The 56,495-nt window shown below is 57.5% G+C and carries 55 protein-coding genes (2 of these 55 cut by a window edge); 25 read left to right on the forward strand and 30 right to left on the reverse strand.

The features are described from left to right. Positions 1-371 carry the 5' portion of a 2-hydroxychromene-2-carboxylate isomerase gene (locus PFY00_RS00590; RefSeq protein WP_271430574.1) on the reverse strand. Its footprint begins 229 nt before the window's first position, so only the first 371 of its 600 coding nucleotides appear in the window; its start codon is at positions 369-371; its stop codon lies beyond the left edge, outside the window. A 94-nt stretch (positions 372-465) separates the two neighbouring features. Between PFY00_RS00590 and PFY00_RS00595 the strand changes: the two genes are divergently transcribed. Further along, the gene (locus tag PFY00_RS00595) at positions 466-1,476 is read left to right on the forward strand and encodes a ribose-phosphate pyrophosphokinase (protein ID WP_271430575.1); all 1,011 of its coding nucleotides are present in this window, start codon (positions 466-468) and stop codon (positions 1,474-1,476) included. A gap of 386 nt (positions 1,477-1,862) precedes the next feature. On the opposite strand, the gene PFY00_RS00600 is transcribed toward PFY00_RS00595, so the two are convergent. From PFY00_RS00600 to PFY00_RS00630, 7 genes are all read right to left on the reverse strand, one after another. Beyond that, on the reverse strand, positions 1,863-2,213 hold the full coding sequence (locus tag PFY00_RS00600) for an H-type lectin domain-containing protein (protein WP_271430576.1): 351 nt from the start codon (positions 2,211-2,213) through the stop codon (positions 1,863-1,865). A gap of 138 nt (positions 2,214-2,351) precedes the next feature. Then, positions 2,352-2,786 (reverse strand): F0F1 ATP synthase subunit epsilon, encoded by a 435-nt coding sequence (locus tag PFY00_RS00605; RefSeq protein WP_271430577.1) that lies wholly within the window; start codon positions 2,784-2,786, stop codon positions 2,352-2,354. A 49-nt stretch (positions 2,787-2,835) separates the two neighbouring features. After that, positions 2,836-4,260, reverse strand: a complete 1,425-nt coding sequence (gene atpD, locus PFY00_RS00610) for a F0F1 ATP synthase subunit beta (RefSeq protein WP_271430578.1) — start codon at positions 4,258-4,260, stop codon at positions 2,836-2,838. 18 nt (positions 4,261-4,278) lie between these two features. Further along, positions 4,279-5,160 carry a F0F1 ATP synthase subunit gamma gene (locus tag PFY00_RS00615; RefSeq protein WP_271430579.1) on the reverse strand — a complete coding sequence of 294 codons (882 nt, stop codon included), beginning with the start codon at positions 5,158-5,160 and terminating at the stop codon, positions 4,279-4,281. A gap of 12 nt (positions 5,161-5,172) precedes the next feature. Continuing rightward, entirely contained in the window at positions 5,173-6,711 is a 1,539-nt protein-coding gene (atpA, locus tag PFY00_RS00620; protein WP_271430580.1) for a F0F1 ATP synthase subunit alpha, read from the reverse strand. Then, entirely contained in the window at positions 6,712-7,278 is a 567-nt protein-coding gene (locus PFY00_RS00625; protein ID WP_271431427.1) for a F0F1 ATP synthase subunit delta, read from the reverse strand. Between the two features lie 642 nt (positions 7,279-7,920). Continuing rightward, positions 7,921-8,670 carry a methyltransferase domain-containing protein gene (locus PFY00_RS00630; protein WP_271430581.1) on the reverse strand — a complete coding sequence of 250 codons (750 nt, stop codon included), beginning with the start codon at positions 8,668-8,670 and terminating at the stop codon, positions 7,921-7,923. 62 nt (positions 8,671-8,732) lie between these two features. On the opposite strand from PFY00_RS00630, the gene gloB reads away from it, so the two are divergent. The 3 genes from gloB (at position 8,733) to PFY00_RS00645 (ending at position 12,924) form a co-directional block, all read left to right on the forward strand. Beyond that, a complete protein-coding gene (gene gloB, locus PFY00_RS00635; RefSeq protein WP_271430582.1) occupies positions 8,733-9,494 on the forward strand; it encodes a hydroxyacylglutathione hydrolase in 762 nt (253 codons plus the stop codon). A 149-nt stretch (positions 9,495-9,643) separates the two neighbouring features. Next, on the forward strand, positions 9,644-11,974 hold the full coding sequence (gene clpA, locus PFY00_RS00640; protein WP_271430583.1) for an ATP-dependent Clp protease ATP-binding subunit ClpA: 2,331 nt from the start codon (positions 9,644-9,646) through the stop codon (positions 11,972-11,974). Next, on the forward strand, positions 11,971-12,924 hold the full coding sequence (locus PFY00_RS00645) for a M23 family metallopeptidase (RefSeq protein ID WP_271430584.1): 954 nt from the start codon (positions 11,971-11,973) through the stop codon (positions 12,922-12,924). The genes clpA and PFY00_RS00645 overlap by 4 nt, the downstream gene beginning before the upstream one ends. On the opposite strand, the gene PFY00_RS00650 is transcribed toward PFY00_RS00645, so the two are convergent. The 3 genes from PFY00_RS00650 to PFY00_RS00660 are packed head-to-tail and all read right to left on the reverse strand — an operon-like array spanning position 12,921 to position 14,431. Next, on the reverse strand, positions 12,921-13,271 hold the full coding sequence (locus tag PFY00_RS00650) for a hypothetical protein (RefSeq protein ID WP_271430585.1): 351 nt from the start codon (positions 13,269-13,271) through the stop codon (positions 12,921-12,923). The two genes, PFY00_RS00645 and PFY00_RS00650, sit on opposite strands and share 4 nt — an antisense overlap. Positions 13,272-13,306: 35 nt before the next feature. Continuing rightward, on the reverse strand, positions 13,307-14,017 hold the full coding sequence (locus PFY00_RS00655) for a DUF599 domain-containing protein (protein WP_271430586.1): 711 nt from the start codon (positions 14,015-14,017) through the stop codon (positions 13,307-13,309). Positions 14,018-14,020: 3 nt separating this feature from the next. Next, positions 14,021-14,431: a CopD family protein gene (locus PFY00_RS00660; RefSeq protein ID WP_271430587.1), complete on the reverse strand. Its 411-nt coding sequence runs from the start codon at positions 14,429-14,431 to the stop codon at positions 14,021-14,023. A gap of 119 nt (positions 14,432-14,550) precedes the next feature. On the opposite strand from PFY00_RS00660, the gene PFY00_RS00665 reads away from it, so the two are divergent. From PFY00_RS00665 to PFY00_RS00695, 7 genes are all read left to right on the forward strand, one after another. Further along, positions 14,551-15,999 (forward strand): FAD-linked oxidase C-terminal domain-containing protein, encoded by a 1,449-nt coding sequence (locus tag PFY00_RS00665; RefSeq protein WP_271430588.1) that lies wholly within the window; start codon positions 14,551-14,553, stop codon positions 15,997-15,999. Between the two features lie 50 nt (positions 16,000-16,049). Beyond that, positions 16,050-17,183, forward strand: a complete 1,134-nt coding sequence (locus tag PFY00_RS00670; protein ID WP_271430589.1) for an FAD-binding protein — start codon at positions 16,050-16,052, stop codon at positions 17,181-17,183. Positions 17,184-17,530: 347 nt separating this feature from the next. Continuing rightward, positions 17,531-18,823 (forward strand): glycolate oxidase subunit GlcF, encoded by a 1,293-nt coding sequence (gene glcF / locus PFY00_RS00675; protein ID WP_271430590.1) that lies wholly within the window; start codon positions 17,531-17,533, stop codon positions 18,821-18,823. Positions 18,824-18,902: 79 nt separating this feature from the next. Further along, positions 18,903-19,703 carry a trypsin-like serine peptidase gene (locus tag PFY00_RS00680; RefSeq protein WP_271430591.1) on the forward strand — a complete coding sequence of 267 codons (801 nt, stop codon included), beginning with the start codon at positions 18,903-18,905 and terminating at the stop codon, positions 19,701-19,703. 77 nt (positions 19,704-19,780) lie between these two features. Beyond that, entirely contained in the window at positions 19,781-20,515 is a 735-nt protein-coding gene (locus tag PFY00_RS00685) for a trypsin-like serine peptidase (protein ID WP_271430592.1), read from the forward strand. 195 nt (positions 20,516-20,710) lie between these two features. Continuing rightward, positions 20,711-21,184, forward strand: coding sequence for an Hsp20 family protein (locus PFY00_RS00690; RefSeq protein ID WP_271430593.1), 474 nt, complete (start codon positions 20,711-20,713; stop codon positions 21,182-21,184). Between the two features lie 115 nt (positions 21,185-21,299). Further along, positions 21,300-22,166: an aldose 1-epimerase family protein gene (locus tag PFY00_RS00695; RefSeq protein WP_271430594.1), complete on the forward strand. Its 867-nt coding sequence runs from the start codon at positions 21,300-21,302 to the stop codon at positions 22,164-22,166. Here PFY00_RS00695 and PFY00_RS00700 read toward each other — a convergent pair. The 3 genes from PFY00_RS00700 to PFY00_RS00710 all read right to left on the reverse strand — a co-directional run bounded on the left by PFY00_RS00700 (position 22,163) and on the right by PFY00_RS00710 (position 25,523). Continuing rightward, entirely contained in the window at positions 22,163-24,127 is a 1,965-nt protein-coding gene (locus PFY00_RS00700; RefSeq protein ID WP_271430595.1) for a vWA domain-containing protein, read from the reverse strand. The two genes, PFY00_RS00695 and PFY00_RS00700, sit on opposite strands and share 4 nt — an antisense overlap. Continuing rightward, positions 24,124-24,654, reverse strand: coding sequence for an RNA polymerase sigma factor (locus PFY00_RS00705; RefSeq protein WP_271430596.1), 531 nt, complete (start codon positions 24,652-24,654; stop codon positions 24,124-24,126). The genes PFY00_RS00700 and PFY00_RS00705 overlap by 4 nt, the downstream gene beginning before the upstream one ends. A gap of 71 nt (positions 24,655-24,725) precedes the next feature. Further along, on the reverse strand, positions 24,726-25,523 hold the full coding sequence (locus PFY00_RS00710; RefSeq protein WP_271430597.1) for an alpha/beta hydrolase: 798 nt from the start codon (positions 25,521-25,523) through the stop codon (positions 24,726-24,728). Between the two features lie 78 nt (positions 25,524-25,601). Here PFY00_RS00710 and PFY00_RS00715 point away from each other — a divergent pair, with 78 nt between their 5' ends. The 6 genes from PFY00_RS00715 to PFY00_RS00740 are packed head-to-tail and all read left to right on the forward strand — an operon-like array spanning position 25,602 to position 29,929. After that, complete coding sequence (locus PFY00_RS00715) at positions 25,602-27,074, forward strand: NAD-dependent succinate-semialdehyde dehydrogenase (protein WP_271431428.1); 1,473 nt, start codon at positions 25,602-25,604, stop codon at positions 27,072-27,074. After that, positions 27,074-27,457: a hypothetical protein gene (locus PFY00_RS00720; RefSeq protein WP_271430598.1), complete on the forward strand. Its 384-nt coding sequence runs from the start codon at positions 27,074-27,076 to the stop codon at positions 27,455-27,457. Before PFY00_RS00715 ends, PFY00_RS00720 begins: the two co-directional genes overlap by 1 nt. Positions 27,458-27,460: 3 nt before the next feature. Next, entirely contained in the window at positions 27,461-28,609 is a 1,149-nt protein-coding gene (locus PFY00_RS00725) for a serine hydrolase domain-containing protein (protein ID WP_271430599.1), read from the forward strand. Positions 28,610-28,656: 47 nt separating this feature from the next. Next, the gene (locus tag PFY00_RS00730; protein WP_271430600.1) at positions 28,657-28,983 is read left to right on the forward strand and encodes a hypothetical protein; all 327 of its coding nucleotides are present in this window, start codon (positions 28,657-28,659) and stop codon (positions 28,981-28,983) included. Positions 28,984-29,034: 51 nt separating this feature from the next. Beyond that, on the forward strand, positions 29,035-29,301 hold the full coding sequence (locus PFY00_RS00735) for a hypothetical protein (RefSeq protein ID WP_271430601.1): 267 nt from the start codon (positions 29,035-29,037) through the stop codon (positions 29,299-29,301). 13 nt (positions 29,302-29,314) lie between these two features. Beyond that, complete coding sequence (locus PFY00_RS00740; RefSeq protein WP_271430602.1) at positions 29,315-29,929, forward strand: DUF1523 family protein; 615 nt, start codon at positions 29,315-29,317, stop codon at positions 29,927-29,929. Between the two features lie 78 nt (positions 29,930-30,007). On the opposite strand, the gene PFY00_RS00745 is transcribed toward PFY00_RS00740, so the two are convergent. From PFY00_RS00745 to PFY00_RS00780, 8 genes are all read right to left on the reverse strand, one after another. After that, positions 30,008-30,880: a dimethyl sulfoxide reductase anchor subunit family protein gene (locus PFY00_RS00745; protein WP_271430603.1), complete on the reverse strand. Its 873-nt coding sequence runs from the start codon at positions 30,878-30,880 to the stop codon at positions 30,008-30,010. After that, complete coding sequence (locus tag PFY00_RS00750; RefSeq protein WP_271430604.1) at positions 30,880-31,647, reverse strand: 4Fe-4S dicluster domain-containing protein; 768 nt, start codon at positions 31,645-31,647, stop codon at positions 30,880-30,882. The genes PFY00_RS00745 and PFY00_RS00750 overlap by 1 nt, the downstream gene beginning before the upstream one ends. Beyond that, complete coding sequence (locus PFY00_RS00755) at positions 31,644-31,853, reverse strand: hypothetical protein (protein ID WP_271430605.1); 210 nt, start codon at positions 31,851-31,853, stop codon at positions 31,644-31,646. Before PFY00_RS00755 ends, PFY00_RS00750 begins: the two co-directional genes overlap by 4 nt. Beyond that, a complete protein-coding gene (locus tag PFY00_RS00760) occupies positions 31,850-34,678 on the reverse strand; it encodes a molybdopterin oxidoreductase family protein (protein ID WP_271430606.1) in 2,829 nt (942 codons plus the stop codon). Before PFY00_RS00760 ends, PFY00_RS00755 begins: the two co-directional genes overlap by 4 nt. Positions 34,679-34,814: 136 nt before the next feature. After that, positions 34,815-35,567: a sulfite exporter TauE/SafE family protein gene (locus tag PFY00_RS00765; protein ID WP_271430607.1), complete on the reverse strand. Its 753-nt coding sequence runs from the start codon at positions 35,565-35,567 to the stop codon at positions 34,815-34,817. Positions 35,568-35,600: 33 nt separating this feature from the next. Then, the gene (pta, locus tag PFY00_RS00770) at positions 35,601-36,671 is read right to left on the reverse strand and encodes a phosphate acetyltransferase (protein ID WP_271430608.1); all 1,071 of its coding nucleotides are present in this window, start codon (positions 36,669-36,671) and stop codon (positions 35,601-35,603) included. Next, positions 36,668-38,449, reverse strand: coding sequence for a sulfoacetaldehyde acetyltransferase (xsc, locus tag PFY00_RS00775; RefSeq protein ID WP_271430609.1), 1,782 nt, complete (start codon positions 38,447-38,449; stop codon positions 36,668-36,670). The genes pta and xsc overlap by 4 nt, the downstream gene beginning before the upstream one ends. 117 nt (positions 38,450-38,566) lie before the next feature. Continuing rightward, entirely contained in the window at positions 38,567-39,748 is a 1,182-nt protein-coding gene (locus PFY00_RS00780; protein WP_271430610.1) for a glycosyltransferase family 4 protein, read from the reverse strand. A 206-nt stretch (positions 39,749-39,954) separates the two neighbouring features. On the opposite strand from PFY00_RS00780, the gene PFY00_RS00785 reads away from it, so the two are divergent. Both PFY00_RS00785 and PFY00_RS00790 read left to right on the forward strand, forming a co-directional pair. Continuing rightward, entirely contained in the window at positions 39,955-41,352 is a 1,398-nt protein-coding gene (locus PFY00_RS00785) for a hypothetical protein (protein ID WP_271430611.1), read from the forward strand. After that, entirely contained in the window at positions 41,334-42,650 is a 1,317-nt protein-coding gene (locus tag PFY00_RS00790; protein ID WP_271430612.1) for a glycosyltransferase family 4 protein, read from the forward strand. Before PFY00_RS00785 ends, PFY00_RS00790 begins: the two co-directional genes overlap by 19 nt. 18 nt (positions 42,651-42,668) lie before the next feature. On the opposite strand, the gene PFY00_RS00795 is transcribed toward PFY00_RS00790, so the two are convergent. After that, entirely contained in the window at positions 42,669-43,169 is a 501-nt protein-coding gene (locus PFY00_RS00795; RefSeq protein ID WP_271430613.1) for a serine O-acetyltransferase, read from the reverse strand. Positions 43,170-43,389: 220 nt separating this feature from the next. Here PFY00_RS00795 and PFY00_RS00800 point away from each other — a divergent pair, with 220 nt between their 5' ends. Genes PFY00_RS00800 through PFY00_RS00810 form a run of 3 tightly spaced genes read left to right on the forward strand, consistent with a single transcriptional unit; the run spans position 43,390 to position 47,761 of the window. Further along, positions 43,390-45,444 carry an acyltransferase family protein gene (locus tag PFY00_RS00800; protein WP_271430614.1) on the forward strand — a complete coding sequence of 685 codons (2,055 nt, stop codon included), beginning with the start codon at positions 43,390-43,392 and terminating at the stop codon, positions 45,442-45,444. Further along, positions 45,441-46,997, forward strand: a complete 1,557-nt coding sequence (locus PFY00_RS00805; protein WP_271430615.1) for a GMC oxidoreductase — start codon at positions 45,441-45,443, stop codon at positions 46,995-46,997. The genes PFY00_RS00800 and PFY00_RS00805 overlap by 4 nt, the downstream gene beginning before the upstream one ends. Beyond that, complete coding sequence (locus tag PFY00_RS00810) at positions 46,994-47,761, forward strand: SDR family oxidoreductase (protein ID WP_271430616.1); 768 nt, start codon at positions 46,994-46,996, stop codon at positions 47,759-47,761. Before PFY00_RS00805 ends, PFY00_RS00810 begins: the two co-directional genes overlap by 4 nt. 3 nt (positions 47,762-47,764) lie before the next feature. Here PFY00_RS00810 and PFY00_RS00815 read toward each other — a convergent pair whose 3' ends face one another. After that, positions 47,765-48,172 carry a VOC family protein gene (locus PFY00_RS00815; protein WP_271430617.1) on the reverse strand — a complete coding sequence of 136 codons (408 nt, stop codon included), beginning with the start codon at positions 48,170-48,172 and terminating at the stop codon, positions 47,765-47,767. Positions 48,173-48,297: 125 nt separating this feature from the next. Here PFY00_RS00815 and PFY00_RS00820 point away from each other — a divergent pair, with 125 nt between their 5' ends. Next, positions 48,298-49,041 carry an OB-fold-containig protein gene (locus tag PFY00_RS00820; RefSeq protein WP_271430618.1) on the forward strand — a complete coding sequence of 248 codons (744 nt, stop codon included), beginning with the start codon at positions 48,298-48,300 and terminating at the stop codon, positions 49,039-49,041. Between the two features lie 23 nt (positions 49,042-49,064). Then, complete coding sequence (locus tag PFY00_RS00825; protein ID WP_271430619.1) at positions 49,065-50,774, forward strand: flotillin family protein; 1,710 nt, start codon at positions 49,065-49,067, stop codon at positions 50,772-50,774. Positions 50,775-50,863: 89 nt separating this feature from the next. Here PFY00_RS00825 and pncB read toward each other — a convergent pair whose 3' ends face one another. Together pncB and pncA are read right to left on the reverse strand one after the other, a co-directional pair. After that, positions 50,864-52,156, reverse strand: coding sequence for a nicotinate phosphoribosyltransferase (gene pncB, locus PFY00_RS00830; protein ID WP_271430620.1), 1,293 nt, complete (start codon positions 52,154-52,156; stop codon positions 50,864-50,866). Positions 52,157-52,216: 60 nt separating this feature from the next. Next, positions 52,217-52,810 (reverse strand): bifunctional nicotinamidase/pyrazinamidase, encoded by a 594-nt coding sequence (gene pncA, locus PFY00_RS00835; RefSeq protein ID WP_271430621.1) that lies wholly within the window; start codon positions 52,808-52,810, stop codon positions 52,217-52,219. Positions 52,811-52,920: 110 nt separating this feature from the next. On the opposite strand from pncA, the gene trhO reads away from it, so the two are divergent. Next, positions 52,921-53,844, forward strand: coding sequence for an oxygen-dependent tRNA uridine(34) hydroxylase TrhO (trhO, locus tag PFY00_RS00840; RefSeq protein WP_271430622.1), 924 nt, complete (start codon positions 52,921-52,923; stop codon positions 53,842-53,844). Between the two features lie 9 nt (positions 53,845-53,853). On the opposite strand, the gene PFY00_RS00845 is transcribed toward trhO, so the two are convergent. The 4 genes from PFY00_RS00845 to PFY00_RS00860 form a co-directional block, all read right to left on the reverse strand. Continuing rightward, positions 53,854-55,077, reverse strand: coding sequence for an MFS transporter (locus PFY00_RS00845; protein WP_271430623.1), 1,224 nt, complete (start codon positions 55,075-55,077; stop codon positions 53,854-53,856). Between the two features lie 99 nt (positions 55,078-55,176). Further along, positions 55,177-55,899 (reverse strand): flagellar type III secretion system pore protein FliP, encoded by a 723-nt coding sequence (gene fliP, locus PFY00_RS00850; RefSeq protein ID WP_271430624.1) that lies wholly within the window; start codon positions 55,897-55,899, stop codon positions 55,177-55,179. Positions 55,900-55,902: 3 nt separating this feature from the next. Then, complete coding sequence (locus PFY00_RS00855) at positions 55,903-56,187, reverse strand: FliM/FliN family flagellar motor switch protein (RefSeq protein ID WP_271430625.1); 285 nt, start codon at positions 56,185-56,187, stop codon at positions 55,903-55,905. Next, a protein-coding gene (locus PFY00_RS00860) for a FliH/SctL family protein (protein WP_271430626.1) crosses the window boundary here: on the reverse strand, positions 56,180-56,495 show its 3' portion. 293 nt of this gene lie beyond the right edge of the window; only the last 316 of its 609 coding nucleotides appear in the window; its start codon lies off the right edge, out of view; the stop codon is at positions 56,180-56,182. Before PFY00_RS00860 ends, PFY00_RS00855 begins: the two co-directional genes overlap by 8 nt.

The following is a 56,495-nucleotide window of genomic DNA, read 5'->3' on the forward strand; positions in this document are numbered from 1 at the left end:
TCTTTTTCTCCTGCCCAACATGCGCTTAGCAAGTTTTGGCACAGTGCGCCCAGATCACCGCCGCCAGCATTCTGGGCTGCAATCACGGCATAAGACGATGGCGCCATGTTTGTTGGCCAATGCGCGGGCTTCAGGTTGAACGGCATTTCAAGTCGTTTCGCCTGCCGAACCAGTTCTTGTGCCCGGTATTCCTGACGACTTGGATGACGGTCCTTGGGCGGCGTGCCACCAGTCCGGCCGAACAGAGCAATGATGTCCAACGGTTTGTAGGTAATCGTCGCACCATGTTTTTCCGCGATTTTCTCAAGTCGATCTCCTGCCAGATAGGCGTAAGGAGAAAGCGTTGCAAAGAAGTAGTCGATATGGGGCATTCCGGCGCGCTCCTGTTTGCTGTGTTGGCGGCAACGTAGGCCCATGTTAAGCGGTCCGCAATGTCACGAATCCGTCATATACCGGAGCTGCCCCATGCCTAATGTCGTTGAGCCTAAACTGATCGCCGGCAATTCCAATCAACCTTTGGCCAAGGCCATTGCCCGGCGCATGTCGCTCTACCGTGGCATGTCTGTCGGTCTTGTGGACGCTCGGGTCGAGCGGTTCAACGATCAGGAAATCTTTGTCGAAGTGTTCGAGAATGTCCGTGGCGAGGATATGTTCATCCTTCAAAGCACATCCAATCCGGCGAACGACAACCTGATGGAGCTGTTGATTATGGCCGACGCGCTCCGCCGGTCTTCGGCGTCGCGTATCACAGCAGTGATCCCGTATTTCGGATACGCCCGTCAGGATCGCCGGACCAAGGCCCGGACCCCGATCACCGCCAAGCTCGTGGCGAACATGATCGCCGAAGCCGGGATTGAGCGGGTGCTGACCATGGATCTTCACGCCGCACAGATCCAGGGCTTCTTTGATATGCCCGTCGACAACCTGTACGCCAGCCCGATCTTTGCACTGGATATCCTCAAGCAGTTCGAGGGTTCGCTCAGTGATGTGATGGTGGTTTCGCCTGACGTTGGCGGGGTCGCGCGCGCACGCGAATTGGCCAAACGGATCGGAGCGCCGCTGTCCATCGTCGACAAACGACGCGAAAAGCCCGGCGAGATTGCAGAAATGACCGTGATCGGTGACGTGACTGGCAAGAAATGTATCATCGTTGACGACATCTGCGACACGGCTGGTACGTTGTGCAAAGCGGCCGAAGTGCTGATGGAACATGGCGCTACCGAAGTGCACGCCTATATCTCGCATGGCGTCATGTCCGGCCCGGCAGTTGAACGGGTCACGAATTCCGTTATGAAATCGCTGGTCCTGACAGACTCCATCCAACCCACCGATCCCATCGTTGCTGCTCCCAACATCCGGACGCTGCCCACTGCGCCGATGTTTGCCCAGTCGATCCTGAACATCTGGAACGGCACCTCGGTTTCGTCGCTGTTCGAAACAGACACACTGGGCCCGATCTACGAAGGTATTCTGTAGCGCAAGTTTCCGCTTTGCGGGACAAAGCGAGCGTTCCAAGGTCTGCTTACGATTTAACCTACACCACCGTCCGCCATACCGTTCCCCTTGCTGCGCGCGATTTCTTTAGCATCGTACCCAGCACCTGGAGTGTGCGGCCCGTGGACTTTTAGTGGTTGATTTTTCTTGAGCTTTCTCGTGTGAATGATCGCCCAGACCACTAGAAAACAGACTACCACTGGCAAGAGTAGTAAGGTTATCTGGTTGGCTGCCAAATCACTCTCCTACGGAAAATATTGGTCCCTTTGTAGTTTGTAGCAGACATTAGTGGGAACTGCAGCGCCGGTTAAACTGGGCTCAAAGCGACCAATCGATGGCCAGAGGCTGGCCCGAGTTTCAGAGCGTGCTTAATAGAGCTCCCAGTCGTCGTCGCTTGCGACTTCGCCGATGGCCATCCATGCCATGCGCACACGGGCAACGCGAGTGTCAGACCATGTCCGGAATACGAGGTCAAAACCGGTCTCTGATACGTTGTCCGCTGAAATGTCGGCCCGCACGTTGGCACCGCTGTCCATGTCCCATAGAGACAAACCAACCTGCACGGTCGGAATCGACCGGAACTGCTCGGAAAACTTGACCTTCTTGCGACGCTCACGCGATCCCGCGCCGGTCCACATATCGCCGCCGCTGGCGAAGTCGGAGAAAACCTCTTCGTTGCCTTGATCGACGCCGATCAACGATCCAACATATTTGCGCATGCTCTGCCTCTGGTGCGTTTGTGTTTCCGATATAGAGACAATCGGGCAAAAGTTGGAGTGCAAAGCGGCAATTGGTCGGCAAATTCAACGAAAAAGCCCCGCCAAAACCAGCGGGGCTTTCCAATTCTCAGGGGTTGATCAAAGCGATGCTTGCTTCGGGCTCAAACCGATGTTCGCACCAACAGCGACCATGTCCTGCAACAGCTTGGCTGCTTCATCCACCAGTCCAGAGTTGCCATCTGCGGCCTCTTTGGTCTGGTTGTAAGCGGCCTGAGCTTCGTCGACCATTGCGTCGTAAGCAGCCTGATCCACGTCGGCCTTTGGCACGGCACGTTCCGCCAGCACCGACAGGCTTTCACCGATTTCGGCAAAACCACCGGTCACAACGAACTCTTCTGTACCGCCTGTGGTTTCAACGGTCAGAACGCCGGGGCGCAGCGTTGTGATGGTCGGGGCGTGATCGGGCATGGCGGTCATGTCACCATCCGCACCCGGAATCTGCACTGACTTCACCTCGGCCGAGAGCAGGCTGCGCTCGGGCGAGACGAGGTTGAATTGCATTGTATCTGCCATGTTTGTCTCCTTTCAGGAGCCTGCCCCCGGACAACCGGGGGCGGCAGGGTTACGCAGCTTCTGCAGCCAGCTTTTCGGCCTTGGCCAGAACTTCGTCGATGCCGCCAACCATGTAGAAGGCCGCCTCGGGCAGGTGATCGTATTCGCCGGCCACAACCGCCTTGAAGGACGAGATTGTGTCTTCCAGCGGAACCTGAACACCGTCGGAGCCAGTGAAGACCTTCGCAACGTCGAATGGCTGCGACAGGAAACGCTGGATCTTACGGGCACGTGCAACGGTCAGTTTGTCCTCTTCGGACAGTTCGTCCATGCCGAGGATCGCGATGATGTCCTGAAGCGACTTGTAGCGCTGCAGGATACCCTGAACGTCACGGGCCACCTGATAGTGCTCTTCACCAACGATCTGCGGATCCATCAGACGCGAGGAACTGTCGAGCGGGTCCACGGCTGGGTAAATACCCAGTTCGGAAATCGCGCGGTTCAGAACCGTTGTCGCGTCAAGGTGCGCAAAGGTTGTCGCAGGCGCAGGGTCGGTAAGGTCATCCGCAGGCACGTAAACGGCCTGAATGGATGTGATCGAACCGTTCTTGGTCGAGGTGATCCGTTCCTGCATCGCGCCCATGTCGGTTGCGAGTGTTGGCTGGTAGCCCACAGCAGAAGGAATACGACCCAGCAGAGCGGACACTTCGGAACCAGCCTGTGTGAAGCGGAAGATGTTGTCCACAAAGAACAGAACGTCGGTACCGGACTGGTCGCGGAACTGCTCGGCCAGTGTCAAACCGGTCAGAGCAACACGGGCACGCGCACCGGGAGGTTCGTTCATCTGACCGTAAACCAGGGCCACCTGAGACTCCGACAGGTTGTCGGGCTTGATAACGTTGGATTCGATCATCTCGTGATAGAGGTCGTTGCCTTCGCGGGTCCGTTCACCCACACCAGCAAACACCGAGAAGCCCGAGTGCACTTTGGCGATGTTGTTGATCAGTTCCATGATGAGAACTGTCTTGCCAACGCCGGCGCCGCCGAACAGGCCAATCTTACCACCCTTGGCGTAGGGGGCGAGAAGGTCGATCACCTTGATACCTGTTACCAGCACTTCGGATTCTGTGGACTGTTCCACGAACTCGGGTGCGGGCTGGTGGATTGCGCGGTATTCGTCAGCGTTCAGTGGTTCGCCTTCGTCTACTGGCTCACCCACAACGTTCAGAATGCGGCCCAGGGTTGCGTTGCCAACCGGAACCGAGATCGGACCCGCTGTGTCTGTCACTTCCTGACCACGGACCAGACCTTCGGTCGCGTCCATCGCGATTGTGCGGACAGTGTTTTCGCCCAGGTGCTGTGCCACTTCGAGAACAAGGGTCTTGCCCTGGTTCTCAGTGTTCAGCGCGTTAAGAATTTCGGGCAGATGGTCGTCGAACTGCACGTCCACGACGGCGCCAATCACCTGCGTGACCTTGCCTTTTGCGTTTGCCATGTTTCGTCTCCGGTTCGGTTAGAGCGCCTCGGCGCCCGAGATAATTTCGATCAGCTCGTTTGTAATCACGGCCTGACGCGAGCGGTTGTATTCGATGGTCAGCTTGTCGATCATCTCGCCCGCGTTGCGGGTCGCGTTGTCCATAGCCGACATCCGGGCACCCTGTTCGGATGCGCCATTTTCCAGCAGCGCTGCAAAGATCTGTGTTGCCACGCCACGCGGCAGCAGATCTGCAAGGATCGCCTCTTCATCGGGCTCGTAATCATAGAGCGTCGATGCGCCATCGCTGTCATCGCCTTCAGCCTCATAGGCCGCCGGGATGATCTGCTGAGCGGTCGGGGTCTGGCTGACCACGTTGACGAACTTCGCATAGAAGATCGTCGCAACGTCGAATTCGCCACCGTCAAAACGGGCCAGCACATCACGTGCAATGCCTTGCGCATCGCCATAGCCGATGCGTTTAACTTCGCTCAGATCAACGTGACCGACAAAGAGATCGCCGTATTCCCGTTTGATCGCGTCGCGACCCTTTTTACCGACGGTCAAAATCTTGACCGTCTTGCCTTCGCCCTTGAGCTTTTCGGCGTGCTGCTTGGCCAGCTTGGCGATGTTGGCGTTAAAGCCACCGCACAGACCTCGTTCAGCTGTCATCACCACCAAAAGATGGGTCTGATCGCTGCCGTTGCCTGCCAGAAGCTTTGGTGCGCTATCGCTGTCACCAACCGAAGCGGCCAGAGCTCCCATCACGGCATTGAACCGTTCTGTGTAGGGGCGCGACGCCTCGGCCGCATCCTGTGCCCGCCGCAGTTTTGCGGCGGCCACCATCTGCATGGCCTTGGTGATCTTGCGGGTCGATTTGACCGACGCGATCCTGTTTTTCAGATCCTTGAGGTTAGGCATTGTCCTGCCCCCTTACGAGAAATCTGCAGCGAATTCAGTCAGCGCGGCCTTGATCTTGTCGGCCAGGTCATCCTTCACCTTGCGGTCGTTGTCTGTGATGTCTGCCAGCAGATCTGCGTGCTTGCCGCGCAGGTGTGCCAGAAGGCCCGCTTCGAAACGGCCTACGTCACTGACTTCAACCTTGTCGAGGAAACCGTTGGTGCCCGCAAAAATCATGCAGACAATTTCCGCGTTGGTCAGCGGCGAGTACTGAGGCTGCTTCATCAGCTCGGTCAGACGCGCGCCACGTGCCAGCAGCTGCTGGGTTGCGGCGTCGAGGTCGGAACCAAACTGTGCGAAGGCTGCCATCTCACGATACTGAGCCAGCGACAGTTTCACCGGACCAGCAACCGAAGACATCGCCTTGGTCTGAGCGGAAGAGCCCACACGCGAAACCGACAGACCGGTGTTCACCGCAGGGCGGATACCCTGATAGAACAGTTCGGTTTCAAGGAAGATCTGACCGTCGGTGATCGAAATCACGTTGGTTGGAATAAACGCCGAAACGTCACCACCCTGAGTTTCGATGATCGGCAGAGCCGTCAGCGAGCCTGCGCCGTTGTCTTCGTTCAGCTTGGCCGAACGTTCCAGCAGACGCGAGTGGAGGTAGAAAACGTCGCCTGGGTAAGCTTCACGGCCGGGTGGGCGGCGGAGCAGCAGGGACATCTGACGGTAGGAAACGGCCTGCTTGGACAGGTCATCATAGATGATCAGCGCGTGCTTGCCATTGTCGCGGAAATACTCGGCCATCGAAGTCGCGGCGTAGGGTGCCAGGAACTGCATAGGCGCCGGGTCGGACGCGGTCGCGGCCACAACGATCGAGTATTCGATCGCACCGGTTTCTTCGAGCTTCTTCACCAGCTGTGCAACTGTCGAACGCTTCTGACCAACGGCCACGTAAACGCAGTACAGTTTCTTGCTGTCATCGTCGCCAGCGGCGTCGTTGTATGTTTTCTGGTTCAGGATCGCGTCCAGAGCAACGGCTGTTTTCCCGGTCTGGCGGTCACCAATGATCAGCTCTCGCTGGCCACGGCCAATCGGGATCATCGCATCAACGGCCTTGAGGCCAGTCGCCATCGGTTCGTGAACCGATTTACGCGGGATGATGCCCGGAGCTTTTACGTCCGCAATCGAACGGCCAGACGCTTTGATCGGGCCCTTGCCATCCAGCGGGTTACCCAGACCGTCCACAACGCGACCCAGAAGTTCGGGGCCAACAGGAACGTCCACAATTGCGTTTGTACGCTTGACTGTGTCGCCTTCTTTGATGTCCCGGTCAGAACCAAAGATAACGATACCGACGTTGTCTGTTTCCAGGTTCAGAGCCATGCCCTGAATGCCACCTGGGAATTCGACCATTTCACCGGCCTGAATATTGTCGAGACCGTGCACACGGGCGATCCCGTCACCAACGGAAAGCACACGGCCTACCTCGGCGACTTCGGCCTCCTGGCCAAAGTTCTTGATCTGCTCCTTAAGGATCGCAGAAATTTCGGCTGCTTGGATACCCATTTATCCGACCTCTTTCATTGCATTCTGGAGGGAGTCGAGCTTGGAGCGGATCGAGGTATCGATCATCTTCGAGCCCATCTTTACGACAAGACCGCCAATGAGGCTTTCATCGACGGTCGCATTGATCTTAACGTCTGAGCCAACCTTGGCCTTGAGCGTTTCGGCAAGTTTCTTGGACTGTGTTGCGGTCAGCGCTTTGGCCGATACGACATCTGCAGTCACTTCGCCTTTTTCTTCGGCAATCATCTCGCGCAGGCGTGTCACCATATGTGGCACCACGAACAGACGGCGCTTTTGAGCCATCAGGCCCAGCACGTTCTGCATTGACGGGATGAGTTTCATTTTCTTGGCGACGGCTGTGATTGCCGCCTCTTGTGCTTCGCGCGAATAGACCGGGGAGGTCAGCAGGTCACGCAGGTCTGCGCTGTCTGCGAGGGCCGCCGTCAGGTCATCGAGATTGGATTCGAGCTTGGCAAGGTTTTTGGCCTCTTTCACGATCCCAAAGACCGCGGTGGCATAGCGTTCGGCGATGCCGGAGGAAATCGAAGCTGATTCAGACACGTCCACCCTTCCGATATACTGCCCCCGTAGCGCATCCGGTTGCCCGGGCGCCCGAGGGCTGTCCCTGCCCCGGAACGTCCAAGGCATATAAATCGTGGCGGATGTAGCAGAGCCTACCCAACGTCGCAACATACTAACCAAAGTTTAGCTTTTGCATGAAATTCCATGTTTTCAAGCACTTGTGCAAAGTGCGACCATCTGCACACCGAAATAGGTGAATAATTCAGCCAATTTTTGGGGCTTTCGCACGAGTCGCGCGCCCCACATTTGGAAATACACGCCCGAAAATCGGCTGAAGTCGCAAAAAATCAGGGTATCAGCTCCGATGAGCCCATAGCAGTGCATCTGACGCTTCGCCCAGCCGCATTGGTGACCAAATTTCGGCAGCAACTATGCTTTACATTTCACTTTGTCCCCGATTTGCAAATGGCGCGTCAATCTCTGATCAATTTTCGCTAGAGTTGATCGTCACGTAACGTGTTGACGTTTACCTGGATGAAATAGGGGTTTTGCATTTTGGGGATGATGATGGCTGGTCTTCCCTGTGCCATCACAGGCAGCGAACACGATTCGACAATGACCGATAAGGTTCAGGCCAATTGCCCAACAGATACTGGCCCACTGATGCGCAGCCCATTCGCGACGGCGTCATACCGGCTTGGCTTTGCCGGCAGGCTGGGGCCTGAGAACTTCCAACGGGTTCAAGACGCGCGCCGTTTCTCCTATCCGCCGGCGGGATGGCGGGTGTTTTTTCGACGCCAGCACCATCATTACCCCGCCTGCCATGACCGCCGGAATCGACCGGCCCGTTTTTTCCCAGAAGGGCGCCGTCTTCATCCAGAACCGTCTGTTGGACGGCGGTTGATACAGCACGGACACGTGATCCTGTGGGACAAAGTCATGCCGCTTAAGCTGTGTTTCGAGCTGGCTGACCGAATAGGGACGCCCGTAACCAAAGGGCGTCGCGTCCGACCGGACCCATAGCCCAGAGCGATTTGGCAGGATGAACAGGGCCTGACCACCCGGACCCAGAACGCGATAGCATTCATCCAGCAACTCGGATGGGCTTTCGGATGTTTCGAGCCCATGCATCAGCACCAGACGGTCGATATGCCCGGTTTCGATGGGCCACCGGGTTTCTTCGCATAGCACCGACACGTTCGGCATACCTGCCGGCCACGGCATAACCCCCTGTGGCGCGGGCATCAGGCCGATTACCCGGCGTGCGCTTCCGATATATGGGCGCAAAAGCGGCACTGCAAAGCCGTAGCCTGCAACAGTTCTACCTGCTTCATCCGGCCAAAAAGCCTGCACCTGATCCCGGATCACCTTTTGGGCCGCGCGCCCCAAAGCGCTGCGGTAATAGAAATCTCTAAGGGTTTGCACGTCCAGATGCATTGCAGAGGCGGCCTCGATGCGGTTGACTGCAAACAGTCTGACAAAGCCCGCAAGGAAAAGCCATGCCTCTCGACATCGTCACCGTTCCCTGTCTTTCCGACAACTATGCTTACCTCGTCAACGGGCCAGACGGCGTTGCGGTAATCGACGCGCCCGAAGCCGCGCCCATCATCGCAGCGCTGGACGAAAGGGGTTGGACACCGGGGGTGATCATGCTGACCCATCACCATCACGATCACGTAGGCGGCGTGGCCGAGCTGCGTGAGAAATATAGCTGCATGGTAATGGGGCCCAAAGCCGAGGAAGCAAAACTGCCACCTTTGGACATGGCTCTTCCGGATGGCATGTCAGGCGGCACCGGAGATGGCGAAATGCAAGTGATCGCCGTACCGGGCCACACGTTGGGTCATGTGGCCTATTATTATCCCAAAGGCGGGGCGGTTTTCACGGCCGACAGCCTGATGGCATTGGGTTGCGGTCGTGTCTTCGAAGGAACCATGGACATGATGTGGGAAACGCTAAGCAAGCTTGCCGCGCTTCCGCCGGAAACAATGGTCTATTCGGGGCATGAATATACGACGAGCAATGCGAAATTCGCATTGACCATTGAACCGGGAAACGCGGCGCTTAAATCAAGGGTTGAAGCGGTCGAACAGGCCCGGGCTGATGGGCAGCCTACGGCGCAAGTATCCCTTTCCCTTGAGTTGGAAACCAATCCTTTTCTCCGGGCCTCACGACCCGAGGTCAAAGAGGCGTTGGGAATGGCAGGTGCCCCGGATGCCGAGGTCTTTGCTGAAATCCGCAAGCGCAAGGACAACTTCTGAGGAAATTCACGTCATGTTGCGGGTTTGGTCGCAATTGTGACGAGACATCAGGCAGAAAAAACTTGAAGCCGGGCCATATTCGACCAAACTTTAATAGTAAGAGGCAATGCTGGTCCTCATGAACCAGCGCAGACAAGAGGAGCACAACCGTGCCTTCATTCTCGAACACCCTTGAGCAGGCCATTCATTCCGCGCTCGCGCTTGCCAATTCGCGCAGCCACGAATTCGCAACGCTTGAGCATTTGTTGCTGGCCCTCATTGATGAGCCCGACGCGGCACGCGTGATGAAAGCCTGTTCGGTCGACACCGAAGAGCTTCGGACAACGCTGGTCGAGTTCATCGACGAGGATCTGGCGAACCTCGTCACCGACATCGAGGGCTCGGAAGCCGTGCCCACTGCCGCGTTCCAACGCGTCATCCAGAGGGCGGCGATCCATGTGCAGTCCTCTGGCCGCACAGAAGTGACCGGCGCAAATGTGTTGGTGGCCATCTTTGCCGAACGCGAAAGCAACGCCGCATATTTCCTGCAGGAACAGGACATGACGCGGTACGATGCTGTTAACTTTATCGCCCACGGTGTTGCCAAGGATCCTGCCTACGGCGAAGCGCGTCCCGTGCAGGGCGCGACCGAAGGCGAAGAAGCTGCTCAGAACGAAGAGGCCGCCGCAGCAAGTGCCAAGGACGAATCCGCTCTGGCCAAATATTGCGTCGATCTGAACGCCAAGAGCCGCGAGGGTGATATCGATCCCTTGATCGGCCGCGACCACGAAGTCGAGCGCTGCATTCAAGTTCTGTGCCGCCGCCGCAAGAATAACCCGCTTTTGGTGGGCGATCCCGGTGTTGGCAAAACCGCAATTGCCGAAGGACTGGCGCGCAAGATCGTCGCTGGCGAGACACCCGAGGTCCTGTCCGAAACAACCATCTACAGCCTCGATATGGGCGCGCTGCTTGCAGGAACCCGGTATCGCGGTGATTTCGAGGAACGCCTGAAGGCGGTCGTGACCGAGCTGGAAGAGCATCCTGACGCGGTGCTGTTTATCGACGAAATCCACACGGTGATTGGCGCTGGTGCCACTTCTGGCGGCGCTATGGATGCATCCAACCTGCTGAAACCCGCGTTGCAGGGCGGCAAACTGCGGACCATGGGTTCAACCACCTACAAGGAATTCCGCCAGCACTTCGAAAAGGATCGCGCGCTTTCACGCCGCTTCCAGAAGATCGACGTGAACGAGCCGTCTGTCGAAGACACCATAAAGATCCTCAAGGGCCTGAAGCCCTATTTCGAAGAACACCACAGCGTCAAATACACAGGCGATGCGATCAAGACAGCCGTTGAGCTTTCGGCGCGCTATATCAACGACCGCAAACTGCCGGACAAGGCCATCGACGTCATCGACGAAGCCGGTGCTGCGCAACATCTCGTGGTCGCTTCCAAGCGTCGCAAGTCCATCGGCACCAAGGAAATCGAGGACGTGGTCGCCAAGATTGCGCGCATCCCGCCCAAAAACGTCTCCAAGGACGATGCCGAGGTTCTCAAGGATCTGGAAAAATCGCTCAAGCGGGTGGTGTTTGGACAAAACAACGCCATCGAGGCGCTGTCTTCGGCAATCAAACTGGCACGTGCCGGTTTGCGCGAACCTGAAAAGCCTATCGGCAACTACCTGTTCGCGGGGCCAACGGGTGTTGGTAAAACCGAGGTTGCCAAGCAACTGGCTGATACGCTGGGTGTTGAACTTCTGCGCTTTGACATGTCCGAGTACATGGAAAAGCACGCGGTCAGCCGCCTGATTGGTGCGCCTCCCGGGTATGTTGGATTCGATCAGGGCGGTCAGTTGACAGATGGTGTGGATCAGCACCCGCATTGTGTTCTGCTGCTCGACGAAATCGAAAAAGCGCACCCAGATGTCTACAATATTCTGTTGCAGGTCATGGACCACGGGTCGCTGACAGACCACAACGGCCGCACGGTTGATTTCCGCAATGTCATTCTCATCATGACATCCAATGCTGGCGCGACCGAACAGGCCAAGGCTGCCATTGGCTTTGGACGGGATCGCCGGACCGGTGAAGACACGGCCGCCATCGAGCGGACCTTTACGCCAGAATTCCGGAACCGTCTGGACGCGGTCATCAGCTTTGCACCGCTGCCCAAGGAAACCATCCTTCAGGTGGTCGAGAAGTTTGTTCTTCAGCTCGAAGCACAATTGCTGGACCGCAACGTGACGATCGAACTGACCCGGCCAGCCGCGGAATGGCTCGCAGACAAGGGCTATGATGACAAAATGGGCGCGCGTCCTTTGGGCCGCGTTATCCAGGAGTACATCAAGAAGCCGCTGGCCGAAGAGCTTCTGTTTGGCAAACTGGCCAAGGGCGGCGTTGTCAAAGTCACCGTCAAGAACGGCGAGCTGGAACTGAAACTGAGCGGGCCGGACAAACCACGCCTCAGTTCGAAAAAGCCGCCACTTTTGACGGCTGAATGAACCGCGCAATCCTAGCGTTTGCACTGTCCGCCGCGGGTCCCCTCGCGGCGGAACCGTTTTTGCACTGGCCCGTGGATTGCGCGGTTGGCAAAACCTGTTTTGTCGAGGATCACGTTGATCGCGATCCCGGCACAGGAGCCCGCGATTTCAGTTGCGGTCTAAACACGCGGGATGGTCATACGGGCGTTGATATCGCCATCCCGGATTTCAACGCATTGGAGGCCCCCGGTGTAGCTGTGGTTGCGGCTGCTGCAGGGTCCGTTACCCGCACGCGGGATGGTATGGTAGACGATTGGCGAATGCCCGGCGTGACCAGTCAAAATGCCTGTGGCAACGCGGTCATCATCAACCACCACGATGGCTGGGAAACGTGGTACTGCCATCTTGCCCAAGGCTCGGTTGCGGTTCAGCCCGGCGATCTGGTCCAACCCGGAGACCCGATTGGCACGATCGGGTTGTCAGGGCAAACAACACATCCCCATTTGCATTTTCGCGTCCGAAAGGATGGGCAGGACATCGACCCGTTTGATTCAGATGGAACGCTGGAATGTGGCGGGCCGACACCGTCGATCTGGCTGGAAACGCCCGTCTATCACAAAACACTTCTGCACTTTGCCGGGTTCTCAAACAGCGTACCGGACTACGAAACCTTTCGAGCCGGACGCGCGCGTATTGATGTGAGCGCCCCTGATCAACCGCTTGTCGTCTATGCCGAGGTGGGCTTTGCCGAACACGGTGACATTGTCACAATCACCGCGACTGGCCCTCGAGGCGAAGTGTTCCGCCACAGCCGCGTGATGAAGTCACCGCGCAACAGCCAATTACCAGCCTTTGGCAAAAGAGCGCCCAAGGGCGGCTGGCCCCCAGGCGAATATCTGGGCCAGATCACGCTGACCCGTGGCGACACACTGGTCGCCAACCGCTGGGCACATGTGACCGTCAGGCGCTAGGGCAGATCAACCGGCAATCGCGTTTTCCCCCAACCATCAACCGAACACTTTTCCCGAATAAACACCACGGCAATTCCTTCCGGGATCGCAACACCGCCTAAGGATCGGGTGAAAGGTTGCTCGTTCACGTGGGGATGGGCCAGAACGCGCGTGCCCAGAATAGTGCCGTCTTCCAGCTCGACGCGCCATCCGTCGGCATAGTGATCCCAGCCGGTATCTGGATGCGCCAACGTCACTGAAAAACGCCACGTGTCACCATTGCGCTGCGCCTCTGCCGCTTTGATCTCAGATGGTTCTGACTGCGCCATCGACGCAACAAAAAGGAAGAAGGGAACAAGATATTTCATAGCGACAGCCTATCACGGCAGACACCGGTGCCGTTTCACGGTTTCGTGGGTGCCGACGCCTGCATCAGCACGGCCCGCGATTGCGAAGCAAATTCACGCCGCAACACGACACCCAACGTAAAAAACACGGCGAGCAACAGGGCCTCTGGACCGACCAACCAAGCTGCGCAGGCTATTCCAAAGTAGACCGAGCGCAGACCACGGTTATAGCCACGCGCAGCAAGCACATTGATCTGGCCAGCGCGGTTTGCTTGGACCATTGCCTGCGGATCATTAGCATCGTTGGGAACAGCCGCCATCAAAACAGCACAATACCCAAACAATCTGTGGGACCATACAAATTTCAGGAAGGCATTCGCTGCGAAGAGCACGAGCACAAGCAGTTTGATTTCCCAAACAACCACCGGATCGGCGCTTTGCGTCAGATCCTGCGCCACGCCGCGCAGACGTTCGGCATTGCCCAGCAGGGCAAAGCCGCCGCCAATCGCGATCATGCTGGCAGAGGCGAAAAACGCTGTTCCCTGTCTGAGCTGCCCTATGATCTGTGAATCGAAGATCCGTGGTTCACGAACGACGAATTCATTCATCCAGTTCAACCGGTATTGGGCCATGAGTTTCGACATCGAGGGCCGCGACGCGGGCGGATGTTCGATCACGAGCGTGGAAACCAACCATGACAAAAGCAGTAGCGTGACCGCCCATATATCGAGCGTCGTGAACAGGGCGAGACGGTCTGCAAATTCCATGGCTCAGAATGGCTTGACGACAACGACCCAGAGGATCGCAATTGCGCCAAAAACGCTGACTTCGTTGAATATCCTCAGGAACCGGTCGCTCTTTTCGAACACGCCTCTTCGCGCCTTGAGAACCAGCCGGCCCGTGTAGGCATAGTGGCCCGCCAGAGCCAGAACCAAGACGATTTTCAGCAAGGACCAGCTTGGCCATTGCCAAAGATGCGCCAGCCACAAACCAGTGCCCAGCGCGATCACGGCCAGTCCGGCCGAGAACCGGTACAGACGGATTGTCAAATCTCCGAGTGGGCCAAATTCGCCCAAACGATCCCATTCTCGTTTCCAGAAAATCAGGGCACGCGGCACCGCAAAGATGGAGGTCATCCACCCCATCACGCACAGCAGATGTATGATCTTGATCCAATCCATGATCCTGCTGTGCCCCGAGGAGAGGCTGGGCGCAAGATGCCGCAGGGACGCAGCCAAGTTTTGACTCGCAATATGCCGGTATTGGTTATATGAATTTACCAATTCGAGGAGGACCGATCATGCAGATGCCTACCCCTAATCCACAAATTCTGGCCAAAAAGGCCCGTATTGTCGAACGTTTGCGCGCCGTTCTGCCGCGCGATTCAGTGATCGAGGATGAGGCGGAAACACGGGCATATGAATGCGACGCCCTGACAGCTTACAAATGTCCACCTTTGGCGGCCGTATTGCCATCTTCCACCAAAGAAGTTTCCGATGTCTTACGCATCTGCTGGGAAGAAGGTGTGCCCGTTGTTCCGCGTGGGTCGGGCACGTCGTTGGCAGGTGGTGCGCTTCCAACGGCGGATTGCGTAATTCTTGGTGTGGCGCGCATGAACGACGTACTGGAAACGGACTACGATAACCGCGTAATCCGCGTTCAAACCGGCCGGACGAACCTGTCTGTTACCGGTGCCGTGGAAGAGGAAGACTTCTTTTACGCACCGGATCCATCGAGCCAGCTCGCCTGTGCGATCGCGGGAAACATCGCGATGAATTCGGGCGGCGCCCATTGCCTGAAATATGGTGTCACAACGAACAACCTGCTTGGTGTGACCATGGTACAGATGGACGGGACCGTCGTGGAAATCGGCGGTGCGCATCTCGACAGCGGTGGGTTGGATTTGCTGGGGTTGATCTGCGGTTCCGAGGGTCAACTGGGCGTCGTGACCGAAGCAACGCTGCGCATCTTGCGCAAACCGGAGGGCGCGCGCCCGGTTCTGATGGGATTTGACGATAACGAAGTGGCAGGTGCCTGCGTTGCCGACATCATCAAAGCCGGGGTCTTGCCGGTCGCCATCGAATTTATGGATCGCCCCTGCATCGAAGCGACAGAGGCCTTTGCCAAAGCAGGATATCCAATGTGCGAGGCCTTGCTGATCGTTGAGGTTGAAGGATCCGACGCCGAGATCGACGAACAACTCGCGCTGATCCTGGAAATCGCCCGCCGTCACAACCCGGTTGAACTGCGCGAGGCCAAGGATGCAGACGAGGCTGGCCGCATCTGGCTTGGCCGCAAGAGCGCATTTGGCGCGATGGGTCAGATCAATGATTACATGTGTCTCGACGGCACGATCCCCGTCTCGGAACTGCCATATGTGCTCAAGCGGATTGGCGAGATGAGCAAGGAATATGGCCTGGGCGTCGGCAACGTGTTTCATGCTGGCGACGGCAATATGCACCCGCTGATCCTGTTCGATGCAAACAAGCCGGGGGATTTGGAACTGTGCGAGGCCTTTGGCGCAGATATTTTGCGTCTGTGTGTCGAGGTTGGCGGTTGCCTGACCGGTGAGCACGGCGTCGGCATCGAGAAACGTGATCTGATGATCGATCAGTTTGCACCAGAAGATCTGGAAATCCAGATGGCCACCAAGGATGTCTTTGATCCGCAATGGTTGTTGAACCCGGCCAAAGTCTTCCCCCTGGAATCATCACAAAGCCGTCGTGCGACTGCAATGGCTGCGGAATAACGCAAATCCGATCATTCCGTTCGTTGCAGTGACATTTGAAAGAGAACCGCATGAAGCCCGTTACCGAAAACGACCTGTCCGAGATCGTCAAAGGCGCAAGCCAGCCCTTCCATATCCGTGGGGGCGGCACCCGGAACATAGGCAAGCCGGTGAATGGCGCTGTCCTGAATACAGAAGGCCTGAGCGGCATTACCCTTTATGAACCCGGCGCCCTGACGCTGGTTGCAAAGGCCGGCACATCATTGGCGGAAATCGAGCAAGCACTGGATGCGGAAAACCAGCGCCTTCCCTTTGAACCCATGGACCATCGCGGACTTTTGGGAACGTCCGGCACGCCCACCATTGGCGGCGTGGTTGCAGGCAACGTCAGCGGGCCGCGACGCATTCAGGCAGGTGCCTGTCGCGACTTCATGCTGGGTGTGCGGTTTGTGGACGGGACCGGACGCATCATCAAAAATGGTGGACGCGTCATGAAAAACGTGACCGGCTATGACCTGGTCAAGTTGATGACCGGAAGCTGGGGCAGTCTTGGTGTGCTGACCGAGGTCAGCATGAAGGTACTACCCAAACCGGAAACCGCGGCCTGTGTTCTGATCAACGGTCTCAGCGACGCTGAAGCCGTCTCTGTCATGTCCAAAGCGCTGGGTTCACCCTACGAAGTGACAGGCGCCGCGCATACATCATCAGGCGTCGACGGCGACCCAGTGACCATGCTGCGGATCGAAGGTTTCGAGCAATCGGTAGCCTATCGCGCCGACCAACTGCAGGCCCTGTTTTCTGAACATGACGTCGTCATCGAAAGCGATCCTGCCAGGGTCGCCGCCGGATGGGAATGGGTCCGCGATGTCCAACCCATGCATGGAACCAGCGGCGATGTCTGGCGGTTTTCCGTAAAACCAAGCGATGCGCCGGCATTGGTCGCGGCGCTCAAGGCAGAGCATCCGGTGAACCGCACATTGTACGATTGGGGTGGTGGATTGATCTGGGTCGAAACCGATCCCGGCACGAACCTGCGCCCCGATGATCTGGCAGGCCACGCCACCCTGATCCGTGCCGAAGAAAAAACGCGCCAAGCGCTGCCGGTTTTCCAACCTGAGTCCGCCGGTCTATCAGCGCTCACAACCGGTATTCGTGCTCGCTTCGATCCCAAGGCCTTGTTCAATCCCGGACTAATGAGCGCATGATGAGCCCCGCCCTGATCGGATTTCTGGTCTGCTTCGCTGTCGGGCCGCTGATATGCGCGGCCCTTTTAAGGCTCCCTGCCCGAACGTGGGTTTTGTTGGCACTTTCCGTCTCGGTCGTGGTTTGCGTCACCCTTGCGCTACGCTGGAGGCTGGCTGGAGGCGATCAGGCGCTCATTTCATTGGTGGCGCTTTGGCTCGCTTGGGTCCTGGCCGTCGCCATGGTGGCCCAGGCGTTCAAAGCCCGGCTTCGTGCGCCTCGTCAACGACGCTGGCTGACGGTAGCCGCCCTTCTTTCTACAACACTGCCCTGGTTCGGACTGGCCACGGCGCAAATGATGAGCTGATTGATGCAGACAACCTTTTCCGAAGAGCAGTTGAAAGATCCCGGCACGCAGCGCGCCAATGAAATTCTGCGCACCTGTGTGCATTGCGGTTTCTGCACCGCGACTTGCCCCACCTATCAGGTGCTCGGCGATGAGTTGGACAGCCCAAGGGGCCGAATTTACCTGATCAAGGACATGCTTGAAAACGAGCGTGTGCCGGATGAGAAAACCGTCAAGCACGTCGACCGGTGCCTGTCGTGTCTCGCATGTATGACCACCTGCCCATCCGGGGTGCACTATATGCACCTTGTCGATCACGCACGCGAATACATCGAAAAGAACTATGACCGGCCTTGGCACGACAAGGCACTGCGATGGGTTCTGGCGCGCATCCTGCCGTACCCGACGCGCTTCCGTGTTGCCATGCTTGGCGCAAAGATTGCCAAACCCTTTGCACCACTGATCCCCGATGCCCGGCTGCGCGCCATGTTGGCCATGGCGCCCAAGACCATTCCACCCGTATCCCGGAATGACGATCCGCAAAGCTTTGCGCCCGCGGCCGAGAAAAAGATGCGTGTCGCCCTGATGACCGGATGCGCGCAGAAAGCGCTGAACACTGACATCAACGATGCCACGATCCGTCTACTGACCCGGCTGGGTTGCGAAGTGGTTGTGGCCGAAGGCGCCGGATGCTGTGGGGCACTGACACACCACATGGGCAAGACCGAAGAAAGCCATGGAACGGCTGGCAAGAACATCAAGGCGTGGGCGCGGGAAATGGATGGTAAAGGGCTCGACGCCATCGTGATCAACACGTCGGGCTGCGGAACGACTGTGAAGGACTATGGTCACATGTTCCGCAACGAACCACTGGCCAAGGACGCGGCGCGTGTTTCCGCCGTGGCGATGGACATCAGCGAAGTGTTGATGAAGTTGGACATCCCGCAAAGCGATCCCAAGGGCCTGCGTGTCGCCTATCACGCGGCCTGTTCGTTGCAGCACGGTCAGCAGATCAAGACGCACCCCAAAACTTTGCTCAAAAAGGCCGGATTCGAAGTCGTGGAGCCTGCAGACAGTCACCTGTGCTGCGGCTCGGCTGGTACGTACAACCTGATGCAACCCGAGATTTCCAGCCAATTGAAGGAACGCAAAGTACGGACGTTGGAAGCAAAACAACCCGATATCATCGCAGCCGGAAATATCGGCTGCATGATGCAAATCGGCTCTGGCACGGATGTGCCGATCGTTCACACGGTTGAGTTGCTGGATTGGGCAACAGGCGGACCCAAGCCTCCCAAGCTCGTGGCGGCAGAATAGTTCCGAAACAGCTGCCCTTGCCGTAATTTCGCCCAAACTTTCCGTTAACCGTCACCGGATAACGGGCAAAGTAAGCGGAATGGATCGAGTGCGCATTTTGTTGAGCGTCGTTCTGGTCTTTTTGGCCAGCGTTGCGTCTGCAGAGGGTCTTTTTTCCCTCGGCAGCAATCAAGATGGCCGCAAGTGGGAAGCGGTTGGACGTCTTGAAGTTGCCGGTGAAGCCTTTTGCACCGGCGCTCTCATCGAGCCCGATCTGGTTCTGACGGCCGCACATTGCCTGTATGATCCGGCGACGGGTGCCCGTGTTCCTACCGACGAAATCCAGTTTAAAGCTGCATGGCGAAACGGACGCGCATCCGCATACCGTCTTGTCAAAAAGGCTGTTCCACACCCGAACTACAATTTCTCTGGCCCATCCAACGCGAAACGTGTGCGCGATGATGTTGCCCTGATCCGGTTGCAGCACCCCATTCGAAACACGACGATCGTGCCGTTTGAAACAGACACTCGGCCACAGGTCGGCGCGCGTCTGGGTGTTGTGTCATACGCACATAACCGTTCTGAGGCGCCAAGTTTGCAGGAAACCTGCAAGGTCATGTCCAGACAGGACGGGATGTTGGTGATGTCTTGTTCTGTGGATTTCGGCGCGTCCGGATCACCGGTGTTCACCATGGACAAAGACGGCACACCGCGCATCGTCTCAGTTGTCTCGGCCAAAGCTGCAATCTCAGGTCAGCCCGTTTCGCTTGGAACGGCGCTTGAAGGGCCACTCGCCATTCTAAAAGTTGCGCTTGAAACCGCGACAGATGCAGGCGCTGGCCTTGAACCCATGGCTGCAGGCAGCCGCAGAGAAACAGGTGCAAAATTCGTAAAGCCCTGACCATATGTTCCACCATTTTCGGTGCGGTCCTATCGGTGTCTGCCGCCTTTGCGCAGGCAACGACGGCATTCGACGTGATGGACCGACGGGGTGAACTGCTGGGCTGGGAAGCGATCGGACGCGTCGATACCGGACATGGGTATTGCACCGGTACTTTGATCGCGCGGGACATAGTCCTGACAGCCGCGCATTGTCTGTTCAACACCCGCGGGCAGCCAATTTCGGCCCAGACTGTCAGCTTCAAGGCCGGGTATCACCATGGTCAGCAGATTGCTCATCGGCAGGTCATTCAATGGGTTGCACCAGAGGGATTCAACTCCAAACCCGGCGCCGAAATAGATGCTGAGCTGATTGCGAACGACGTCGCCCTGCTAAAGCTGGACCGTGCCATTGTCAGTGCCGAAGCAGACCCTTTCCGCGTTTTGCAAGGGGCCGCCGCGGGGGCAAAGGTCAGTGTTGTGTCCTACGGGCGTGGCCGCGACGAAGTTTTGTCCCGGCAGGCGAAATGTTCGGTCAAAGGACGTTATCGCGACGGTATCCTTGGGTTTGACTGTGATGTGACCTTTGGCTCATCCGGCGCGCCCGTCTTTATCCGGGAAGATGGCAGACTGCGTATACTCTCAATTATCTCAGGCGGAACTGCGCCCGGTGAAGCGGGCAGCATCGCGTATGGAATGACCCTGCCACCGGTGGTCGACGCCCTGATGACGCGGCTGCGACGCGATGCGGCCCTTCCAAAGGCCAGCGCCGGGGCGAAAAGGATTTCAGTGGGCGGTGGCAACAACACAGGCGCCAAATTCGTACGCCCCTGATCTGTACAAGACTGGGGCAGCTACAACCCGTAGGAACAAGCCAAAGCCCCGGTTTAGCCCCCCTCTTGAAACCTCAATCAAGACTACCCACCTCAATGTTGTCCGGGTGCCTATTCAGGGCCCGGCAATCATCCCAGACGTCTGTCCCCTATGGGAAGACGCCGCAACACTGGTTTCGCTCAACGGAGGATTCCCATGCGACACTTTGATTTTGCACCACTTTACCGTGCGACCGTCGGCTTTGATCAAATCGCTGACATGATGGACCGGGTTCTGACAAATGATGTCAGCACACAGACCTATCCGCCTTACAACATCGAAAAAACCGCCGACGATGCCTATCGCATCTCTATCGCCGTAGCCGGCTTTGGTGATGACGACCTGTCCGTCGAGGTCAAGGAACAAGCGCTTGTCGTATCCGCCCGCAAGGCCGATGAACAATCCGCCAAGACCTATCTGCACCGGGGCATCGCGACGCGCGCCTTTGAGCGACGTTTCCATCTGGCCGATCATGTTCGCGTCACTGGTGCCGTACATGAAAACGGCATGCTCCACATTGATCTGGAACGCGAAGTGCCTGAAGCCTTGAAACCACGGCGCATCGCCATCGCAAAGCCATCCACGATCGCTGTTGAAAAAGACGTGGTGGACGCAGAAGCCGTGAACTGAGTTTCCACCAGACCCTGAATACAGGCCCCGGAGCGAAACCTCCGGGGCCTTTTTTGCATTTGCGAGGCACGATAGGTGGGCCATAGTAACTGTGGACCCAAAATAGGGGGCATTGATGGCTGATCTTGTTGAAATCGCGAACGAACACCTGAAGGTCAGTGTTTCTGCCCAAGGCGCGGAAACCCAAAGTCTGCAAACCATAGCCGGGCAGGAATTCCTATGGCATGGGGATCCGGCGTGGTGGTCAGGCCGAGCGCCCGTCCTGTTTCCAATTGTCGGTGAAACACCAGACGGCAAGATTGCCTATGGCGATGAACTGCGGGATTTGCCCAGGCATGGCTTTGCCAGACGGTCGGCGTTTTCCTTGACCAAGCACAGCGATCATCAGTGCACCTATCGATTGGAAGACAATGACGATACCCGTGCTGTGTATCCCTTCTCCTTTGCGCTGGACATCACTCATGCGCTGGAAGGCCGAACAATGCGGGTCTCTGCAACCGTCTGGAACCGAGACACACGAAACATGCCGTTTGGGTTCGGATTTCATCCTGCATTTCGCTGGCCGATTCCCGGCGCCGAAGGCTTGCAGCACCGCATCGTGTTGGAAAACGGGGCTGAACCAACACTGGCTCAGATTGACGAATCCGGATTGCTGAAAGCGGCGGCGTTGCCTTCGCTGTTTTCCGAAGGTGTGTTGGATCTTGACCCGGCTCTTTTCGAACACGACGCACTGATCTTTCCCTCCGGTGCCGGTGCAGCGCTGCGCTTTGAAGCGGACACCGGCCCATCCTTGCACTTTGCTTTTGAAAACCTGCCCAATCTGGCGCTTTGGCAGAAACCGGATGCGCCGTTTCTGTGCATCGAGCCTTGGCATGGGATGGCTGCGCGCGCCGGGGCTGGGCCCCAGATCACAGATCGGCCGGGCACGATCATGCTCGAACCCGGCCAGTCTGTTTCTTTCGCGTTTTCGGTTACGCTTTAGCGCGACAGGCTTTCGGCGAGGCGCATCAGGGTCACGGCCTCCTGACGATACCCGTAAGTGTCTTCACCTCTGGCGCTTTGAGCGAGAGAAATCGCATCGGCAAAGTTCCAGTCCGTCACGTAGTCAGACCCGCGCAACAACTGGCCAAAGCCCGCGATGGCGGCCGCAAACTGAGCATCAGCCAAGGGCGCCTGATCAGCTGAAATTGGTGCCTCGATCAGCTGGCTCTCATCTTCGCCCGGCGCTTTGTAACGCAACCGCAGAAACCCGAGTTCATCGCTATCGGACACCGCGGCTGTTTCGCCGTACCGCAATGGGTCAGTCAGGCGTGCAGGCGATCCGACCGGCGTGATTTCGTAGAGAGCCGTCACCTGATGGCCTGCGCCGATCTCGCCTGCATCGACGGCGTCGTTGTTGAAGTCCTCGCGGCGCAACGCACGGGTTTCGTAGCCGATCAACCGGTATTCGGCGACTGTCGCAGGATTGAATTCAACCTGGATTTTGACATCATCCGCAATGGGAACCAATGCACCTGTCAACTGATCCACCAGAACCTTTTGTGCTTCGGCCAGTGTGTCGATGTAGGCCGCCATACCGTTGCCGAACTGCGCCAACGATTGCATGGTCGCGTCATCCAGATTGCCACGGCCGAACCCCAGAACGGACAGATATGTCCCGTCTTCGCGTTTGTCTGCGATATATTTTTCAAGCTCTTCCGGATCATTGATCCCGATATTGAAATCGCCATCAGTCGCAAGGATGACACGACTGACCTCACCCTCTTCTGCCATTTCCGCAGCGGTGGCATAGGCCTGCTGCAATCCGGCCTGCCCGGCGGTGCCACCCCCTGCCCGCAGGTTGTCCAGCGCGGCAAGGATGGTCTCACGTTCCGTCGCCGGCGTTGGGTCAAGCACGCGGCCTGCGCTGCCCGCATAGGTCACGATGGAAACAGAATCTTCGGCGCTAAGCTGTCCAAGCATCAAACGAAAGCTCTGTTTGAGCAGCGGCAGTTTGTTCGGCTGATTCATCGAACCGGATGTATCGATCAGGAACACGAGGTTCATAGGTGGCCGTTCGGCGGGCAAGGCGCCCTGCAAGGCAATGTGTACCAACTGCGTATCGGCATTCCATGGGGTTTGCTGTACGCCAACCGTGCTGGCAAAAGCCTGTCCATCATCCGGGGCAGGATAGTCGTAGGAGAAGTAGTTCACCATCTCTTCGATGCGGACAGACCCTTCCGGAGGCAACATACCCCCCGTCAGCGAATTGCGTAGGATCGACCAGCTGGCGGTGTCCACATCAATCGAAAATGTCGATACAGGGTCCTCAGCCGTGACCTTGATAGGATTGGCATCGGCGTCCGGAAAGGCTTCTGTATCCGCTTCCTGCATTACGGGGCGATCATCGATGATCGGCATGGATTCAGCCTGCGGCATGGACAGCAGCACACCATTATTGCCTGCACCGCCCGAGTACATATTCGCCGGAGCCATTTTGCGCTGGCTTGGCGCAGGACGCGGCGCAATTGCCAGATCGGCTGGTGCAGCATCTCGGGCAATCACCATCGGAGCACTGGTCGCACCCTGCCCGGCCGATTGCACGCTAAGCAGCCCACCACCGGAATATTCCGGTTCAGGCGCTTTCACTTGTTGAACGGGTGTGCCCGGCAATTCCGGCATGTGTCCTTGCATCGTGGGAATAAAGGCCATCAAGGTCACAGCGGCCAGTGCAGTTGTCGCGCCCATGACGCCGCGGGTGGAAAAATTGGCAAACATATTTCGAACTCCTCTGAAAAGGCCCCCAGCGGGGCGATCAGAGGTTTGACGCGTGTCATCGGTGCTTTCTTGGGCGCGATCAAAATTTTTCATGGCCAGCGCAATCGCAGCAGCCTTTTTGTCCGCATCCGGTGTCGGGACAGACGCGTCCAAAGCGCGCTTGAGATCGTCCAGATCGTCGCTCATGCCTCTGCCTCCTTCATTGCTTTCAACCGTTTCTTACATTCCGACACACGCCACGCGACCGTGCCTTCCGAGATATCCAGAATCTTTGCCGCATCGGACTGGCTTTGCCCGTCCAGAATCAACGCCAGTGTTTCGCGCAAATCTTCGGGCAGGGCGCGCATGGCCTCCAGCAGCCAATCCGCGCGCTCTGCGCTTTCATTGATGTCCGCTTGTCGCGCCAGTTCCCAATCACCCCATCCCTCAGCAGCTTTGGCATGAGTGGCCCGGCGACGAAACCGATCCCGCGAAGCATTAACCGTGATCCTGTAGAGCCACGTGGTAATCTTGCCATCGCCACGCCAGCTTTGCAGCTTGGTCGGCAATGCGGCGCAAATGTCCTGCGTCAAATCCTCTGCCTCGGCCCGGCTTCCGGTCAGCCGGAAACTCAATCCAAAGATGCGGTCATACAGCCGCTCGACCAGCACGGAAAAGGCAGCCCGGTCTCCCTGGGCAGCGGCCTTTGCCAAAGCTTCATCGGTGACATTCATGCGCATCTCATTAGGTCAGACGCAGCTGCGCCCAACTTCCTTGGGAAAAAGTTTGCGTGTTATAAATTTTTTTATTCAGCGACGCCCAGCAAGCGCGTCACCATGTCAGAATTAGGATCAGCCAGTCCATCAATCACATCAAAATGGTGTTTGCCCTTCTGGACCACATGCGCGCAGTCCCATGCCTTGGCTAGCCATTCCGCCTGATCGAGAAAGACAGGCCTTTCCCTTGCCCCTACCCATACCGTGACCGGAACCTCGGGGGCAGGCTGGAAAACCGGACTTTCTGCCTTCGCTTCGGTCGGATCGATTTTCAGATCCGCATTCATAGAAGTCTGCATCAACGGTGCAATATCCGAGACCGGCGAAATGGGCATGACGTGGACCAGCCTTGCGGCGACGTCCTCTGGCAAAACGTCCGGAGCACACATGCGCGCGACCAGATGACCGCCTGCCGAATGCCCGGCCAGACGGATCGGACCAGGGATTTCATGCGCGCAAACAGTGATGGCCTGCGCAATCTGCCGAGTGATATCTGAAATGCGCACCCTGGGACAAAGATCATAAGACGGCATCGCGACTGCCCATCCATTGGCCAAAGCGCCCTGCGCCAAATGCGACCAGTATGATCGGTCGAATTTGAGCCAATACCCACCATGCACAAACACCATCAGACCGGCAGCTGGACCGTCCGGAAGAAACAGGTCGAGCACCTGTCTCGTTCCGTGACCATACATCAGGCCAAGTCGGGCACGTCCGACGACCGACAGCTGCGTTCGAAACGCTTCCGCCTGATCAGCCCAACGGGTTGGATAATCTGCCGCACCGGGAATATAGGCGGCATTTGCATAAGCATCATCTAGCTCCATCGCATTCTCCGATCTGGCTCTATATGCTGGGCCCAAAGGCTGCTTTGCCTACTGCAACGTATCATGACGGAGAACGCAATGCTCGATCAGGTGACAAATCTGCAAAGCCTGTTGAAAGATCCAAGTCTGCTGGAAACACGTGCTTATGTGAACGGCGAATGGACGACTGGCGACAAGACTTTTGATGTATCAAATCCAGCGCGTCTGGATGTGATTGCACAGGTGGCTGATCTGAGCCGTGAACAGGTGGGGGCAGCCATTGATGCGGCCTATGTCGCTCAAAAGGACTGGTCCAGCTGGACGGGCAAGGAACGTGCCGCAGTTCTGCGCAAATGGTTCGACCTGATGATGGAAAACCAAGACGACCTTGGGATCATCATGACAGCCGAGCAGGGCAAACCCTTGGCAGAAGCCAAAGGCGAAGTGGCCTATGGTGCGTCCTTCATCGAGTTCTTTGCCGAAGAGGCAAAGCGTATTTATGGCGAAACCATTCCGGGCCATCAGCGCGACAAACGCATCACCGTTCTCAAACAGCCCATCGGGGTCGCAGCGTCGATCACACCCTGGAACTTTCCCAATGCAATGATTGCCCGCAAGGCCGCGCCTGCCTTGGCAGCCGGTTGCAGCTTTGTCGGACGTCCCGCCACTGAGACCCCGCTTTCAGCGATTGCAATGGCTGTTCTGGCGGAACGAGCGGGAATTCCGGCGGGTGTGTTCAATATCGTGACCTCGTCTTCGGCTTCAGAAGTAGGCAAGGAATTTTGCGAGAACCAGAAGGTGCGCAAACTGACCTTTACGGGCAGCACCGAAGTTGGGCGCATTTTGATGCGGCAGGCTGCTGACAATGTGTTGAAATGCTCAATGGAACTGGGCGGCAACGCGCCCTTTATCGTATTTGACGATGCCGATCTGGATGCGGCTGTAGACGGCGCCATCATCTGCAAATTCCGCAACAACGGCCAAACCTGCGTCTGCGCCAATCGCATCTATGTTCAGGCCGGCGTCTACGATGCCTTTGCCGAAAAACTGGCCGCCCGTGTGGCAACCATGAAGGTGGGTGACGGTCTGGCAGACGGCACCGATCTTGGCCCGCTCATCAATGCCGAAGCATCGGATAAAGTCGTTGAACATATCGATGACGCGCTGGCCAAGGGTGGGCAGATCCTGCAGGGCACCGGCAAAGACGGCATGGACGGAAACTTCATTGCACCGACCATCGTCACAGGCGTCACCCAAGAGATGAAGGTCGCGACCGAAGAAACTTTTGGCCCGCTCGCTCCGCTGTTCAAATTCGAAGACGAAGACGATGTGATTGCTATGGCCAATGACACGATCTTTGGCCTTGCCTCTTACTTCTACGCCAAGGATCTCAGCCGCGTCTACAAAGTGGCCGAGGCTCTGGAATACGGCATTGTCGGTGTGAACACCGGGATCATCTCGACCGAAGTTGCGCCCTTTGGCGGCATCAAGCAGTCTGGCCTTGGCCGGGAAGGCAGCCACCACGGGATAGAGGATTTCCTCGAGCTTAAATACATCTGCATGACGGTGTAATGCCCGCCACTGCGCAGCCAGACCCTGATCACGCCCCATCGCCTGCAGCGTTGGACGAATGGGTTGCGGCTGCGCAAACCGGTTCGGGCACACCTTGGCTGCCCCGTGCACACGCGGTCATCTTTGCGGCGCATGCCCTGAAACGCGGGTTTGGCATCTCTCTTATGGAGGCCGCCAGCCCGCTGTTTACTGAACCACCACGCGACTCGGATTGGGAAATACTCGGGGCAGACACGCCCGGCGACAATTGGGTAGACCACCATGATCCTCACCAGGCATTCGCATTGTTTGAGCGTAAAATTCGCAAAGCGACCCGAGACAAGGCGCAGCTGAGATACAAATTTTGGCTGGCGCAAGCGGGCCGACCCGGCTCGGCTTCCTGACCAATGACACGCTTCAATATTCGTTCCTTTTCCAAGCGCAGAACTGCAACCACCTTTGCTGCTGTCACGCTGGCGTCTGTCCTTGTCATTTGGGCCGGGCTCTGGATCTTTGCGCCTCAAATTCTGGTCCTGAGAAAGGAAGGATTCCCCGGGCCAATCTGGCCTGCGCCCGGTGAATTCAGCACTGTCGACGGCCTTGCATTTCAACCAATACCGGAAACGCAATTGCCGCTGGACGCTGCACGGCTGTTTGCCCAAAGCAAGGGGCGCGCTTTGCTGGTCGCGCAGGGGGACAGGCCCGTGCGTGCCCTGTACGGAGATGGCATTGATCCGGAAACCCGGCTGAATTCCTATTCGCTGGTCAAGACGCTGGTCGCCGCGCTGACGATCCGCGCCATGGCCGATGGGCTGATCCCTGATCTGGATGTACCGCTGCAAACAGTGCTGGGCCCCGATACCCCGGATGTCAGCCTGCGCGACGTTCTGAGTATGACATCCGGGCTTGCCTTGGGGTATGAGCCGCCCAAGGACGAAAAACAGGCGGCCATGGACGATCAGTCGTTTTCACCATTCAGCCCGGTCGCCAAACTGCAGGCCTTTGGAATTGACCCTTTGATGCGACGCATCCGTATCGAGCCAGCCTATCAAGGACACTTCCACTATCAAAGCGCCAACACCGCCTTGCTGGGCCGTGCAATAGAACGGTTGTACAACAGGCCAGTTCAGGACGTTCTGTCGGACTTGATCTGGAAGCCAGCCGGTGCGTCGGACGCCTATTGGCGCAACGTGCCGGATACGGAAATTGCGTCGGCTTGGTGCTGCCTCTATGCGCGGCCCGCCGATTGGTTACGCGTCGGGCAGTTCTTACTAAACAACGGCGGTGACACCCCTTTCCTACCCGCTGCCCTGCATCAGGCATTTCTGTTCCCCGATTTGGATCCAGAAACCCGAAGCGCAGGTCACTATGGCTGGCATGTGCGGCATGACGTTCTTGACCGGCCCGGCCAGCAAGTTCAGGGTCCATTCACCTATCTGATGGGACATGGCGGGCAGGTCGTCTATCTCGTCCCGTCTGAAAATGCGGTGGTCGTGCGCTTTGGGGATGAACCGCAGTTGCTGCATTCGACGCTCTACTCCATCCTTTCACAATAGAGCGCGCCTGCTTGACGGACCGCCGTGCAAAGGCCACATGAAATTCCATGCTGTTGTCTCTCGGCCTTCCCGTTCTGGTGTTGCTTATTCTGGCTGTTGTCGTGACCCGTCTGGTTGAACGGCTTCTGCCCGAAACGCTACTGGGATTGTTGGGCGTTGCCATCATTGCCAGTCTGGTACTTTGGGGCCTGTCGTCCGTACTGTTCGCGGTGATCTACGCCGTTCAGGACAGCCGCATCGCGGCCCTTCCGGGCGCCAGCGCAGGGCTGCGGCACATGGCAATGCTGGGTGCAAAGGCAGCGATCATCTGGGCGCCATTGATGCTGCTGACCGTCGCGACAGCGCCGCGCCGCTGGAAAACAAACGTCTGGTAGCTTGATTTTCCAGCGCACCCGTATCAGGTGGTTGGAAAGGGAGTACGGCCCATGTTCGCGATGGCACGGTTATTCATCATTGGTTTTCTGGTTCTGACAGTCGTCTATATCTCGCTGTCGCTCTATTCACGCGCTGTGAGAAGAGGAAAACTGGAAGCAGAGTGGGAAGAAACCCAACCGCCGCTTCCAAAAGACACGTTCGTCGACAACGGGCTGCAAGAATATGACGGATCGCTGCGTCGCAAGCTGATCCTTGGAGTCTACATCGTGCCCTTTACTCTGATGTGCGTTATCATCTATCTGACCAACTTTTACTGAAGGGGCCACAACAGTGACCTATGTGAAATGGACCGTTATCGTGGTGTTCTGGGCGTGCGTGTTTGCGTTCCTGCACTACACTTTGCCCCAGCACGACATCGCGCGGGTAACTGACACCTACGAAAAACGCGTGGATCCGGGCGAAAACCGCTGGTTCTGGGCCCAAGCGGACGTGGGCAGTGATGGCACGCTGCAAAACCGGGACGTTTTCTTTATTCAGACCCGTCGTGCCAATGACAGCGTCATGGTCTTCCGCAACGAAGACACCGGTTGGAGCTGGCCGCCGTACTTCAAATTCGACACTTCGAACCTTCAGGCCGAGGCCGCCGATCTGCGTTCAACGGCTGATGCCCCCCAATGGGTCGCGATCAAACATTATGGCTGGCGGAATGAACTGCTGTCCGTGTTTCCCAATGCGATTTCCGTGCGCCCCGTCGAAGGGCCTGAAGTGCGCATCATTCCATGGGTAAACATCCTAATCCTGCTGACACTGGCCGCAGTTTTCTGGGCCATCTGGGTGCGCTGGCGGCGTTTCCGTGCCGCGCGTATTGATCCCGCGCTGGACGCGGTGGGCGACAAGATCGATGATGGTGGCAGTTGGTTCAAGAAACGATTTGGCAAAAGCTGACATCCACTAGACAAAGAGAAAGAGCCGGGCAGCATCTGCGCCCGGCTCTTTTCTTTGTGTGGTACAAGGAAACGACTGTTAGCGTTTACCGTAGTAGAGGCCCACCACGTGTTCAGCTTCGGCAAAGAAGAGCCATCGGGCAACCGCGACGCCGGCCACATGAGCCAGCACTGCGACCAACGCCCAGACATGTCCAAACGGAAGCAACAATAGCAAGACCGGCAAAACCATCATCAGGCCCAGCGCAATCAGGCGCAGCTTCTGTGAATGCTTGCGGCCTACGACGTGCACCATTTCGCGCAGCAAATAGTTGTTCCCAGTGTGCGGCGGTTCAAAGGCACGCACGGCACCGATCGATCCGAGGCCGGTTGCCGATTCCATCGACGAACCAGAATCCTTGAGACGTTTGTCACCGGTCTGCCACCACCACGCCTGCAAACCGCCTGCGATCAGCAAAAGAACCATGGCGATCGTGACCCGCCCGGACAAAAGCGCCCCGCCAGCCAAGGCCAGTGCGAGGAACAATGCAGAGGTCGACCAATGGTGCCAACGCGGCACTGTCTTGAGCTGGGCATAAATCATCGACGTTGTGTAGACCGTCAGCAGGCACAGCACTGCTCCCAGCCAACCCAATGGCGCGATCTGAACGCTGAAGAAGACGAGGAAAAAGGCGTAAATGCCCATCACCGTCAACGCAGCGACGGCGCACCATGCTTCGCGTGACAGCCAACTGGTCTGCCACTGCGTAAAGGCCTTGAGCGCACGCTCTGGCCGCCCGAGGTGGAAAGTCGAGGCCGACAAGCCGCCAACGGCCATTGCGTAGCCGATGGCAAAGAATGCGAACCCGACCCAACCGGTCGGCGCAGTCGGATCGAGCCCGAGCCAGAACAACAGCCCCAGCCCGAGGCCAGACAGTGTGGTGAATGCGATAATGGACGGCGCTGGATGCATCAGAGCTTCTCCAAGGTCTTGTCGAGCCAGCCGAGGAACCCTTGGGGCTCTTCGGCAACTGGTTCAAGGTAAGGTGCGAGCACATCGGTCTCGCCTTGCCAGCCGTCCTTTGGACGGGGTGGCAGGTATTTGTTCACGGGCTTGGTGCCTTGTTCCGGCATCAGATCCATTCCGCCACGTTCGGCCACAAGCTGACTGACCGCGCTATCTGGATCGCTGAAATCACCAAAGTGGCGTGCGCCCGCAGGGCAGGTTCGCACACAAGCCGGTTCCCGGTCTTCTTCGGGCAGGTTTTCGTTGTAAATCCGGTCCACGCAAAGCGTGCACTTCTTCATCACACCTTCGGCCTGATCCAGTTCGCGTGCGCCATAGGGGCAGGCCCATGCGCACAGGCCGCAGCCAATGCAGTCGGATTCGTTGACCAGAACGATCCCATCCTCCACGCGCTTGTAGCTGGCCCCTGTCGGGCAAACTGTAACGCAGGGCGCGTCTTCGCAGTGCAAGCAAGACTTTGGAAAGTGAATCAGCTGGGCCGCCGGGTGGGGCATGGCTGACGTGGCCAGTGGCTGCACTTCGTAACTGTGCACACGGTTCAGGAACGTCCCGGATGGGTCAGCGCCATAAGGGTCCTGATCGGACAATGGTGCGCCATAGTTTTCGGTGTTCCAGCCTTTGCAGGATACCACGCAGGCATGACAGCCGACGCAGGTATCAAGATCAATCACAAGACCCAGCTTGCGCTGAGTGCTGTCGGGCAATTGGGTCATGTCTGGCTCCAGATTCGGGATGCACAATCGATACAGAGGCCATGCGTGGCCGTTGCGATGGCCGATGGATCGGCCGGCGATGGCATCAAGACAACAGGGGCTTCCTTTTCAGGATCCCATGTGGCGACGAAGAAAATGAACGACCCTGCAACCGCCAGAAAGAAGAAGGCGATCCCAAAGAGGGTCAGTTTCATGGTTTTGGTCATTTGCCCACCTTCCAGCGCAGCTGGTCAGGGCCGGTGCCAACCGGTGACTTGATCGGTGCAAAACCGGGCTGGCTCTCGGCCGGGGCTTCTGCCTTTTCCATCTTTACACGCAGATCAAACCAAGCAGCCTGACCTGTAATCGGGTCAGAGTTTGCCCACCGCAGGCCATCGCCCTTGGGCGGCAGCAATTCGTGGATCAGGTGATTCAACAAGAAGCCCTTGGTTGCTTCTGGCGCACCATCCTCAAGGGCCCATGCGCCTTTGCGTTTGCCAATGGCGTTCCATGTCCAGACAGTGTTTTCGTTCAGGGCCGCCATATGGGCCGCCGGCACTGTAATTTCGCCATGAGACGAGGTGACCCGCACCCAATCGCCATCGCTCAGGCCCAGCTTTTCCCACCAGTGTGTCGGCAGATAAAGCGGATTGTGCCCGTGGATCTGGCGCAACCACGCGTTCTGGGTTCCCCAGCTATGATACATGGCCATAGGTCGCTGTGTCAGCGCGTGAACCGGGAATTCCTCGAGGTCTTCGCGTTCATCCGACAGTGGAGCATACCAAAGCGGCAGTGGGTCCATCGTGTGCTTCAGTCGTTCGCGCAGGTGTTCTGGCGGCTGACGGTCGCCATGCCCTTCGGCGGCGCGCTGGAATTTGCGCAGTGGCTCAACATAGATGTCGAACAGATATGGCGCAGGCGCATCATAAAGGCCGAGGTTCACGGCCCAATCCTGATAGGCATTGTTCCACGGCTTGTAGAACTGAGCGTCGTCAGGAATGTGGAACACACCAAAGCCGCCATTCGCGATATAGCTGTCGATCTGCGCTTCGTTGGGTTCGCCGCGCCCGTCAGACAGACCGTTTTCACCCATACGCCAACCAGCGAGCGGGCCAATCCCCGGCTTGCGCTGGTGGTTCACGATATAGTCGGCATAGTCCTCAAACTTGGCGCTGCCATCATCATTGACGAAACCGGGCAATCCAAGACGGGCGGCAAGGTCGATCAACACAGACTGGAAACCACGGACGTCACGGTCAGGTTCGACCACAGGCCAACGGATCGCATCCGCCGCGGCTTCTGGTTCGGAAATCGGACGGTCGAGCAGCGAAATGCAATCATGCCGTTCAAGGTATGTGGTATCGGGCAAGATCAGGTCGGCGTAGGCCACCATTTCCGAGGAATAGGCATCCGAATAGATGATGTTCGGGATGACGTAGTCGCCGTTTTCATCCGTATCGGTCAGCATCTCCATGACGCTGCGCGTGTTCATCGACGAGTTCCACGCCATGTTCGCCATATACAGGAACAGCGTGTCGACCTTATAGGGATCGCCAGCGTGTGCGTTCGAAATCACCATGTGCATCAAGCCATGTGCTGACAACGGATGTTCCCAGGTAAAGGCTTTGTCGATGCGGATCGGGCTGCCGTCTTCGTGCAGCGCCAGATCTTCGGGGCCTTGCGGATAGCCAAGGTGCGGTCCATCCAGTGGCTTGCCCGGCGTCGCGGTGAAATGCGGCTTGGGATGCGCTGTGGATGGCTTGGGGTAAGGCGGCTTGAAGCGGAAACCACCGGGCGTTTCAACGCTGCCCAGAATGATTTGCAGCATGTGCAGCGACCGGCAGGTCTGGAAGCCGTTGGAATGGGCGCTGATCCCACGCATCGCGTGGAAGCTGACTGGGCGGCCGACCATTTTGTCGTGCGTGTCACCGCGGAAATCGGTCCAGCTGTGATCCAGCTCAATTGCTTCGTCAAAGGCAACACGAGCGATTTCAGCCGCGATACGGCGAATGCGCTCTGCGGAAATCCCGCACTGAGGCCCAACCACATCAGGCGAATACTTTGCGTCCAGATAACGTTCGGCCATCTGGTTCATGACCGTAACATGGGTCACACCGGCCATTCGGATATGACCGTTCAGATCGGGCTGAACACCTTTTTGGTCGAAGGGCGCAGGTTTGCCCGTGCGGCGGTCGATGACGAGCATCTTGCCATCATCATCCCGCAAGAACATGCCGTAGTCGTCCGACTTGGGATCGCTGTCCAGCAGAACCGGCGCATTTGTGAAACGCGCGAGATACTCAAGGTCGATTTTTCCGGCACGCATCAATTCGTGCACGAGGCTGAGAATGAACAGCCCGTCCATGCCGGGCGTGATTCCGACCCATTCATCCGCGACTGCGTTGTATCCAGTGCGGATCGGGTTAACGCCGATAACCTTGGCACCGCGTTCCTTGAGGCGGCCAAGACCCATCTTGATCGGATTACTGTCATGGTCTTCGGCGACACCGAAAATCATGAAGAGTTTGGTGCGCTCCCAGTCAGGAGCGCCGAATTCCCAAAAGGCGCCGCCCATTGTGTAAATGCCGGCAGTGGCCATGTTAACCGAGCAGAAACCACCATGTGCCGCAAAATTCGGCGTACCGAACTGCTGCGCCCACAGGCCGGTAAAACTTTGCGATTGGTCGCGCCCCGTGAAGAATGCCAGTTTCTCCGGTGCGGTTTCGCGAATTGGTTTGAGCCAGCCTACAGCCTGCTCCAGTGCTTCATCCCAGCTGATTTCCTCGAACTGGCCAGAGCCACGCGGGCCGACACGACGCATAGGAGCACGCAGCCGCGAAGGCGCGTTGTGCTGCATGATCCCGGCGCTGCCTTTGGCACAAAGCACACCCTTGTTCACTGGGTGGTCTCGGTTGCCTTCTATGTAGGCGACCTTGCCATCCTTCATGTGCACGTTGATGCCGCAGCGACAGGCACACATGTAGCAGGTGGTCTTGCGTACTTCGTCAGAGACGTGTGGCGAAGTATCGAGGTTCGGCATCGGGATGGACATCAGGCGGCTCCTCTTCGGCCCTGCAAGGTGCAGGCACGGGAAAGCGAAGTAAAGGTGTCTTGAAAATTCGCCAATAGGCAAAACATCTGTTTTGCCTCCGTCCCATTATTTGGAACATTGTTGTATGTGCGAATATTCATGACAGCAGGACGCGCAGCAGAGCTACGCAGGCGAGTACGATCAAAAGGATCAGACAAAACGGTTTGTAGTAGGGTTCCCACGCAGGCCGGAACAGAGACTTGCCGATCACAACGCCCAGCGCCGAGGCCGGAGCAAGCGCAAAGCCGCGGATCACTGCAGTTTGGGTCATCACGCCCATGAGTGTCAGCGTCAAAATGGAAATCACAGCCGAGCAAAAAAGGTACATGACAAGCGATGCGCGCATTTGGCGAGGCGCTGAATCTCGGGCCAGCACGTAGAGCGCGACGACCATGCCGCCGACCTGCGAAAGCCCGGCGACGATCCCGGCAACCACGCCAGATCCCCAAAGACCCGGTTTCGTCGCAAGAAACGCCATACGCACCCGAGCCAATTGCGTGATCGCCAGAACGATGATGATGCTCAGTGCGACCAGTTTTGAGGTTTCCAGGGGCAAGGACTTCATCAAAGCCAGGCCGAACGGAAGGCCAACTGCCGAGCCTCCGACCAGGCCAATCACCACGGTTTTGTCGGCTTCTTTCAGGCCGCCACGGACCATTAGGATCGACGCTGTGATTTCCTGCCACCACAAGATCGGAATCAGTTCCACCGGCGGCAGGATGAGCACACCGAGAGACATCACGACCGCAGACAGGGCGAAGCCGGAAAAGCCCCGGACCATCCCGGCGAGCACACACAACAGCGCCAGAAGCAAAGCATCGCTTGGAGACAGGGAAATTAGCTCTGTCATAAGATGCGCCTTCTCCGCAGCAATGCTCGATCATCATTCACGACCCCGGTCCAATGCCTGAACAGCGGTGACGGCGATGATCGCCAAAACATCCTCGGCCGTGCAACCGCGCGACAGATCATTTGCAGGCGCCGACAGGCCTTGCAACACGGGGCCAATGGCCGTCACACCGCCAAAGCGCTGAGCGGTCTTGTACGCGATATTGCCGGCTTCGAGGCTTGGAAAGATCAGGACGTTTGCAGCGCCTTCCAAAGGTGAACCGGGCGCTTTGCTTGCAGCGACAGATGGCACCAACGCAGCATCCAGCTGCAATTCGCCATCCACGGCCAGCGCGGGCGCCTGTGTTCTCAGAATCTCGGTTGCCTCGGAGACCTTGGTCACCGCTTCGTGCGACGCGCTGCCCTTGGTAGAGAAAGACAACATCGCAACCTTTGGTTCGGCGTCCGCAAGAGATTTGAAGGATTGGGCAGCCTGTTGCGCGATCGACGCCAGTTCTGCTGCATCCGGCGCGATGACCATGCCACAATCAGAGAACACCATCGCCTCTTGTCCGATTGAATGCCCTTGGGGCGGGCACATCAGAAAGAAGCTGCTGACAAGCTTGGCCTCGGGTGCTTTGCCGATGACCTGTAATGCCGCCCGAACGGTATCAGAGGTGGTCGCAACAGCGCCACCGACGGTTCCGTCCGCATGTCCGGCCCGCAATAGCAAGGCCGCAAAAAACAAGGGTTGCTGCACCGCGTCGCGCGCGCGTTCGATCGTCATACCCTTGTGCTGGCGCAGGTCTGTAAAAAGCTGAGCCAGCGGCTCGCTCAACGGGCTGCTTGCCGGGTCATGGATTGAGATATGCTGGTTTTCGGTGGCACCGAAACTGGCCAACTGAGCCTGAACGGCTTCGGTCTTGCCCACCAGCAAAACATCGGCTGCGTCGGCTTCAACCGCAGCCAAGGCACCCGCAACGATACGCGGGTCTTCGCCTTCGGCAAATGCGATGCGCTGACGGTTTGATGCAGCACGGTCCAAAAGCCGCGCAAGAGGCGGCAACGACCGGACGCTGCCCAGGATTGTCCCGGGCAGCGTCAAATTTTCAGAGCCTTGGCTCATGCAGAGGCTTGGGGCTGCATATCCGCAGCGTCGATGCCAGCAACCGAGACAGGCTTCTTCATCGCATCACGACGGAAAGGTTCACCAAGCTCCTGGTTGATCATTGCTTCGATCAACGTGGTGGTTCCATTTTCCATCTGATCCTTGATCGCCTGATTCAGAGCGTCGGTCAGCTCGTCCATGGTGCGAGCAACAACACCCTTAAGACCACAGGCCTTGGCAATTCCGGCATAGGACACTTCTTCGTCCAGCTCGGTGCCGACAAAGTTGTCATCGAACCACAGAGTCGAGTTACGCTTTTCCGCACCCCACTGGTAGTTGCGGAAGACGATCTGTGTAACCGGTGGCCAATCACCACGACCAATGGCCGTCAGTTCGTTAACCGCGATACCGAACGCGCCGTCGCCAGCAAACCCAACAACCGGAACGTCAGGCTGACCAATCTTGGCACCGACGATGGCAGGCAGACCGTAGCCACAGGGGCCAAAGAGACCCGGCGCTAGATATTTACGGCCTTCATCAAAGTCAGGATAGGCGTTGCCGATCGCACAGTTGTTGCCGATGTCGGACGAAATGATTGCTTCGCGCGGCAGGGCCTGTTGGATCGCACGCCACGCCATGCGCGGGCTCATCCAATCTGGCTTGGCTTCGCGCGCGCGCTCGTTCCAGCTTGTGCCGGGATCGTCGTCTTCGTGGGTCATCTCGGTCAGCTGCTGCTTCCAGCGCGACTTGGTCTCGGCGATCTTGGCATTGCGTGCATCACGTCCTGCATCACCAGCATCATCCGAAAGACCGTTCAGGATACCCTTGGCAACCTTTGCTGCGTCACCCACGATGCCAACCGATACTTTCTTGGTCAGACCGATGCGGTCAGGGTTTATGTCGACCTGAATGATCTTTGCATCAACCGGCCAGTACTCCATTCCGTAACCCGGAAGGGTCGAGAACGGGTTCAGGCGAGTGCCAAGACACAGAACAACGTCAGCGTCTTTGATCAGTTCCATGCCAGCCTTGGAGCCGTTGTAGCCCAGTGGGCCAGCAAACAGAGGGTGCGAGCCAGGAAAGGCGTCGTTGTGCTGGTAGCCAACACAAACCGGGGCGGACAGGCGCTCGGCTAGTTCTTTGGATGCTTCGATGCCGCCCTGCGACAGGACAACGCCCGCACCATTCAGAATGACAGGGTTCTTGGCCGAGGAAAGCAGATCAGCAGCGGCCTGAACCGAGTTTTCGCCACCGGGGCTTTGTTCAAACTCGATCGGATCAGGGATGGCGATGTCGACAACCTGCGTCCAGAAATCACGTGGGATGTTGATCTGTGCCGGACCGGACAGGCGCTTTGCTTTGGCGATAACGCGGGTCAGCACTTCGGCGACACGCGACGGATCACGTACTTCTTCCTGATAGGCGACCATGTCTTCGAACAGCTTCATCTGTTCAACTTCCTGGAAGCCACCCTGACCAATGGTCTTGTTGGCGGCCTGAGGCGTCACAAGCAACAACGGCGTGTGGTTCCAGTAGGCTGTTTTGACAGCAGTCACAAAGTTGGTGATGCCCGGGCCGTTCTGGGCAATCATCATCGACATCTTGCCGGTGGCGCGGGTGAAACCGTCAGACATGAAGCCAGCAGAGCCTTCGTGTGCGCAGTCCCAAAACTTGATTCCCGCAGCCGGGAACAGATCGGAAATCGGCATCATGGCCGAACCGATAATACCAAAGGCATGCTCGATGCCGTGGCGCTGCAGTACTTTTACAAAAGCTTCTTCTGTGGTCATTTTCATGAAAGCGTCTCCCAAGCTATTACGCCGACCTCGTGCGGGTCGGCGGCTTGGGATCGGTAATACTGGCCGGGCCTCAAACCAGTTAGGGCCAGATTGGCGCGCCGTCTAAAGCCAGATTTATTTCAATGCTGATTTTTGACGCGAAACAGCGTCAGATAACACCTCTGCCGCCGCCTTTCCCCAGGCATCCCAGTTCAGGGTCTGCTCATATTCTGCGCGGGACGATGCGCTCAGCGCAGCATAAGCGTTCGGATCACGGATCAGAGTGGAAACTCGATTCGCGAATTCCTCTGCGGTACTGCCCACCGGCAAAGCGTATCCGTTCACCCCGTCACGGACCGGAACTCCCCCGACCCGAAAGCACAGCGAAGGAAGCGCAAAGGCCGATGCTTCGCAGAAGGCAAAGCCGTAGGATTCGAACGATGGCTGAACCAGAAAATGCGCGCGGGACAGGCAAGCATCAAAAGTCTCGGCCTGCTCTGGGATCGCCTTATTCAACTGCGGATGAACCGTCACCCATTCATTGCAGTGAAAATCCGGAGGCGTGCAGCCTACAACGGTCAATCGCGCGTCTATGCCATTCGCGCGCAGTGCCTGCATCGTGTCAAAAGCAATCGGGCCCCCCTTGGCAAACCAATCGCGACCGATCAACAACAGCTGGACCGGGCCGGATTGATCGATCTGTCGCGCGCCGGGCGGCGGCACATCGCCAATATTCGCACCCCATGGCAAAAGATGGCAGTGACCTGCGTCGAGACCATAGCGTTGCTGCGCCTCTTGCAAGAGCCACTGCGACGGCCAGAGCAGTACGTCCATATTGCCGAAGACGGTCTTTTCCTGCCGTTCCACCCAGCGATCCAGAATACCGCCGCCCGTGAATTTTCTATCGAACTGCTGTCCAACTTCGGACAAGCGATAGATCGTTTGGGTCGCGTCCGACGTGTAAGCGCGCACCAGCGGATAGGGGGCAGCGACTTTGTGCATGGACTGAAAGGAGTAAGCCCCAAACAGCACATCGTATTTGCCTTTGGACAATTCGGAACGAACACCGCGTGCGATCAACGGCGCCAGCAAAAGATGCGCCCGCCAGCGCGCCCTCAGGTTAAAGGATTCAGGAGCGCTCTGGATCAGTCGACGAATGGGTTCGGCCATGTGCCACGACTGGCTCAGGATTGTGACCTCTCCGGCATGGGCGCGCAGAGCGTCATAGATGCGCGCGTTGCCACCGGAATAAAGATTGCGGTCCAATGGACTGTGATCGCACAAATACGCGATGTTTAACCGATTGTCGGTCTTCATTGGTCGCCTCACACCCGATTCACCAGATTACCCGCGGGCCTTGCCATGGTTTTGCGGCAAGAGTTTGGCCCACCGTGTCTGGGACATAGGCAATCCAGCAAATCAAGCAGTTTTGAAGCCGATTTCATGAATTCGGCCCATTGCTGACGCGACATTGCCAAAGCCGGATGGTAAACAGTTTCCTCGTTCGGACAAGTTTGAGGCCCATGCCCAATCCTATTGCATTCCTGATGCTGGCCATCTGGCCGCTGGTCGCCATGGCGCTGTTTGGGCGTTTCAAGGCCGATCGTGCATTGGTTTGGACCATGATGATGGGCTATCTTTTACTGCCCGAACCCCCAGCGGTTTTTGACCTGCCTTTGATGCCGCCCTTGGGCAAGCATAACATTCCGGCATTGGCCGCGTTCATGATTGCGCTGTGGCGGTACGGATATGATGGGCCACTGCTTCCGACAAGCTGGGTCGCAAAAATCCTGATCCTGACGTTTGTTTTGTCTCCGATCATGACGGTCCTGACCAACGATGAACCGGTCTTCTTTGGCCAGGTCGGCCTGCCTGGCCTTGCGGTCAAAGATGCCTTGGCGCTGATCCTGCAGCAATTCCTGCTGGTTCTGCCTTTCCTGCTTGCCCGGCAGTTCCTCGCATCGGGCGGCGCACAACGTGAATTGCTGATGGCACTTATGATTGGCGGCCTGTTCTACTCGTTGCTGATGCTGATCGAAATGCGTCTTTCGCCACAGCTGAACCTCTGGGTCTATGGCTACTATCAGCACCTGTTCGGGCAATCGATCCGCTTTGGTGGCTACAGGCCTGTGGTCTTCTTGTATCACGGCATTTGGGTTGCCTTCTTCTGCATGACCTCTGTGGTATCCGCCTACGCTCTGTGGCGCATGGACACGCAAAGCAACCGCTGGAAATTCCTAGCGGCCGCTCTGTACCTGACCATGATCCTGTTTCTGGCAAAGTCGCTGGGTGCTTTGATCTTTGTCGTGATGCTGGTTCCAATGGTTGTTCTGCTTGGACCTGTCACACAGATCAAAGTGGCGATCGTCATTGGATCACTGGCTGTGGCCTACCCGGTTCTCAAGGGCGCAAATCTTGTTCCCCAAGATCGTTTGCTCAACGCAGCTGCAAGCATTGATGCAGACCGCGCCGCTTCGCTTGAGTTCCGTTTTGACAACGAACAAACGCTGCTGGATCGGGCCTACATTAAGCCGGTTTTTGGCTGGGGCAGTTGGGGGCGAAATCACATACTCGACCCGGTGTCTGGCAATATCCTGACCGTAACAGATGGTCGCTGGATCATTGTCATCGGCGTCTATGGCTGGGTCGGGTTTCTGGCGGAATTCGGACTGCTAGTCTGGCCTCTGGTCCTGCTCTGGCGCGAATCCATCGCACAGCGGGATAAACCCGTGTCGCCCTTGATTGCGCCGCTGTCACTGATCCTTGCGATCAACATTTTTGACATGCTGCCGAACGCAACACTGACGCCGCTGACCTGGCTGATTGCCGGCGCGCTCATGGGCTATGCCGAACAGCTCCGAGCCGAACGGCTCAAGCTCCAAAAATACGTGTCCACTTTGAAATGGCAGTCCATCCTGTGACCGCGAAAAAGCCCAGAGTTCTTGCAATCGCCGAGGCTGCGAATCCCGAATGGGTGTCTGTCCCGCTCGTCGGATGGTCACTGGCCGCGGCGCTGCGTGAGGTGGCAGACGTTCATATCGTTACGCAAATCCGCAACCGGGATGCTTTTGTGCGCGCCGGGATGGTTGAAGGGCAGGACTTTACTGCGATCGACTCGGAAACCTTTGCAAGACCGATGTGGAAACTGGCCGAAAAGCTGCGGATGGGTGAGGGCAAAGGCTGGACCATGGTTCAGGCCATCAACGCCCTGTCCTATCCTTGGTTTGAACGGCTTGTCTGGCGGCAATTTGGCAACGCTATTCGCGCTGGCGAATACGACGTCGTTCATCGCATCACGCCGCTGTCGCCAACAATCTCCTCTTCGCTTGCTGGCAAATGCGCCAGCGCTGGTGTTCCGTTTGTTTTGGGTCCGCTCAATGGTGGGGTGCCTTGGCCCAAGGGGTTCGAAGCGGAACGTCAGGCAGAAAAAGAATGGCTGAGCTATGTTCGGTCTGCTTACAAAGTTCTGCCCGGGCGAACTGCGACCCTGCGCAATGCCAGTGCTGTCTTGGTCGGCTCACGGCATACGGAATCCGAAGTCCCTTCCCAGTTCCGAGACAGATGCATTTTCATCCCTGAGAACGGGATTGACCCCAGTCGGTTCAACCGCGTCGCACAGCCAGAGGATGGCCCGCTGCGCGCGGCCTTTGTGGGCCGTTTGGTGCCCTACAAAGGTGCGGACATGCTGTTTCAAGCGGCAGCCCCGCTTTTGCGTGACGGCCGGATGCAACTGGACATGATTGGCGACGGTCCAATGATGCCAGAGCTAACGGCTCTCGCCCGGTCTTTGGAAATCGAACACTCGGTTACGTTCCACGGTTGGAAAGCGCATGAAGAGGTTCAGGATATCCTGTGCCGATCCCACATTCTGTCATTTCCTTCGATACGCGAGTTCGGCGGGGGTGTCGTACTGGAGGCGATGGCGCTGGGTGTTGTGCCCCTGATTGTCGACTACGCGGGTCCCGGCGAACTGGTCGTACCCGGAACAGGGTTAAAAGTGCCCTGCGGCACGAGATCCGAAATCATCGAGGCATTTGCCGCGAAACTGGAGAGTTTGATGAACGATCCAAGCGGTCTGCCTGCCATGGCCACAGCAGCGCGCGACCGAGTCCAAAGCCATTTTTTGTGGTCGCAAAAGGCGCGGCAGGTTCGACAGGTCTATGATTGGGCTCTGAACAGCGAAACTGCGCAAAAGCCACAGTTCTTTGACAAGACCTGAAGGCTCGTTTGTGGACGGTCAGCCAGTTTGGTTTCCTGAGATGATCCGGGCCGGTATCCCTGCCACAGTTGCACCTTCTGGAACATCCTTGGTCACAACCGCATTGGCACCGATCACTGCGTGATCGCCAACGGAAAGCGGACCAATCAGTTTGGCGCCTGCACCAACATCCACATGACCACCCAAAACGACGGGCCCGGCTAAGGTGACCTGATGAAAGATCATGCAATTCACTCCGATTTTCGCGTCGGAATGAATGATGATCCCGGTCGGATGTGTCAGCCTGAGACCGCCACCGATTTCGGTATTCAGATGAATCTCTGACTGGCAGATCGTGGACCAGAACAAATGGTTCAACGCCCAATACTTGGACGCGACCTTACCCAGAACACCACCCCGTTTTCGCGCTGCCTGATATCGGCGCAACGCCCGCATCAGTTTTTGGCCCGGATCCCAAAAACGACGGATGGCTTCACGGCTCCAATCGGGAACCTGCGCTGAAATACCGGTTTCCTGCATTTTTTGCCCCTGGCCTGCGAAACGCCGCAATACCGCCCAGAAATGATCTATCCTGCCGGTTAACGCAACAGTTGCACATCTGTTCGACAGCCATCTGTTGACGCAGGCATTGCCCTGCCCACACTTATGGCACCCGAACAAATGCGTGTTTGTATGTGTACCGCCGTTGTTTTCGGCCCCGAAAGAAAGACTATCTGATGGACCAAAAGGCCCAGATCAAATGAGCGCCCCGGATCATTCTCCTTTGCCATATCGCAGCGATATCGACGGCCTGCGCGCTATCGCTGTTCTGTCCGTTGTGCTCTACCACTTTGGCCTGCCTCTGCGCGGCGGGTTTGTCGGCGTGGACATCTTCTTTGTCATTTCGGGTTACCTGATCGGCGGTATTCTCTGGCGGGAATACGATTCAACCGGCCGTGTCTGGTTGCGCAACTTCTATGCCCGCCGGTTCCGGCGACTCGCGCCTGCCTTTTTTGTCGTGGCTTTGGTCACAACGCTCTTGGCCTATGCGCTGATGTTGCCGTTTGAATTTCGTGAATTCGGCAAGAGCCTGATTGCGGCAACGGTTTATCTGTCAAATGTGCTGTTCTTCAGAAGCGCCGGATACTTCGACAGTGCGTCCGATGAAAAACCGCTGCTTCACACATGGTCTCTGGCGGTCGAAGAACAGTTCTACATCTTTCTGCCGCTGTTCATTTTGGTGCTGGCGCGTTGGCGGCGCGGCCTGTTGTTCGGCCTGATCGCAGTCTGGGCCGCGTCATTTGCAGCATGTGTCTTGCTGACACCCAGAATGTCCGAAGCGGCATTCTTTCTTTTTCCGTTCCGCGCGTGGGAGATGCTAAGCGGTGTTCTGCTCGCAATCTGGAGCTATGAAACCAGCCGCACGGCACGGGGATATGCGGTTCTGTCTTGGCTGGGTCTGATCCTGATCGGCGTTTCGATCCTGTTTATCCCGGCAGGCCCGCTGTTCCCCGGCATTCTGGTGATTGGGCCTGTCGTCGGGACCGTTTTGCTCCTCGCCAACGGCGCAGGCGACAACAGCGTGAACCGATTGCTTTGTCATCCCTACGCGGTCTTTTTTGGGCTGATTTCCTATTCGCTATACTTGTGGCATTGGCCAGTGTTTGTTCTGTCGACTTACCTGCGGGATGGCCACGCCAATCTATTCGAGTCAGGTCTATGGATGATCCTGAGCGTTGGTCTGGCATGGCTGACCTGGCGGTTCATTGAAAACCCGGTCCGCTATGCGCGCAAACTCTCCGGCGCATTGGTCTTTGCCGGCACTGCCTGCGCATCAATCATCTTGTTGGGCATCGGCGGGTGGCTGTTCACACAAGACGGGCTGCCGGATCGCTTTGACAGCCGGGCGGGTGTTCACATCGCGGCATCCGGTGATTTCCTGCAGGATTGGAGTCGTTGCTACATTGCGCAAGAGTTGCCTCTGGATGGTCTGGAAGTGTGCCCGATCGGACCTGACGGCGAACCAAAGGTTCTAGTCTGGGGCGACAGCCACGTGCGCGCCTATCGCGACGGGTTGGACTTGGCCGCACACGAGGCGCAGACCCCTGGCATCATCCTTTGGCGCGCAGGATGTGCTCCGGTCTTTGGGATGCGCAAGATCGAGTCGGCAGCCACACGTGCGCAGGACACGCAATGCACGCAGGCCAACGTGCAGATCAAACAGGCCTTGGGACGGCTGGACAGCGTCGAATCCGTTCTTCTGATCGGGCGCTGGGGTTACTATGCTGAAGGGCGCGGTGTCGGCTTTGATCAGCACAACGAAATAGCGCTGTTTCCCACGGACATGGCACCACGGGACGATCAGGTTCAGGCGCAGTTGCTGGCCGAAGTAGCGGAAACAACCGTTTCGTATTTCCACAACCATTTTGACAATGTGTATGTGCTGCGCCAAACGCCCGAAATTCCATATTACGACAGCCGAAAAGCGGCACGCGAAGCCGCGCATCAAGGATGGCCCTTGGCGGCGAAACCTCAGACTCAAAACGCGGTGTCCCGCGATATGCTGGCTGTGCGAACAGCTTTGGCAGATGCACCATGGACGGATCTGGCAGAACGCGGTGTAATCACCCTGATCGATCCTTGGCCAATGTTCTGCGAGGGCGCTTTGTGTCACGCCGTGCATGGGGGTGTTGGCCAATACTTTGACAACAACCACGTCACCAATTCGGCGGCGATGCGCGTGCGGTCTCTTTTCCAGCCTGTGTTCGACAAGGACCGACGCCAAACAGCCCTGATCGAACAGGACGGTCAATGAGTCATCCACTGGCAGAAATCCAATGGGATGCCATCGTTGTCGGGACCGGGATTGGCGGTGGGACCATTGGCCGGGCTTTAGCCGAGGCAGGCCACCGTGTGCTCTTTCTCGAAAAGGGACGGGGTGGGCATCGGTCAGAGCGCAACGGCTTATCCGAGATTTTCGTCCCCGAGGCACGCGCAGCCAGAGGCCTATGGCCGGACCCTCTTCACGTGACACTGAATGGTCAAGAAACCGCGTTCTACGCGCCTCTTGGGTCTGGCGTCGGAGGGTCGTCGGCCTTCTACGCGGCAACCCTGGAGCGCCCCGAGCGGCACGATCTGGACAGCTCCGACTCGCATCCCTCAGGCGGTTGGGCCGTCGGATTTGATGCGATGCTACCATGGTACGAGGAAGCCGCCCGCGTCTATCGGGTTTATGGAACCGATGATCCCTTATCGCCGGAGCCTCCATTGCCGCTACGCAATGCGCCGGAGCTTGGCCCCGTCGAAAAAAGCCTGATGGATAGTTTTCGGGCAGCGGGCCTGCACCCTTATCATGCTCATACGGCGATCGAACGTCTTGAGGGGTGTGAAAACTGTCTGGGTGTGAAATGCCCAAAGCCCTGCAAGATGGATGGCCGATCTGCTGGCGTAGAGCCGGCTATGGCAACCGGAAACGCCGAAGTTTTGACCGAGGCCGAAGTCATCCGGATTGACGCGGATCAGACACGGGTTAACGGATTGATGGTTCGTGTGGATGGCAAGGAGCATAGGTTTCGGGCCAAGCGCTACATTCTGGCTGGCGGCGCACTGGGGTCACCCAGATTGTTGCTTGCCTCAGCAAATGAGAACTGGCCGGACGGTTTGGCCAATCGTTCTGGTCTGGTTGGTCGAAACCTCATGTTCCATCTCAACGAGATGTTCGCCCTGTGGCCCCGTGATGCCATCGATGGACCCGCGACAAAGGCAATATCCCTCAGGGATCTATACCACGCAGAAGGAACCCACTACGGCACCATTCAGGCCATGGGCATCCGCGCGAGCTATGGTGAAATCGTTCACTATCTCAATCGGATGCTCGCCCAATCCACATTGCCCGGTGCCAAGCGTCTTGCGCCATTGTCGCGCATTCCAGCCGCGTTGGCGCATCGAATGCTGGGCAGCGCGCAAATCTTTGTGGGTCTGATGGAAGACCTGCCCTATCCGGAAAACCGTGTCACATTCGATCCGGACCAGCCTGAGCGGCTATCTGTTGACTACCGTTATTCATCTGAACTGCTGGCCCGCCGAAAGGCGTTCCGGCGCGCTATAAAACGCGCATTCAAGGGACATCGGCGCTTGTTTCTGGGTCAACAGCCAGATCTGAATTACGGCCACCCCTGCGGAACCCTGCGGTTTGGCACTGATCCGGAAAAATCGGTTTTGAATGCAGACTGCCGGGCGCATGATCTGACGAACCTGTGGGTCACTGATTCCAGCTTTATGCCCACGTCCATGGGTGTAAACCCGTCATTGACGATTGCCGCAAACGCCTTGCGCGTGGCCAGTACATTTAACGAGGAACCCCAATGACACGTCTGACACCCCAAGATGGCATCGCCGTCGTAACAGGCGCGGGTTCCGGGCTGGGCCGTGCCTTGGCGACTAACCTGACGGAACAGGGTTTTCAGGTAGTCGGTCTTGGAAGGCGTCTGGCTGCACTTGAGGAAACTCAAGCGATTGCACAGGCGGGCCGTTTCATTCCCATGCCCGTCGACGTGGCAGACCCCGAGGCGGTTACCAGGGCTTTTGCAAAAATCCGGGAAACGCATGGCGCCATTGCGCTGCTTATCAACAACGCTGCCGTTTATCCGCGCAAGGATGTTCTCGACGAAACCGCGACCAGCTTCATGCATAGTGTTGCGGTCAATCTTGGTGGCACATTTGCCTGCAGCCGGGCCGCCTTGGACAGTATGGTTGAAACTGGCCACGGGCGCATTCTGAACGTCGCGACCTTTGCCGATCTCGATCCACTCCCGGCCAGCAGTGCCTATTCCGTATCAAAAGGCGCAGCCCGGATTTTGACACGCGCCCTGATCGCGGATCTGGCTGATCGTTTTCCCGGCATCGTGATTTCAGATTGGATGCCGGGCATGCTGAAAACCACAATGGGCATCCCGGATGGCCTGAGGCCGGAAGACTCTGCCAAATGGGGTGTTGAGCTGGCTTTGATGTGCGATCCATCCCTGACCGGAAGCATCTTTGAGATGGATCGCGAGGTTCTGCCACCTCGCGGTTTAAAGGGCAAAATCAAGGACGCTGTCTTGATGCGTCGCCGGAAAGCGCGACAGCTCTGAAGGCTATTCCGATACTTCGTGGACCTCGATCACGTTGCCGTCGGGATCGTAGAAAAAAATCTGCCGCCACCCAGCAACCGCCGCATTGGCCCAATCGGAATAGGGAACACCCTGTTCTTCGAGATGCGCTTTGAACGCATCCAAATCATCGGTGCGATACGCGATGTGTCCGCGCTCGACGGGGTTCACGATCTGGCCCGTGCGAAAACCGGCCATCACATCCCGTTCCGCCAAATGCATCTGGATCGCGCCGTCACTGACGAAGGCCACGTCACCGGCATAACCTTTTTTCTTTTCGAGAACGGGCAATCCTTCAGATTCTTCTTTTAGACCCAGCACTTCCCGATAGAATGTGTCCAACCGTTCAACATTCTCGGTTGCCAGATTGATGTGATGAAGTTTCAGTTTCATTTTTTGAACCTTTTCCCCTTTCTGCCAGTGTTTTGCAGAAAATCAACGGGATAGCTATTGTAACGAAGCCGTGAGGCCCTATCTATATTGTATACCATAGCATACATAAAAACTTTGGGGGACGGATGTTCGATCTTTTCCTGACGGCACCGTATGTGCCGTTTACTATAGCGCTTGCGCTTTTGTTTGGCCTTTTGGCCCTTGAACTTTTCTTTGCGCTGCTCGGCGGCACACTGCTGGGCGCTGGCGGCGAAGGATTGGACGGGCCCGAGATCGATGTCGAATTGCCTGATGTTGGCGATCTGGATCTGGATATTGATTTCGATGCCTTGGACATGGACGTGTCCGATTTCGAAGTCCCGGCCTTTGAAGAAGTTGCAATCGATACGCCGGATGGCATCGGAGAGACGGGGGGACTTGCCTCGTGGCTCGGGTTCGGGCGCATGCCGGCCCTCATATGGCTTGCCACGATCCTGTTCAGCTTTGGTGCGGCGGGATTGTTTGTCCAAAGCCTGATGACCAACACACTGGGCTTTGCGCTGCCCGCCCTGGCGGCCGCAGCACCGGCTGGCGCTTTTGCGATCTGGTTCACCCGCGGCTTCGGTGCGGTTTTTGCGCGGCTACTGCCGAAGACCGAAACCGCCGCCCTGTCCGAGCGCCATCTGGGTCGCCGCCAGGGCGTCGTGACACAAGGCACTGCCGCGCGCGGTCGTCCGGCCGAGGTCAAGGTTACGGACCGCTATGGCAACACGCATTATCTGCGGGCCGAGCCCCTGCGAGATGATGCTCAGATCCCACAAGGCGCAGAAGTCATTGTGCTGCGCCACCGACATGACGGCGGCTATCTGCTGGTTCCGCTGACCCACTGAATTTTACGTAAGAAGGAGTAAACATGGACATATCCACATTAATATTCATCGTTGCTGGCGCAATCGCGCTCGTTCTCTTCATTCCATTGGTCATTTCGCGGGTGTACCGCCGTACGACACGCGAAATCAGCTTTGTTCGAACAGGTGCAGGCGGTCGCAAGGTCATTATGGATGGCGGTGCACTTGTGATTCCACTCTTTCACGAGATCAGTCCGGTCAATATGAAAACCCTGCGACTTGAAGTGAAACGCGATGGCGAGGCCGCGCTGATCACACAAGACCGCATGCGTGTGGATGTGGGGGTCGAGTTCTATGTCTCGGTTAATGCGACTGACGAAGGGATTTCCCGAGCAGCGCAAACATTGGGCAACCGCACTTTTGATGTCGAACAACTGCGGGAGATGATCGAAGGTAAATTGATCGACGGTCTGCGCGCCGTGGCTGCGCAACTCACTATGGATCAGCTGCATGAAAACCGTGCCGACTTTGTGCAAGAAGTGCAGAACGCTGTGTCTGAGGACCTGTTGAAGAACGGCCTGTCGTTGGAATCCGTCTCGCTGACTGCCTTGGACCAAACCCCATTTGAGGCGCTGGACGAAAACAACGCCTTTAACGCCGTGGGTATGCGCAAACTGGCAGAAGTGATTGCGACCTCACGCAAGGAACGCGCTCAGATTGATGCCGATGCCGAAGTGTCGGTGCGCCGCGCGGCCATGGATGGCGAACGTCAAAAGCTGGGCATCGAGCAGGACGAGGAACAGGCCCGGATCGAGCAGATTCAGCGCGTAGAAACCATGCGTGCCGCACAGGAAGCCGAGATTGCCGCCCGCCGGGAAGATTCCATGCGCGAAACCGAGCGTGCCCGTATCGCCCGTGAAGAGGCCATTCGTGCCGCGGAAATCCTGCGAGAAAAGAACATTCGCGAGGCCGAGATCGCAAAAGAACGCGAGCTCGAAGTTGCCGATCAGGAGCGTCAGATCATCATTCAGCAGAAGTCTGAAGAGGAAAGCCGCGCGCGTGCCTCAGCCGATCTCGCCCGCGCTGAAGCGACCAAGGCCATGGAATCGGTTGTCACCGCAAAGGAAGTGGCCGAAGCCGAGCGCCTGAAGCAAATCGCACTGATCGAAGCAGCCCGTGAAGCCGAGCGCGAAGCGACCAAGATCCGTCTCGCTGCACAGGCTGAAAAGGACGCTGCAGAAGACCGGGCAATGGCGCGCCGTGAAGAGGCGCAGGCCGATGCCGATGCCATCACCATCCGCGCCGAAGCGAAGCGGCAGGACATGCTGGCCGAGGCCGAAGGTACCCGCGCGATCACCGATGCCGAGAATGCACTGAGCGCTGATCTAATCGGCATGAAGGTCGATCTGGCCCGCCTTGAGGCCCTGCCCAAGGTTCTCGCAGAAGCCGTGAAACCCGCCGAAAAGATCGACTCGATCCGTATCCATCAGGTGACCGGCATGGGCGGCGGCAGCTTTGGCGGTGGCGTTAGCGCCGGCGCAGGAACTGGCGACAAGCCCGTGGTCAATCAGGCGCTCGACTCGATCATGGGCATGGCCGTCCAGATGCCTGCCTTGCGCAAGCTTGGCGACGAACTGGGCCTGTCGATGGACGGCAGTTTGTCCGGCCTCGTCGATGGTGTCATGGATAGCTCTGAAGAGGAAACCAGTACACCGAAAGCGGTACAGAATGGTGCCGCGGACCCTGCGAAGCCCGAACAGACAGGCAAGCACTGAACCGTTTCGGGGGGCCTGCCCCCCGATCCCCCCGGGATATTTATGGCACAAAGAAACAGCGGGCTGCGAAACCAGCGCCGCTGTTTTTCTTATACAATCACGTCCTGAGCAGCCTGTTCGCCAACACCGAAAACGCGTTTGTAGCGTTCAATCTGATCCTTGGGACCCATGGCCTTGTTCGGATTGTCGGATAGTTTGACCGTGGGAGCACCATTGGCGCTGACCGCCTTGCAAACAAGGCTGAACGGCGCGAGGCGGTCGTCGGCTGTCAGACCTCGGAAATCGTTGGTCAGAAGTGTGCCCCAGCCAAAGGACACGCGGACACGGCCCTTGAACTGCTCATAAAGCTCGATGATCTTGGCTTCATCCAGACCATCAGAAAAAATCACCAGTTTCTGACGCGGGTCTTCTCCGCGGTTTTTCCACCAGTTAATCGCCACTTCGGCACCGGTTGCCGGATCACCTGAATCGATGCGAATGCCGGTCCAACCGGCAAGCCAGTCCGGAGCGTTTTTCAGGAACCCTTCGGTCCCATAGGTATCCGGAAGGATGATGCGCAGATTGCCTTCGTGCTCTTCGTGCCAATCAGCCAGAACATCATAAGGCGCGCGAGCCAGCGATTCATCATCCCGAGCAAGCGCGGCATAGACCATCGGCAATTCATGGGCGTTGGTTCCAATCGCCTCAAGATCGCGGTTTTTCGCAATCAGGCAGTTGGACGTTCCCACGAAACTGTCGCCGAGGCCTTCCAGCATTGCCTGCACACACCAATCCTGCCACAGAAAGCTGTGGCGGCGGCGGGTGCCGAAATCAGCGATGCGCAACTGCGGTTGCTGGCGAAGGTGTTCGACCTTTTCCCAAAGCTTGGTCATGGCGCGGGCATAGAGGACCTGCAATTCGAACCGGCCCATGTCGTTCAACACGGCCCGACCGCGCAGTTCCATCAAAACCGCAAGAGCAGGGATCTCCCAAAGCATGACTTCGGGCCAACTGCCCTCAAAGGTCAGTTCATACTGATCCCCGACCCGTTCCAGATGATAGGCCGGAAGGCGCATCGACTCGAACCATTCCATGAACTCCGGCGTGAACATCTGGCGCTTGCCATAAAACGTGTTCCCGCGGAGCCATGTGCTTTCACCCCGCGTCAGCGAAAGTGACCGAATATGGTCGAGTTGTTCGCGCAATTCGCCTTCGTCGATCAGCCGGGCCAGCGGAACCTGTTGCGATCGGTTGATCAGGCTGAAAGTCACCTGTGTGTCGCGTTTGTTGCGAAACACCGACTGGCACATCAGCAGTTTGTAGAAATCTGTGTCAATCAGGGACCGGACGATCGGATCGATCTTCCACTTGTGGTTCCAGACACGGGTTGCGATATCGACCATGTCGGCCTCCAATTGGATCGTTGCGCCGTTTAAATCCGCCGCAGCGAACCATTGCAAGTATCAGACAAGCTTTACACCCGTCGCGCGCATGCCATCCTGTGCCGCCGCCAGCGATCCATCCATGTCGATGGCCCGGCACAGATCCTGACGAACCGTCACATCAAAGCCAAGCCGCGCCGCGTCTACAGCCGAGAAATTCACGCAAAAGTCAGTGGCGAGGCCAACCATAACCAACTCGTCGATCCCGCGGGCTCGCAGGTACCCTTCGAGCCCAGTGGGCGTGGTCTGATCGTTTTCGAAGAACGCTGAATAGCTGTCGATCTGGGGCCGGAAGCCTTTTCTGATAATCAAATCGGCCCGGTCGGCATCGAGACCGGCATGGAACGCCGCGCCCGAGCTTCCCTGCACACAGTGATCCGGCCAGAGCACTTGCGCGCCATAAGGCATTTCGATCATTTCGAAGGCCGCCTTGCCATCATGCTGACTTGCGAAAGACGAGTGGCCTGCAGGGTGCCAGTCCTGTGTCAAAACCACCGAGTCAAACTCAGACATCAATGCATTAATCGGTGAGACGATCTGATCCCCGCCTTCAACCGCCAAGGCGCCACCGGGGCAAAAATCGTTCTGGACATCTATAACGATCAGGGCTCGCATTTGCGCCTCCTTTTGGTTGCGCAATGGGTAGGCCCGAGTGATGACAGCGTCAAGGGTTGCGGCATTGCTCCCCCTTGCGGACAAGACCGGAATCCGCCTATTTCCCCGCCATGTTTACTGTCTGCGCGCTATACCACTTTACCCGTTTTGATGATCCGGCGGCTCTTCAGGGCCCTTTGCTGGAGCTCTGCCGCGCGCAGAAAATCACAGGCACGTTGCTTTTGGCCCATGAGGGAATCAACGGCACGATTGCCGGCCCGAGTTCCGGCATAGATGCCGTTCTGGCGCATATCCGCAGCCTGCCGGGCTGCGAAACGCTGGAGTGGAAGCTTTCCTCCGCGAAAGAGCGTCCTTTCATCCGCATGAAAGTACGGCTGAAGCGTGAAATCGTGACCATGGGGCAGCCCGATGTCGACCCCAAGGCACGTGTTGGACACTATGTTGATCCGGCCGACTGGAACGCATTGATCCGTAGCCCGGATGTCGCTGTTATTGACACCCGCAACGACTATGAAGTGGCGATTGGCACATTCGAGGGCGCCGTAGATCCAAAGACCGAAAGCTTCCGGGATTTTCCGGCTTGGTGGGACGAAAACAAACATCGGTTTCACAACAAGCGGATCGCCATGTTTTGCACGGGCGGAATTCGGTGTGAGAAGAGCACCAATTTCCTGCTTGGGCAGGGCGTCGAAGATGTGCTGCATCTAAAAGGCGGCATTCTGAAGTACCTCGAAGAGGTGCCAGAAGAGGACAGCACCTGGCAAGGCAGCTGTTTTGTGTTCGACGGGCGAGTTTCTGTGGAACACGGGCTACGCGAAGGCCCCCACGAATTGTGTCATGCCTGTCGTCGTCCCATTCTGCCCGACGACCGGAGTCGCCCTGAATTTGAACAGGGCGTATCGTGTCATCAATGTATCGATGAAACTGCCGAAGCTGACAAAATGCGGTTCCGCGAGCGGCAAAAACAGATTGCCCTGGCCAAGGCACGCGGCACTCAACACATCCGCGTGGATGTTGAGGACGAAGCAAGCTGATCCCACTGTTCAGGCCGCGACGGGTGTTCCCTTGGGACCCGCACTGCGCACAAGAACCACGATCATGATTGCGATGTTCAACCCATTCCAGACAATCCCGTTGATGAAAGCCCACTGGTAGCTTCCGGTCCAGTCGTAGATGGCGCCGGACAACCAACCGCCCAGGGCCATTCCCAAGATCGTCATCATCAAGACAAATCCGACGCGGGCGCCCGCCTCTTTTGCAGGCAGATACTCCCGGACGATCAAGGCATAGCTTGGTACAATACCGCCCTGGCTGAGACCAAACACCAAACTGACCACGTAAAGGCTGACAAGCTCGCCCGCGGGTAGGTACAGAAACAGGGCCACGGCCTGCAGGGTTGATCCGATCAAGACGGTTCGTACGCCGCCCAACCAATCCGCCAAATAGCCGGACAACACCCGTGATACGACACCGCCCAGCAACATGAGCGACAGCATCTCGGCCCCCACGGCTGACCCGAATCCCATATCCACACAAAGCGCCACAATGTGCACCTGTGGCATCGACATAGCCACACAACAACAGACGCCTGCCAAGCCCAGCAGAAGCTGGAGTTGCCTTGGTGTGAAACCGGTTTTTCGGGCCCGCGCTGTTGAAACTGCATCAGATTGCTCTTGTGCGTCAGCAGGCACTTGTTTGCGCAGCAAGGCAGCGGACGGAAGAAGAACAACCACGGTCAGGATTGCCAACGTTCCATAGACCCACCGCCAACCGGCATCAGCGGCCAACGCACTAAGCAAGATCGGCCAAATTGCGCCGGACAGATAGTTTCCCGATGCGGCAATCGCCACCGCGATCCCACGCCTGAGCCGAAACCATTGCGAAATATCCGCTATCAAAGGCCCAAAGCAGGAGGCCGAACCAAACCCAATCACGAACTGGATCAGGCTGAGAAGGAGGATCGAGGGTGCCAAGGCCGCTACGGAATACCCGACAGCGACCACCAGTGCTGCGACTGCCAGGGAAACAGCCATGCCCCATCTATCCACGGCGCGGCCAATGAACAGGTTGCCCAAGGCGAATCCCACCATCGTCAGAGCGTAGGGCAAAGACGCCTGCGCCCGCGTGGCATCAAACTCTTGCTGGACCTCTGGCATCACCACCGTGATCACCCAAAGGCCCACATTCCCGACGATGGCCACGCCAAGTGTCAGCGCAAGCCGCATCCAGGAATACCGCGTATCAAAGGGGGAATCAGGCGCGTCCATGACTGCAGGTTAGGGCCGGACCAATCCGTTAGATAGCGGCAAATCACCCATGAAAGGATGCGCCACAAATCAGCCCGGCTAATCGCCGGTTGGCTGTGGTCAGAAGTACCCCCGAACAAGGCTGCCCGCCAACAGCGACCACCCGTCAGCAACAACGAAGAATGCCAGTTTGAATGGCAATGACACGATGGCGGGCGGGACCATCATCATGCCCATGGACATGAGAACAGCAGCAACGACCAGATCGATAATCAAAAAGGGCAGGAAAATCAGAAACCCAACCTGAAAAGCGCGGGCAATCTCAGAGAGCATGAAGCTTGGGACGAGAACAGAGAGCGGGGATTGTTCGGACAGGCTGGATCCGGCCGAATCCGGCCTCAGATCGGCCATGGCTGCAAAGGTCTGAGGGTCAACCCGGGCTGCCATAAAGATTCGGAACGGGCCGAGCGCATTGGCAAACGCCTGTTCTATGTCGAGGTTTTCCTCGAGTAGGGGCTGAATACCCACATCCCAAGCCTCTGAGAAAACCGGCTCCATGACGAAATAGGTTAGAAACAGCGCAAGGCTGACGAGCAGCATGTTTGGTGGGGATTGTTGCAGGCCTATGGCCTGCCGCAAAATTGCAAGAACCGTCACGATGAACGGAAAACAGGTGATCATGATTGCCAGCCCCGGTGCCAGACTGAGCAGCGTGATCAACGCGATAAGTTGCAGGCTGGTTGCCGTCACCGATCCACCATCACCCAGGTCGAGCGAGAGCGATTGAGCCTCGGCCGCCACTGGATGGAATAGAAAGGCTGCAACGATAAACCAGACGCGCATGGGTCAGGTCGACGCTTTCATGTCGGACACCTCGGTCAAACGTACAGCAAGCTGCGTCTGTCCATCAGCCTCGATGATTTCCAAAACGCCGATGCCGATCTTTTGGTCGCCGACAAACAATTCGACCGGGTCTTCAAGCCGCTTGTCGAGCTTGAGTACGCTGCCCTCTGACAGCTTTAAAAGATCGCGGACCAGTGGGCGGGCACGCCCGACCGCCACGGTGATTTCGATTGGCACGCTGGTAAAGGGTCTGTCCGCTTCTGCAACGGGTGCTGTATCACTATCCATTGGCAACTTTTCTCCGGTTGTCGTGCGTAAAGGCGGACACCGCTTCGGCCACCGAATGCAGCAGGGCATTCAGGTCGAGCTGTCGCTCGGTTTCGCCAAATCGGATGTCCGCCTGTTCTTCGGCCAGCGTGTCATCCTCGACCAGCCTGATGGGAAAACCATAGGATTCGTCCAACAAAGGCCGGACTGCCTCGCGGTTTTGCGGCGCAACCGCGACAATGACTTCGAGGTTGCCGATTTGCTTGGCCATGGATTGTAGCTGATCCGAAATGTGCTGTGCAAAGGTTTGTTGCGCCAATTTGGGCAGC

Source organism: Thalassococcus lentus (genome assembly GCF_028023555.1).
Taxonomy (GTDB): domain Bacteria; phylum Pseudomonadota; class Alphaproteobacteria; order Rhodobacterales; family Rhodobacteraceae; genus Thalassococcus_A; species Thalassococcus_A lentus.

What these genes read in the sequence shown, in the direction of transcription:
- PFY00_RS00680 (WP_271430591.1), top strand. Translation starts at nt 18,903, where the DNA reads ATGGATCGAGTGCGCATTTTGTTGAGCGTCGTTCTGGTCTTTTTGGCC.
- PFY00_RS00665 (WP_271430588.1), top strand. Translation starts at nt 14,551, where the DNA reads ATGCAGATGCCTACCCCTAATCCACAAATTCTGGCCAAAAAGGCCCGT.
- PFY00_RS00815 (WP_271430617.1), bottom strand. Translation starts at nt 48,172, where the DNA reads ATGAAACTGAAACTTCATCACATCAATCTGGCAACCGAGAATGTTGAA.
- PFY00_RS00715 (WP_271431428.1), top strand. Translation starts at nt 25,602, where the DNA reads ATGCTCGATCAGGTGACAAATCTGCAAAGCCTGTTGAAAGATCCAAGT.
- PFY00_RS00750 (WP_271430604.1), bottom strand. Translation starts at nt 31,647, where the DNA reads ATGACCCAATTGCCCGACAGCACTCAGCGCAAGCTGGGTCTTGTGATT.
- PFY00_RS00765 (WP_271430607.1), bottom strand. Translation starts at nt 35,567, where the DNA reads ATGACAGAGCTAATTTCCCTGTCTCCAAGCGATGCTTTGCTTCTGGCG.
- pta (WP_271430608.1), bottom strand. Translation starts at nt 36,671, where the DNA reads ATGAGCCAAGGCTCTGAAAATTTGACGCTGCCCGGGACAATCCTGGGC.
- PFY00_RS00725 (WP_271430599.1), top strand. Translation starts at nt 27,461, where the DNA reads ATGACACGCTTCAATATTCGTTCCTTTTCCAAGCGCAGAACTGCAACC.
- PFY00_RS00605 (WP_271430577.1), bottom strand. Translation starts at nt 2,786, where the DNA reads ATGGCAGATACAATGCAATTCAACCTCGTCTCGCCCGAGCGCAGCCTG.
- PFY00_RS00810 (WP_271430616.1), top strand. Translation starts at nt 46,994, where the DNA reads ATGACACGTCTGACACCCCAAGATGGCATCGCCGTCGTAACAGGCGCG.
- PFY00_RS00730 (WP_271430600.1), top strand. Translation starts at nt 28,657, where the DNA reads ATGCTGTTGTCTCTCGGCCTTCCCGTTCTGGTGTTGCTTATTCTGGCT.
- pncB (WP_271430620.1), bottom strand. Translation starts at nt 52,156, where the DNA reads ATGGTCGATATCGCAACCCGTGTCTGGAACCACAAGTGGAAGATCGAT.
- PFY00_RS00760 (WP_271430606.1), bottom strand. Translation starts at nt 34,678, where the DNA reads ATGTCCATCCCGATGCCGAACCTCGATACTTCGCCACACGTCTCTGAC.
- PFY00_RS00755 (WP_271430605.1), bottom strand. Translation starts at nt 31,853, where the DNA reads ATGACCAAAACCATGAAACTGACCCTCTTTGGGATCGCCTTCTTCTTT.
- PFY00_RS00660 (WP_271430587.1), bottom strand. Translation starts at nt 14,431, where the DNA reads ATGGATTGGATCAAGATCATACATCTGCTGTGCGTGATGGGGTGGATG.
- trhO (WP_271430622.1), top strand. Translation starts at nt 52,921, where the DNA reads ATGTTTACTGTCTGCGCGCTATACCACTTTACCCGTTTTGATGATCCG.
- PFY00_RS00645 (WP_271430584.1), top strand. Translation starts at nt 11,971, where the DNA reads ATGAACCGCGCAATCCTAGCGTTTGCACTGTCCGCCGCGGGTCCCCTC.
- PFY00_RS00700 (WP_271430595.1), bottom strand. Translation starts at nt 24,127, where the DNA reads ATGAGCGACGATCTGGACGATCTCAAGCGCGCTTTGGACGCGTCTGTC.
- xsc (WP_271430609.1), bottom strand. Translation starts at nt 38,449, where the DNA reads ATGAAAATGACCACAGAAGAAGCTTTTGTAAAAGTACTGCAGCGCCAC.
- PFY00_RS00800 (WP_271430614.1), top strand. Translation starts at nt 43,390, where the DNA reads ATGAGCGCCCCGGATCATTCTCCTTTGCCATATCGCAGCGATATCGAC.
- PFY00_RS00735 (WP_271430601.1), top strand. Translation starts at nt 29,035, where the DNA reads ATGTTCGCGATGGCACGGTTATTCATCATTGGTTTTCTGGTTCTGACA.
- pncA (WP_271430621.1), bottom strand. Translation starts at nt 52,810, where the DNA reads ATGCGAGCCCTGATCGTTATAGATGTCCAGAACGATTTTTGCCCCGGT.
- PFY00_RS00695 (WP_271430594.1), top strand. Translation starts at nt 21,300, where the DNA reads ATGGCTGATCTTGTTGAAATCGCGAACGAACACCTGAAGGTCAGTGTT.
- PFY00_RS00795 (WP_271430613.1), bottom strand. Translation starts at nt 43,169, where the DNA reads ATGCAGGAAACCGGTATTTCAGCGCAGGTTCCCGATTGGAGCCGTGAA.
- PFY00_RS00630 (WP_271430581.1), bottom strand. Translation starts at nt 8,670, where the DNA reads ATGCATCTGGACGTGCAAACCCTTAGAGATTTCTATTACCGCAGCGCT.
- PFY00_RS00790 (WP_271430612.1), top strand. Translation starts at nt 41,334, where the DNA reads ATGGCAGTCCATCCTGTGACCGCGAAAAAGCCCAGAGTTCTTGCAATC.
- PFY00_RS00655 (WP_271430586.1), bottom strand. Translation starts at nt 14,017, where the DNA reads ATGGAATTTGCAGACCGTCTCGCCCTGTTCACGACGCTCGATATATGG.
- PFY00_RS00820 (WP_271430618.1), top strand. Translation starts at nt 48,298, where the DNA reads ATGTTCGATCTTTTCCTGACGGCACCGTATGTGCCGTTTACTATAGCG.
- PFY00_RS00690 (WP_271430593.1), top strand. Translation starts at nt 20,711, where the DNA reads ATGCGACACTTTGATTTTGCACCACTTTACCGTGCGACCGTCGGCTTT.
- gloB (WP_271430582.1), top strand. Translation starts at nt 8,733, where the DNA reads ATGCCTCTCGACATCGTCACCGTTCCCTGTCTTTCCGACAACTATGCT.
- PFY00_RS00780 (WP_271430610.1), bottom strand. Translation starts at nt 39,748, where the DNA reads ATGAAGACCGACAATCGGTTAAACATCGCGTATTTGTGCGATCACAGT.
- PFY00_RS00705 (WP_271430596.1), bottom strand. Translation starts at nt 24,654, where the DNA reads ATGAATGTCACCGATGAAGCTTTGGCAAAGGCCGCTGCCCAGGGAGAC.
- PFY00_RS00710 (WP_271430597.1), bottom strand. Translation starts at nt 25,523, where the DNA reads ATGGAGCTAGATGATGCTTATGCAAATGCCGCCTATATTCCCGGTGCG.
- PFY00_RS00600 (WP_271430576.1), bottom strand. Translation starts at nt 2,213, where the DNA reads ATGCGCAAATATGTTGGATCGTTGATCGGCGTCGATCAAGGCAACGAA.
- PFY00_RS00805 (WP_271430615.1), top strand. Translation starts at nt 45,441, where the DNA reads ATGAGTCATCCACTGGCAGAAATCCAATGGGATGCCATCGTTGTCGGG.
- PFY00_RS00685 (WP_271430592.1), top strand. Translation starts at nt 19,781, where the DNA reads ATGGACCGACGGGGTGAACTGCTGGGCTGGGAAGCGATCGGACGCGTC.
- PFY00_RS00855 (WP_271430625.1), bottom strand. Translation starts at nt 56,187, where the DNA reads ATGGATAGTGATACAGCACCCGTTGCAGAAGCGGACAGACCCTTTACC.
- atpA (WP_271430580.1), bottom strand. Translation starts at nt 6,711, where the DNA reads ATGGGTATCCAAGCAGCCGAAATTTCTGCGATCCTTAAGGAGCAGATC.
- fliP (WP_271430624.1), bottom strand. Translation starts at nt 55,899, where the DNA reads ATGCGCGTCTGGTTTATCGTTGCAGCCTTTCTATTCCATCCAGTGGCG.
- PFY00_RS00595 (WP_271430575.1), top strand. Translation starts at nt 466, where the DNA reads ATGCCTAATGTCGTTGAGCCTAAACTGATCGCCGGCAATTCCAATCAA.
- atpD (WP_271430578.1), bottom strand. Translation starts at nt 4,260, where the DNA reads ATGGCAAACGCAAAAGGCAAGGTCACGCAGGTGATTGGCGCCGTCGTG.
- PFY00_RS00825 (WP_271430619.1), top strand. Translation starts at nt 49,065, where the DNA reads ATGGACATATCCACATTAATATTCATCGTTGCTGGCGCAATCGCGCTC.
- glcF (WP_271430590.1), top strand. Translation starts at nt 17,531, where the DNA reads ATGCAGACAACCTTTTCCGAAGAGCAGTTGAAAGATCCCGGCACGCAG.
- PFY00_RS00745 (WP_271430603.1), bottom strand. Translation starts at nt 30,880, where the DNA reads ATGCATCCAGCGCCGTCCATTATCGCATTCACCACACTGTCTGGCCTC.
- PFY00_RS00720 (WP_271430598.1), top strand. Translation starts at nt 27,074, where the DNA reads ATGCCCGCCACTGCGCAGCCAGACCCTGATCACGCCCCATCGCCTGCA.
- PFY00_RS00615 (WP_271430579.1), bottom strand. Translation starts at nt 5,160, where the DNA reads ATGCCTAACCTCAAGGATCTGAAAAACAGGATCGCGTCGGTCAAATCG.
- PFY00_RS00785 (WP_271430611.1), top strand. Translation starts at nt 39,955, where the DNA reads ATGCCCAATCCTATTGCATTCCTGATGCTGGCCATCTGGCCGCTGGTC.
- PFY00_RS00650 (WP_271430585.1), bottom strand. Translation starts at nt 13,271, where the DNA reads ATGAAATATCTTGTTCCCTTCTTCCTTTTTGTTGCGTCGATGGCGCAG.
- PFY00_RS00845 (WP_271430623.1), bottom strand. Translation starts at nt 55,077, where the DNA reads ATGGACGCGCCTGATTCCCCCTTTGATACGCGGTATTCCTGGATGCGG.
- PFY00_RS00670 (WP_271430589.1), top strand. Translation starts at nt 16,050, where the DNA reads ATGAAGCCCGTTACCGAAAACGACCTGTCCGAGATCGTCAAAGGCGCA.